Origin of the sequence: Paenibacillus sp. 276b, from assembly GCF_900107875.1 — a bacterium.
Lineage (GTDB): Bacteria > Bacillota > Bacilli > Paenibacillales > Paenibacillaceae > Paenibacillus > Paenibacillus marchantiae.
Map to the genome: position 1 here is coordinate 1,745,810 of NZ_FNRR01000001.1, position 57,671 is coordinate 1,803,480.

The 57,671-nt window shown below is 43.9% G+C and carries 43 protein-coding genes and 1 riboswitch (2 of these 44 running past the window's edge); of the genes, 5 read left to right on the forward strand and 38 right to left on the reverse strand.

Annotation, left to right across the window (positions count from 1 at the left end; genetic code table 11):
* The 10 genes from BLV50_RS07385 to BLV50_RS33735 form a co-directional block, all read right to left on the reverse strand.
* Nucleotides 1–473 carry the 5' end (the start) of a 6-phospho-beta-glucosidase gene (locus BLV50_RS07385; RefSeq protein ID WP_072733086.1) on the reverse strand. It extends 835 nt beyond the left edge of the window, so 473 of the gene's 1,308 nt are visible here — the first part of the coding sequence; the start codon lies at nucleotides 471–473; its stop codon lies beyond the left edge, outside the window.
* Nucleotides 458–1,450 (reverse strand): N-acetylglucosamine kinase, encoded by a 993-nt coding sequence (locus tag BLV50_RS07390; protein ID WP_090806739.1) that lies wholly within the window; start codon nucleotides 1,448–1,450, stop codon nucleotides 458–460. Before BLV50_RS07390 ends, BLV50_RS07385 begins: the two co-directional genes overlap by 16 nt.
* Before the next feature lie 113 nt (nucleotides 1,451–1,563).
* The gene (locus tag BLV50_RS07395) at nucleotides 1,564–3,207 is read right to left on the reverse strand and encodes an extracellular solute-binding protein (protein ID WP_072733088.1); all 1,644 of its coding nucleotides are present in this window, start codon (nucleotides 3,205–3,207) and stop codon (nucleotides 1,564–1,566) included.
* Nucleotides 3,208–3,279: 72 nt separating this feature from the next.
* The gene (locus tag BLV50_RS07400; RefSeq protein ID WP_072733089.1) at nucleotides 3,280–4,173 is read right to left on the reverse strand and encodes a carbohydrate ABC transporter permease; all 894 of its coding nucleotides are present in this window, start codon (nucleotides 4,171–4,173) and stop codon (nucleotides 3,280–3,282) included.
* A 22-nt stretch (nucleotides 4,174–4,195) separates the two neighbouring features.
* Entirely contained in the window at nucleotides 4,196–5,149 is a 954-nt protein-coding gene (locus BLV50_RS07405) for an ABC transporter permease (protein ID WP_072733090.1), read from the reverse strand.
* A 133-nt stretch (nucleotides 5,150–5,282) separates the two neighbouring features.
* Nucleotides 5,283–6,161: an AraC family transcriptional regulator gene (locus BLV50_RS07410; protein WP_064637708.1), complete on the reverse strand. Its 879-nt coding sequence runs from the start codon at nucleotides 6,159–6,161 to the stop codon at nucleotides 5,283–5,285.
* A 290-nt stretch (nucleotides 6,162–6,451) separates the two neighbouring features.
* Nucleotides 6,452–7,222 carry a beta-glucanase gene (locus BLV50_RS07415; RefSeq protein ID WP_090806741.1) on the reverse strand — a complete coding sequence of 257 codons (771 nt, stop codon included), beginning with the start codon at nucleotides 7,220–7,222 and terminating at the stop codon, nucleotides 6,452–6,454.
* Between the two features lie 528 nt (nucleotides 7,223–7,750).
* On the reverse strand, nucleotides 7,751–8,641 hold the full coding sequence (locus BLV50_RS07420) for a GNAT family N-acetyltransferase (RefSeq protein ID WP_177031135.1): 891 nt from the start codon (nucleotides 8,639–8,641) through the stop codon (nucleotides 7,751–7,753).
* Nucleotides 8,642–8,848: 207 nt separating this feature from the next.
* Nucleotides 8,849–9,184, reverse strand: a complete 336-nt coding sequence (locus BLV50_RS07425) for a hypothetical protein (protein ID WP_063563718.1) — start codon at nucleotides 9,182–9,184, stop codon at nucleotides 8,849–8,851.
* Nucleotides 9,185–9,333: 149 nt separating this feature from the next.
* Nucleotides 9,334–9,495 (reverse strand): TetR-like C-terminal domain-containing protein, encoded by a 162-nt coding sequence (locus BLV50_RS33735; RefSeq protein WP_371129235.1) that lies wholly within the window; start codon nucleotides 9,493–9,495, stop codon nucleotides 9,334–9,336.
* Between BLV50_RS33735 and BLV50_RS07430 the strand changes: the two genes are divergently transcribed.
* Nucleotides 9,444–9,737: a carboxylesterase family protein gene (locus BLV50_RS07430; RefSeq protein ID WP_090806745.1), complete on the forward strand. Its 294-nt coding sequence runs from the start codon at nucleotides 9,444–9,446 to the stop codon at nucleotides 9,735–9,737. The two genes, BLV50_RS33735 and BLV50_RS07430, sit on opposite strands and share 52 nt — an antisense overlap.
* A gap of 223 nt (nucleotides 9,738–9,960) precedes the next feature.
* Here the strand turns inward: BLV50_RS07430 and BLV50_RS07435 are convergent, their stop codons facing one another.
* Nucleotides 9,961–10,524 (reverse strand): class I SAM-dependent methyltransferase, encoded by a 564-nt coding sequence (locus BLV50_RS07435; protein ID WP_079693731.1) that lies wholly within the window; start codon nucleotides 10,522–10,524, stop codon nucleotides 9,961–9,963.
* Nucleotides 10,525–11,203: 679 nt separating this feature from the next.
* Here BLV50_RS07435 and BLV50_RS07440 point away from each other — a divergent pair.
* Nucleotides 11,204–11,689, forward strand: a complete 486-nt coding sequence (locus BLV50_RS07440; protein ID WP_090806747.1) for a hypothetical protein — start codon at nucleotides 11,204–11,206, stop codon at nucleotides 11,687–11,689.
* Between the two features lie 274 nt (nucleotides 11,690–11,963).
* Here BLV50_RS07440 and BLV50_RS07445 read toward each other — a convergent pair whose 3' ends face one another.
* The 9 genes from BLV50_RS07445 to BLV50_RS07485 form a co-directional block, all read right to left on the reverse strand.
* Nucleotides 11,964–12,836, reverse strand: coding sequence for an AraC family transcriptional regulator (locus tag BLV50_RS07445; protein ID WP_090806749.1), 873 nt, complete (start codon nucleotides 12,834–12,836; stop codon nucleotides 11,964–11,966).
* 421 nt (nucleotides 12,837–13,257) lie between these two features.
* Nucleotides 13,258–18,288, reverse strand: a complete 5,031-nt coding sequence (locus BLV50_RS07450) for a golvesin C-terminal-like domain-containing protein (protein WP_218135374.1) — start codon at nucleotides 18,286–18,288, stop codon at nucleotides 13,258–13,260.
* Between the two features lie 297 nt (nucleotides 18,289–18,585).
* On the reverse strand, nucleotides 18,586–19,794 hold the full coding sequence (locus BLV50_RS07455) for an SGNH/GDSL hydrolase family protein (RefSeq protein ID WP_090806753.1): 1,209 nt from the start codon (nucleotides 19,792–19,794) through the stop codon (nucleotides 18,586–18,588).
* Between the two features lie 17 nt (nucleotides 19,795–19,811).
* The gene (locus BLV50_RS07460) at nucleotides 19,812–22,043 is read right to left on the reverse strand and encodes an FAD-dependent oxidoreductase (protein WP_090806755.1); all 2,232 of its coding nucleotides are present in this window, start codon (nucleotides 22,041–22,043) and stop codon (nucleotides 19,812–19,814) included.
* Between the two features lie 84 nt (nucleotides 22,044–22,127).
* Nucleotides 22,128–23,750, reverse strand: coding sequence for a response regulator transcription factor (locus BLV50_RS07465; protein ID WP_090806757.1), 1,623 nt, complete (start codon nucleotides 23,748–23,750; stop codon nucleotides 22,128–22,130).
* Entirely contained in the window at nucleotides 23,750–25,417 is a 1,668-nt protein-coding gene (locus BLV50_RS07470) for a sensor histidine kinase (protein WP_256337885.1), read from the reverse strand. The genes BLV50_RS07465 and BLV50_RS07470 overlap by 1 nt, the downstream gene beginning before the upstream one ends.
* Before the next feature lie 166 nt (nucleotides 25,418–25,583).
* Complete coding sequence (locus tag BLV50_RS07475; protein WP_090806759.1) at nucleotides 25,584–27,170, reverse strand: extracellular solute-binding protein; 1,587 nt, start codon at nucleotides 27,168–27,170, stop codon at nucleotides 25,584–25,586.
* Nucleotides 27,171–27,234: 64 nt separating this feature from the next.
* The gene (locus BLV50_RS07480; RefSeq protein ID WP_063563707.1) at nucleotides 27,235–28,104 is read right to left on the reverse strand and encodes a carbohydrate ABC transporter permease; all 870 of its coding nucleotides are present in this window, start codon (nucleotides 28,102–28,104) and stop codon (nucleotides 27,235–27,237) included.
* Between the two features lie 13 nt (nucleotides 28,105–28,117).
* A complete protein-coding gene (locus tag BLV50_RS07485; protein ID WP_053781115.1) occupies nucleotides 28,118–29,065 on the reverse strand; it encodes an ABC transporter permease in 948 nt (315 codons plus the stop codon).
* A gap of 358 nt (nucleotides 29,066–29,423) precedes the next feature.
* Between BLV50_RS07485 and BLV50_RS07490 the strand changes: the two genes are divergently transcribed.
* Complete coding sequence (locus BLV50_RS07490) at nucleotides 29,424–29,900, forward strand: MarR family winged helix-turn-helix transcriptional regulator (RefSeq protein ID WP_063563706.1); 477 nt, start codon at nucleotides 29,424–29,426, stop codon at nucleotides 29,898–29,900.
* On the forward strand, nucleotides 29,890–31,272 hold the full coding sequence (locus tag BLV50_RS07495; protein WP_090806760.1) for an alpha/beta hydrolase: 1,383 nt from the start codon (nucleotides 29,890–29,892) through the stop codon (nucleotides 31,270–31,272). Before BLV50_RS07490 ends, BLV50_RS07495 begins: the two co-directional genes overlap by 11 nt.
* Before the next feature lie 159 nt (nucleotides 31,273–31,431).
* Here BLV50_RS07495 and BLV50_RS07500 read toward each other — a convergent pair whose 3' ends face one another.
* From BLV50_RS07500 to BLV50_RS07565, 14 genes are all read right to left on the reverse strand, one after another.
* A complete protein-coding gene (locus BLV50_RS07500) occupies nucleotides 31,432–32,187 on the reverse strand; it encodes a class I SAM-dependent methyltransferase (protein WP_090806762.1) in 756 nt (251 codons plus the stop codon).
* Between the two features lie 20 nt (nucleotides 32,188–32,207).
* Entirely contained in the window at nucleotides 32,208–34,493 is a 2,286-nt protein-coding gene (locus tag BLV50_RS07505) for a preprotein translocase subunit SecA (RefSeq protein WP_090806763.1), read from the reverse strand.
* Between the two features lie 183 nt (nucleotides 34,494–34,676).
* Entirely contained in the window at nucleotides 34,677–36,977 is a 2,301-nt protein-coding gene (locus BLV50_RS07510) for a stalk domain-containing protein (RefSeq protein WP_090806765.1), read from the reverse strand.
* A 395-nt stretch (nucleotides 36,978–37,372) separates the two neighbouring features.
* Nucleotides 37,373–37,546 carry a hypothetical protein gene (locus tag BLV50_RS32715; protein WP_161490550.1) on the reverse strand — a complete coding sequence of 58 codons (174 nt, stop codon included), beginning with the start codon at nucleotides 37,544–37,546 and terminating at the stop codon, nucleotides 37,373–37,375.
* A gap of 168 nt (nucleotides 37,547–37,714) precedes the next feature.
* Nucleotides 37,715–37,920, reverse strand: a riboswitch (cobalamin riboswitch).
* Nucleotides 37,921–38,032: 112 nt separating this feature from the next.
* Nucleotides 38,033–39,580, reverse strand: coding sequence for an ABC transporter substrate-binding protein (locus BLV50_RS07515; protein WP_090806767.1), 1,548 nt, complete (start codon nucleotides 39,578–39,580; stop codon nucleotides 38,033–38,035).
* A 7-nt stretch (nucleotides 39,581–39,587) separates the two neighbouring features.
* Nucleotides 39,588–40,349, reverse strand: coding sequence for a response regulator transcription factor (locus tag BLV50_RS07520; protein WP_079693745.1), 762 nt, complete (start codon nucleotides 40,347–40,349; stop codon nucleotides 39,588–39,590).
* A gap of 3 nt (nucleotides 40,350–40,352) precedes the next feature.
* On the reverse strand, nucleotides 40,353–42,080 hold the full coding sequence (locus BLV50_RS07525; protein ID WP_090806768.1) for a sensor histidine kinase: 1,728 nt from the start codon (nucleotides 42,078–42,080) through the stop codon (nucleotides 40,353–40,355).
* A gap of 174 nt (nucleotides 42,081–42,254) precedes the next feature.
* Complete coding sequence (locus BLV50_RS07530) at nucleotides 42,255–43,736, reverse strand: ABC transporter substrate-binding protein (RefSeq protein WP_090807535.1); 1,482 nt, start codon at nucleotides 43,734–43,736, stop codon at nucleotides 42,255–42,257.
* 107 nt (nucleotides 43,737–43,843) lie between these two features.
* Nucleotides 43,844–44,773: a carbohydrate ABC transporter permease gene (locus BLV50_RS07535; RefSeq protein ID WP_063563695.1), complete on the reverse strand. Its 930-nt coding sequence runs from the start codon at nucleotides 44,771–44,773 to the stop codon at nucleotides 43,844–43,846.
* Between the two features lie 15 nt (nucleotides 44,774–44,788).
* Nucleotides 44,789–45,733 (reverse strand): ABC transporter permease, encoded by a 945-nt coding sequence (locus tag BLV50_RS07540; RefSeq protein WP_090806770.1) that lies wholly within the window; start codon nucleotides 45,731–45,733, stop codon nucleotides 44,789–44,791.
* Nucleotides 45,734–46,024: 291 nt separating this feature from the next.
* Complete coding sequence (locus BLV50_RS07545) at nucleotides 46,025–46,318, reverse strand: aldo/keto reductase (RefSeq protein WP_256337886.1); 294 nt, start codon at nucleotides 46,316–46,318, stop codon at nucleotides 46,025–46,027.
* Between the two features lie 96 nt (nucleotides 46,319–46,414).
* Nucleotides 46,415–46,954 carry a cysteine hydrolase family protein gene (locus tag BLV50_RS07550; RefSeq protein ID WP_063563693.1) on the reverse strand — a complete coding sequence of 180 codons (540 nt, stop codon included), beginning with the start codon at nucleotides 46,952–46,954 and terminating at the stop codon, nucleotides 46,415–46,417.
* Between the two features lie 603 nt (nucleotides 46,955–47,557).
* The gene (locus BLV50_RS07560; RefSeq protein ID WP_063563691.1) at nucleotides 47,558–48,856 is read right to left on the reverse strand and encodes an NCS2 family permease; all 1,299 of its coding nucleotides are present in this window, start codon (nucleotides 48,854–48,856) and stop codon (nucleotides 47,558–47,560) included.
* A gap of 443 nt (nucleotides 48,857–49,299) precedes the next feature.
* Nucleotides 49,300–50,100 (reverse strand): GNAT family N-acetyltransferase, encoded by an 801-nt coding sequence (locus BLV50_RS07565; RefSeq protein WP_090806774.1) that lies wholly within the window; start codon nucleotides 50,098–50,100, stop codon nucleotides 49,300–49,302.
* A gap of 331 nt (nucleotides 50,101–50,431) precedes the next feature.
* Between BLV50_RS07565 and BLV50_RS07575 the strand changes: the two genes are divergently transcribed.
* Nucleotides 50,432–50,830: a VOC family protein gene (locus BLV50_RS07575; protein WP_090806776.1), complete on the forward strand. Its 399-nt coding sequence runs from the start codon at nucleotides 50,432–50,434 to the stop codon at nucleotides 50,828–50,830.
* A gap of 120 nt (nucleotides 50,831–50,950) precedes the next feature.
* Here the strand turns inward: BLV50_RS07575 and BLV50_RS07580 are convergent, their stop codons facing one another.
* From BLV50_RS07580 to BLV50_RS07595, 4 genes are all read right to left on the reverse strand, one after another.
* Entirely contained in the window at nucleotides 50,951–53,155 is a 2,205-nt protein-coding gene (locus BLV50_RS07580) for an ABC transporter ATP-binding protein (protein ID WP_090806778.1), read from the reverse strand.
* 40 nt (nucleotides 53,156–53,195) lie between these two features.
* Complete coding sequence (locus tag BLV50_RS07585; protein WP_072733115.1) at nucleotides 53,196–53,780, reverse strand: DUF1854 domain-containing protein; 585 nt, start codon at nucleotides 53,778–53,780, stop codon at nucleotides 53,196–53,198.
* The gene (locus BLV50_RS07590; RefSeq protein ID WP_090807537.1) at nucleotides 53,777–56,074 is read right to left on the reverse strand and encodes an ABC transporter ATP-binding protein; all 2,298 of its coding nucleotides are present in this window, start codon (nucleotides 56,072–56,074) and stop codon (nucleotides 53,777–53,779) included. The genes BLV50_RS07585 and BLV50_RS07590 overlap by 4 nt, the downstream gene beginning before the upstream one ends.
* Before the next feature lie 447 nt (nucleotides 56,075–56,521).
* A protein-coding gene (locus BLV50_RS07595) for an MFS transporter (protein WP_090806780.1) crosses the window boundary here: on the reverse strand, nucleotides 56,522–57,671 show its 3' portion. 86 nt of this gene lie beyond the right edge of the window; the window shows 1,150 of its 1,236 coding nt (coding positions 87–1,236); its start codon lies beyond the right edge, outside the window; it ends in the stop codon at nucleotides 56,522–56,524.

Here is a 57,671-nt window from a genome sequence, read left to right on the forward strand (position 1 = left end):
GCTTCCGTTACCATTCCGGACGGATTCGTGAAATTAAGTAGCCAGGCGTCAGGACATAATAACTCCATATCCTTGCATATATCCAAGAGTACAGGTATGGTACGAAGAGCCTTCATCATTCCGCCGGCTCCGGTCGTCTCCTGCCCGAGCATTCCATATTTCAACGGGATCGTTTCGTCCCATTTTCTAGCCTCCAGCAACCCTACCCGCATCTGTGTAGATACATAATGGGCATCCCTAAGTCCTTCCTTGCGGTCCAAAGTTAAAGTAATATTAATCGGCAGTCCGCTTCGTTCGACCATTCGCTTCGCCAGCCCGCCAACAATGGTGAGTTTATGAAGGCCTTCCGGAATATCCACTAGCACGATATGCTTAACCGGAAAGCTCTCATAATGACGGATGAAACCTTCAATCAGCTCAGGGGTATAGGAAGAGCCTCCCCCAATAACAGCAACCTTTAATCCAGGGCCCATTTCACATTCCTCTCCTTTACGGCAAGTCCTTGGTGCAATTGTTCATATACAGTGGAATCTGATTTCACTCCGTTCTCATCCATTGCGAGCAGGATGGCACCCGCTGCTGGCTCAAGGTCCAAGATACGCAACCGGCATTTCGGTGCTGCTGTAGTAACCTGAGACTCGATATGCCGAACCACATAATCTCCTTCTCCACGAGTTAGCACGCTGCCGGCCAATACAACATCAAAGGAATCATTGCCCATACCTAGTTTATGAATAACTGCACTGGCGACTTTCCCCAGCTCCAAACCTTGCCTTTCCAATATTTTTCTTGCGACTTCATCCCTAGGCGCAGCCTGAAACAGCAGTTTCGCCAGCGTATGTGGTGCCCTTCTTCCATCGTCCAAAAAACGGTGGTACATCTCTTCCACGGTCTCGAAGGTAAGCGCATTCAACGTAAGCGAAGTCAATGTAGTAGGCTTCTCCCTACCTTCCCATGAACGAATGACTGTCCGAAACACCTCGACGGCCAGATCACCGCCTCCGCCGAAATCGCCGAATTCATAACCGAATCCTCCGATCTGAACCTCCTCACCTGCAACGTTAACACCATATCCATTCGTCCCGCTTCCGCATATAAGGACAACCCCATCCGTCTGCCTTGTGCCGGCTCTCATGGCAATGACAGTATCGCATACGATACGATGTTTCTTTAAACCCATTGCACCTATTATTGGACGTAAGATGCGGAAATCCGCCTCACGATCGGCTCCCGCAAGCCCGAATGTAGCGTAAGTGATATTCTCTTTGTTAAGCCCCGCCTGTGCATAAGCCTCATCAACGGCCTGGGTTATACTACTTTCTGCAATGGCAGCACCAAGCTGATGATTGCCACAGCCGCTGATTCCCCTGCCTAATATTCGTCCCGTTTCGTCCGCCACGACGGCCAATGTCTTACTACCTCCACCATCTACTCCCAAGTAATAGTTCAAGTATGATCTCTCCTATGTTTCTCGGCTAATGAAGCAGCCAACCAAGACTCTCGGGCGAAAGCTATAGCTTCCCGCAAAAATCTTAACGAAAGGGCTGCTTCCAACCATGACTTTTATTTCGCAGCTGCCATTTTCGCCTTATTCTCCTGCCATCTCGCTGTTTTGTACTTCAACAACTTGTCATAACCGGATTTTTGCGCATCCGCCTCAGCCTTATCCAGAAGCGAAAGCACTTCCTGATCCGAGGTCGTGGAGCTTATCGCTTTAGCTCTAACTTGCTCATAGATCTCAAACACCCGCTGCGCAATAATGCCTTCTTCCGAATCGCTTGCAGGATCCAGATTGGCGAACTCCGTAGTGTTCATCTGCGTCTTCCACGTAATCTCCGATTGCCAATACGTTTCAAAGTTTCGCTTCTCTGGCGGAAGTTTAGACTCGAATTTCATCTTAGAATTGTCCACATAGACTGTGTTACCGTTCCACTGAAAGTTGACGGTTGCGTTCATCAACTCATCACGACCTTTAGCATCGCTTGTGAATTTGTCGGTGAACAACGGCATATCCTCCTCGTCCGTTCCATCCCAATATAATCCTTCTGGCCCCCACATAATCGTACGTTGGCCATCAGGACCTGTGAACCAATCCAAGAAGGCGAAGATGGCCTCTGGATCTTTGGCCGATTTCGTAATGACGCTGACATTCCAGCCTAGCTGTTTATAATCACCCGGGAAAATCTTGTTGCGATCCAACTCCGCTTTGTGTACAGGCCATACCATGATGTAACCAGCATCCGGGTCTTGCGCTTTAAGCAGATTGTTGCCCTTGGAGCCAAACTCGGTGGGACTGGACGCCACATAAATGGCTACTTTGCCGTTGATAACCTTCTGCTCGACCTGCTCCAGCTTCTGTGTGAAGGCATCCTGAGTGACAAGTTTTTCACGGTACAGACGGCTCATATACTGCAGCAGCTCACGATAGACAGGATCCGTGAACAGCGATACGAGTTGATCCCCTTGTGGAACGGCGATCATACTGTTGAATGTATGTGGGCGATTTTCTGCAAACGCAGATACCATGATGTCCACTCCGGCAGCAGTTTGACCAACCTCCAGCGGAACAACATCTGGATACTTTGACTTCACTTGCTTCAAATAGACGTACAGATCCTCTGGTGTTTCCAGGCTCGGCGAGCCGAGTTCCTCGTAAATCTTCTTATTGACGAGATATCCTGCGTTGCCGTTTGGCTGCGTGGTATACCAGTTAGGGAACTGATATAGCTTACCGTCAGGTGAGCGAAGCAACTCGAGCGTAGACTCCCCAGCCCACTTTTTCAGATTGGGGTATTTATTCAGATAATCATCGAACGGGACCAACATCCCCTCAGAACGTAGCTTTTCGACATCCGCTCCACGATCCATCCATATAACATCCGGCAGTTCACCGGCCACGATCATGGTACTGAGCTTGTTCTTGGCGACGCCACCGGAGCTGATCGGCACTACGTCGATCTTTTTATTCTCTTTGATCCACTTCGTCGAAGCATCTTTACCCCAATCCGGCATTGTGTACCAGTCATAATGGCCGTAGAATGAGAATTCCAGCGGTTTCTCTCCCAGTACAAAGGTATCCCCCGAGACTGGGTAATTCTTCTCTTGGCTTGCAGTATTACCTCCTGAACCCGAACATCCCATTAAAGCCATGACAATGATAAGTGTGACTGACAAGCCAGAGAGAAGGTTCTTTTCCCCTTTTTTCATTATGAGTGCTCCCTTCGCGATTCATCTATGGTCAAAGCGGACGCTTAAAGCCTTGTCCGGGATTTGCTTGAATTACTCCTTCAAAGAACCGATTAATACACCCTTCACAAAATATTTCTGTACGAATGGATAGACGCAGAGGATCGGAATGGTTGCCACCATCATCGTCGACATGGACAACGATTTGGTAGTTACGGTTTTCATCGCGCTCATCCGGCCCTGTGCAGCAGCATCCATGTTCTGCATCTGTTCCATCATGATATTGGCATTAAGTATCTGCTGAAGCTTAGTTTGAATGGGTAGAAGATCCGTGTTAGATATGTAGATACTTGGCGCAAACCAATCATTCCAGTGATACACTGCCGTAAACAGCGACAGCGTAGCAATGACCGGTCCCGATAAAGGAAGTACGATTCGGATGAATACCCCCCAGTTCGAGGAACCGTCGATACGGGCGGACTCCTCAAGCCCGGGCGGGATTCCCTTAAAGAACGTCCGGAATATGATCATATTCCACACGCTGATAATGCCTGGTATGACCATAACCCAAAAAGAGTTCATCAGACCCAGCTCCCGAATGAGCAAGTAGTTGGGTATAAGTCCGCCGCTGAAGTACATCGTTATGATGCAAGTTACCATATAAAAGTTGCGACCCATCAATTCGCGTTTAGAAATGCCATAAGCTAATATGGCTGTTGCCACAATGGAGAGCAGTGTACCCAGCAACGTTCGGAGCACCGAGATGATGAAACCGTCAATCAGTCGCTCATCCTTAAACACCACATGATAATTTTCAAGTGTGAATTCACGCGGCCAGAATGTAATGCCGCCCTGCATCGTATCTGTCCCGGAGTTAAATGAAATGGCAGCAGCGTTCCAGAACGGATATAGCGCAATAAATGTAAACAAAGCCAATAAGAAGTAAATTATGCCAACAAACCATCGATCCCCATTCGACAGCCTCATGTGTATCTCTCCCCCTTCTCTCCTACCAAAGGCTGTTCCCCGATCGACGAGCCCAATAGTTGGCTCCGGACAATAACACGACGCTGATGATGGCCTTAAACAGCCCTGCCGCCGTTGCGTAGGAGTATCGGCTGTTCTGAATGCCAATTCGATATACATAGGTGTCCAGCACGTCGCTAACATCTCGCAAAACCGGATTGCCTCCCAGCAGCAATATGTCCTCAAACCCTGCATTTAGGAAATTACCGATAGCCAGAATCGAGAACACAACGATAATTGGCATAATGGATGGAATAGTGATGGAAAAAATCTGCTTCAGACGGCTCGCACCATCAATGGAAGCGGCTTCATACAGTTGGGGATTGATGCCCGCAATTGCCGCCAAATACACAATGGAGGAGAAACCAATCTCCTTCCACACATTCGTTACCGTCAAAATACTCCAAAAGTACTTTGGCTCCGACAGAAAGTTAATCGGTTCATCGATAAGACTCAGCTTCTGCAGCAGTATGTTTAGGCTGCCGTTGTCCGTAGACAAGATGGAGATCACAAAGCCCGATACGATGACCCACGACAAAAAGTGAGGCAAATAGCTGATCGTTTGAACAATTCTTTTGAAAGAATGTTTCCCTACTTCATTGAGCATCACCGCGAGCAGGATGGGGGCCGGAAACCCGATGCACAGTTTAAGCATGCCAATGACGAGAGTATTCCGCATAATGGTCCAAAACTCCGGCGTCCCGAAAAACGCGTCAAAATGTTTGAAGCCTACCCAGGGACTGTTCAGAAACCCTTTGAATAAACTGTAGTCCTGAAACGCCATCAGCACTCCGTACATGGGAATGTAGCTGAAGACCAGGATAAACATCATGGCCGGAAGCACCATAAGTTGAATATCCCATTGCTTCAGAAAGCGGTGCAGGTGACTTTTCTTAACAAGCGGCTTCGTTTTGCTGCTCATCTCCACTTGCGGCATTGGCATCTCCCCTTTTTAATTTAGTGTTAGATTTATTAACATAATTATGAGATGCTTGCCACTTCATTGTATCTCCTGCACCAGTTCATTTCTCTGCTAAAACCAGTAAAATATAGCACTATATTACTGATTTCTAGGGATTTTGCTTTTGTGAAGTCTTTGGCGTCATGCCGATGTGCTTTTTAAACAGCCGATTAAAGTTGGTCAGCGTGCGGAAGCCACATTCCAGAGCAATATCCATTACCTTCATATGGCCTCCCTCCAGCATTGTGACAGCTTGCTCCAGTCGAATATGGATCAGGTACAGCATCGGAGGCATGCCGACCGCGCGTTTGAATATTTCGCTGAACCTTGAAGGACTGAGATAGACAAGAGAGGCCAGCTCCTCCAGCGTCCATGGATGGGCGAAGTTTTGTTCCATAACCATAATCACCTGACGTATCTTCTCATACTGTCTCTCACTGATGAGGTGTTGACTACCGCAAATCCCCTCTATTCGACACTCCCGATTTACTATAGTCAGAAACTGGAGTATAAGCGAATATACAACCGTAGCGTAGGAACGCTGCTCCCTCTCATGCTCCAATTGGAGTTCAAGAAGAAGTGACCGCAGTCTGTCCATGGCCGGATGATCACGGTGGATTAGATTCGTGTAATGTTTGTCTATGTCGCGGAACGGGCTGAATAGCTCCGGATCGAATCGGAGGTTATGAATAAACCAGGTCGAATCGAACGTAATGACAGTCATGACAAGATCCTTCGTTTCGTAAGCGCAGTGAAGATCATTCGAATTGATGAGCAGCACATCTCCCTGCTGGAAATCAAATTTTTGACCGTTGATGATGTAGTAGCCCGTGCCGGATTTGATATAATTAATCTCCAGAACATTATGCCAATGAAGCTTTTGATAATGGATAGTCACACCAATCGTGTCGCCGATATAAACTGGATAATTCTTATTCATTTTTACCTTTTCCTTCGGAACCACTTCTTCCCTCATGATAGATGGCATTCATAACTCCCCCCACAACTTTTCTTGTAAGCGCTACCAAATACATATCTTGTAAAAAACTTTATCACCTATATTCCATTGTTGTAAATAAAAAAGCTATCCCAAGAGCCACTACTGACCCGGGACAGCTTTTTAAAAGGTCACTACAGAGTAAACTCTGTAGTGCCTTTCATATACACCTTATCACTGCTAATTCTTCAGGACTTCAACTTCTGCCATATCGTTCAGAGTTATATTCAGATTATTTCACCTTATTTGTAAGTTTCGTTATAAATTCCATCTTTCGAACGTCAGTTGGCCGGTTTAAATTTGATCCAATCAAAATTGGCACGTACCGGCATACCTGGGTAATTGAATTTTCCTGTCCATATCTCAGCCGGTCCAGAGCCCGACCACAGATTTACCATAATATAGCCAGGACTGGTTGGAAGTGTTCCACGTGATCCATTCTCCGTGTGGACCAGTTTACCGTCTACATACCACTTAATGGATGATGGCGACCATTCGAACGCATAATTATGAAAATCGAGCGAGGCATCAAACCCCAGATTGATAATCGTGCTATGCTGGCCTACGCCATTCGTAAAATAATTAGTTTCCATCTTCGTCGTGTCTTTGCCCAAAATTTCAATGTCGATTTCGTCATTGGATGTACCTGTTCCTTGCCCGGAATACGTAAAGAGGCTTGTGACAAGACCGACTCCTGAAGCCGCTTTTAAACGTGCTTCAACCCGGCCATAGCCATACTTCACATGGGTCGAATATTCAGCGGAAGCATAATTTTTCCCCGAGCAACTGGCGGGACACCCAGTATTGTCAAGTCGCAGAGCCATAATTCCATTCACGAATTCCTGATTAACCGCCTTCCAGCCCACTCCGAAATCTGGACCATTAGCCCATCCATTTGAGGTATAGAACAAATTAGGATTCACGCCGTTTAAAGGTTCGTTAAAAGCAATGTCTGCCGCCGACGCTTGAATGGGTAATAGCATCGCGCATATCAGGCCACTTGCCATTAACACGGCCAACATTTTCTTTCTAAAATCCATTAACTTTTTCATGAACAACACCTCTTCCTTGGGATGTAATTAAGAAAACATAAGCACGACAAGTTAAGCATTTCTGGGATTCCGGAATGAATAATTCCATCCTGAATCAACTTCATACTACATGTAAAAATGTAGTAAATCTCAATCATTTCAATGATTAAACTGCAATATTTAACGGTTTTTCGCATCAGTCCATTAGTTAAAAGGCTACAAACAGCCTATAGTTCCTTCCTGTTACGGTCTTCTTCAGCCTTCTTATCTCTAATCTTAGGTAGCGACCTGCGATACTATTTTGCAAATATTCTCGGAAATCTGTGCATATTGGAGCACTATAGTGACGCTATTGCCAATGAACTGTCCTGTCGGTTAGTTAAACAAGAAGACAGCCGATCGTGATCGGCTGTCTTCTTGTTTTTTTGCTCTATCGTGTCCCGTTTGCTTAATGATGTGTGTTGCTTTATTTCTTGTATCATGTATTCAACGAATGCTAAAAAAATTTGTAAGTCAACATTACTATTATCTATCTGTTTCTCTTTTATCTTAGTTAAGATCCATATTTCGCATCATGAGCACTTGCTCAACATTCGTTGTGAAACCTAATTTTAACAATAGATCGTTCAGAGGTTGATTGGATTTACGCAGGTTAGATGTCCCTCGTCTGCAAACATAGTCTAACGGGGCGAACAGTTCACTGAGTGCAAGCTTATAAATCTCCTCTGCATCTTCCCGCCCTGGAAGGACCTCACATTGATAGAGCGAAATGGTTACCATTTTACCCTCATGATCAAATGTTCGCTTATACAACGCATAGCATACAGGCTCGCTATCTTGTCTAATGATTATAGATTCACCCTCCTTCATGCTAGGCCATTGTGTCTGCCAAGCGGATAAACCTCGATAGAAGTCTAGCGCATATACATCACGGGGCAATCCTTTGGTGATAGAGAAGGGATGCTCAACAGATCGCTTCAATAATTGGGGATCTATTGTACCCGTATGTTGTAAAATCATTAATCGATCCGTAATTTCATACCCCACATACTGATATAGCTTGATCGCACTCTCATTCTGGGTGAGCGCTTCAAGTAACGCAAGTTCCACGCCTTGTTCTCGGTACAACTCTAGATTTCTTAACATGAGCGCTCTGCCAATGCCCTGCCCTCTAAATGCAGGCGCAATACCTGTCCCACCGTTCCATGCCACTTTCTTTCCATCTACGTCACGAAATCCATTCATGACAAACCCTGCAGGTTCACCATCCACATAAATAGCGAGTGAATTCTCCAAGGAAAGTCCTTCGTTAACAATCCTGGTCATCAAAGCATCAATCGTCATGACCATCTGTATAAAATAGCCCTCAAATCCTAGATTCCAAATACGTACATTTTCCTCCATCGATAGCTCACTTAGTTTCCTAAACGTCATTGTCATAAGTACAAACCTCTCTTTTACTTCGTTTAATGTGATCATTTTCGTATTTTCGCCCAACCTATATGCATTCTACTTTAACCGCTCGATAATGAAAAGTAAGGGAGCCATGGTCGAGTCGAACAACTAGTTCAAATCTCCATCTCACGCCACCGGCTTCATCGCATTTTTATACCGTGTATTGGAACTATGTTCAATAAATATTAAAATCTATCCTAAATATTGAAGAATTAACTGGTACATTGCTATAGAAAGCCCTAAAATACTCGCTTTCATCTTAGAAGGATGATTTCTTTCGCTGCGAAACAAGTAAAAGAAAACCGCTATAAATCCTAAGGGAATCCATAACTGAAAGACACCTTCTGTTGTAGCACGAGAATAAATGGAAGTAATGAAAGTACTAATTAAAAAGTAAAAGAAAACCGTAAAACGTCTTGTTTCTAATTGCTTGCTCCACCTTATTAAAAAGAAAATAATAATTATTGCGATAATTGTAATGTGTAAAGGGGGTAGAAGAATAGCAGCGTCCCCAAACTTGAATTCCATTCTACATCGTCCTCCTCATCTTTAGTACATCGCCAAATTTGATCAATATGCAAATCTTGATCCTATTCAAACTGCATATACAGCTATCTTAAGATAGATTAAGAATTAATTACAGGTTAAAGAAGGCCCCACTACATTTATTCCGAACTTCAAATTAATCTGTTGTAGTTGGACAATAGTTGATGCATGACTATTTCGGCCATATCTTCGGGGGATTCGCGTTGGTTATTCTTAATCCACTGGACCAGCACACCAATCGATGAACCAACATAATGAAAAAATAAGTGAAGACAGCTTATATTTAAATGTATGGTTAGGTGCTACATCAGATCAGGAAAAGCTGCCTGTATTGGTGTACATCCATGGAGGGACATTTAAAAACGGATCAGGTTCCATGGACTTGTACAAGGGCGAAAACATGGCAAAAAAGGGAGTTGTATTCGTAACGATTAATTACCGACTCGCTATTTTCTGCTTTACGTATTGGGTAAATTTCGCCAAGAGTGGCGACCCTAACGATGATATACTACCATTTTGGGCGCCATTGAATTAAGATCTTCATTTAAAGAATAAAAGACATTTGTAAAAGTTTCCGATTATGAGAGAAGAATCTACAATTACACCCTGTATGATCAATTCGATAAGCTTTCAACTCCTCTGTTATTTCCGGATACAACCAAGTTTCTTGTCTTGTCTCAGAATAAGAACTTAATATTATGTAGCAAAAAGGACGGCTTCGCCGTCCCTTATGGGAACTATAATTGAAAGCAGATTCACTAGTAACCCTTCTTCTGTGCAATAATGATATAGACGGGTTGGTTAGCAACTTGTGTTGGTGGATGAATCGTATCAATAACTGTAAAACCTGCCTTAACGATTTCTTCCTCCATCTCCTTCGATGAAACCCTTGGAGCATTAGTCATCTCCGTCTTCTCTAATTCAATGCACAAAAAGATCCCTTTGTCTTTTAAAACTCTGTGGATTTCATCCAACACCAATGAAAGAGGTTGAACCTCGTGTAACGAGATTGAAGCAACAGCTTTTTCGAATCTATCGTTCTCTAATGGCATTTCTTTAAAGTTTGCAGCGGTGGTCTCAATATTAGTTATCCCTTTTTCCTTAGCTTTTAGCTCTAGATACTGTAAAATATCATTATCGTAATCAAACGCAACTACCTTTTTCACATATTTAGCAAAAGAAAAGCTTATATAACCTGTACCGGCACCAAGATCTAATAATTCATCCTCTTTATTAAGCTGTATAAACTTAAATAACTCCTCTGCTGGGAACCTCTCAATATTCTCCAAGTGCTCAATTTTTCTTTGTAGTTTTGGATTCATTTTTATACTCCCTGTATAATCGTATTTGTAAGAATATTTGGTTTTTTTCCAACTGACGTCTAGGTAGATCCCAGTCTTGCCTGTTGAACTAAGGGATCAACAAGTTCTGCTTAGGAGATTTTCTATAGGCTTTTTAGTTCATATATTATTCTAACCACCGAAATTACCTCTCTGAGCACATTAAAGATATTCATTATCCATAATAACTATAATGTATAAAATAAGATTTGTAAATAACAATGTTTAACACACCAACCCCCTAATTTCCTACACTTGACCTAACCCGATATTTCATAAAAATTGGCAGAATCCTCCATCTATCACCAACGATCCAAGCTGGCATGAAACATGGAGTAAGGTGCTTGCTATCGTTCTCCTCAGTCTTGTAAGTCTGTTGGGTACTCGACCATGAAGCCTAATAGCCCGTCGCTCCAATCTCGACGAAAACGTAAAAAGAAGTATCGTTTTTCGAGCATCTTTCATTATTTTATCCTCATATCGCCTTGTCGCCAGAAGCTCTGCTAAAGTTAATGAATCGCGATCTCCTCATTCAGAGAACAGGCCGTTTGCGTATGACAGTCTCTTGGCAGGCGAATTTTATTCAATTTTTATCCATAAAAGAAAAATATATGATATATTTGATAAGTCACTTAAACATATCAGGAAAAGAGGATGTTCTATGAAAAAAGTCTTTTTATCATGTATTGCCATGCTCTTGTTTTTGATTTCATTTTCCCCTGTGACTTCCGCCGCCAGTGGAGATCGTCTGATTTATGACACGATGTATAACGTCGCCGGTGGCGGGTTAGTGTCAAACAATATCAGGTTTTCGTTTCAATTTGATAATTATGGTGATGCGCAGATCTGGGACGTCAAGGCACGCAAGATGATATGGAGCAGCAAAACCAAGGACACAAGAATACATAAACTCCAGATTAATTATTTCAGCGGGAAGTTGGTTATATCAGATCCGCAAAACACACCTTATTGGACGTCAGATAACCTAGTATGGTCTAAGACATATTATGGAGCAGACAATGTGCCAGCCAATCTTAGAGGCAATGTGCTGATCATGCAAAATGACGGCAATCTGGTACTGTACAACAATGAAAATCCGGCCTTGGGCTGGTATCCTGTCTGGGCTTCCGATACAGGTGGACATTAAACACCATAACAGTACCTTGCAAATGGATTCACGCACTCATCTGTCATCATTATGTAATGTAATCTGATTCTCATTAAACAGTTGTTGTACACCAAAAGATCTCTTCAATAATGAAGAGATCTTTTGGTGTTTCACATATAACCGACATTTGCAACTCAAAAATTCAATAATTCTCGCTTGCTCACTACATAGGAATACAAATTGAGGATGGGACTCTTCTTTATCCGCGATTTAAATCTATTGCGCCACCCCACACTTATGAAGATAAACAGCTTTATCTCTTCTGTATTGGTATCCATATCTCGCTTCTGTATTGCAAAGAAGTAACATCCTTATGCTCATTCCACAGGATTTCCGGTCCTTCGCTCAGCTCATAATCTGAAGAAGGAAACCACTCGGAATAGATTCTTCCCCAGATATCCTGAAGCGTACCGGGAAAAGGACCAACGACAGTAAACACTGCCCATGTCGAGGAAGGCACTTCCAGTTGTGCCAAACCCTCAGGAGCCTTTTGGGTCGTAGCTGCACCGATATAATAATCTAGTTCCCCCTTTTCCTCCATCCGTTCCTCACTAAAATGAGCCGAAGCACTAATTAGCCCAAGCGGCTGAACATTGGATATCCTCTTAATCGTCTCAATTAATTCCGGCGTAAGACGTTGATACATCGCAGCAATGTCCGGGTTTACCCCGTTGAACACGATCGGCACCCTTTTACTGATACCCACAACCCGAAAGGCCTCTTTGTCTTCAATACGGTAGTTCATTTCGCTTCCTCCTTGAATGGTCAATTGGAATGTCATTCGAGGGAAGGCCTTGAGTGATGGACCATGATTTTTCGCTTCCGAGGGCGTAACCCCATGCATGCTCTGAAAAGCTCTAGCGAAGGAATCCGGAGAAGTATATCCATATTTGAGGGCAACATCAATGACTTTACTGTCATTCCGGCTTAGTTCCAGAGCTGCCAGCGTCAAGCGCCGACGTCGGATATACTCTGACAAAGTAATGCCGCTTAGAAAGGAAAACATACGTGTAAAATGGTATTCCGAGCAGCAGGCGATTCGTGCTACCTCTTTCATATCCACAGAATCCGTTAGATTCTCCTCAATATAGCTCAAGCCCTCATTCAATCGTGCTAGTGCATTCATGATCTTTCCCTCCCTCGTTGATCTAAGCATATCAGAGCCTTTCTTCTCGTATCCGACATTCCCTGCACCATTTTGCAGGCATTGCTACTTTCATGATTTCCTGACCAGCCCCATTAAACGCCTCTCCGCTCTTGTCCAACACTGCTCAACGTCAAGTTGATGGCCCATGGCAAACCTGTATTAATTTACGTCTACTTGTTATTAGATAATATATTAAATTACTAATCGTGTCTTTTTAAAGCATTTGCAAAAAGGAGCGCCTTCAATGGGAACATGTTCTTGTCCCCCGACCAAAAAAGCCGAATGGATTGTTCTCATCCACTCAGCTTTTAGGGTAATTTCACAATAATTTGTATAGCATCACCTCAATAACTCACAAGTACAACTAACTGCATCATGTAAGCCTGTCGCAACACCGCTATTATTCAGAAAGTATCGGTTCACCACCTGGCGCCTCATTTGCAAGCAGCTCTGAACCATCGGAATGCCGTTCGAACATAACTGCGTCAACTCTCGTATAGATCATATCCGCAGGAAGCGTTGGAGGGTCTACCGTTGTAGGAGTAACCCTGGTTAACCGGACATACTCGCTACCGTCACCCGTAAAGTCGAACGTTCCTAGATTAACCCAACCCGATGAGCCGACCGTTGCATCGATATAGGTGACCTCGGTACCCGTCTTATGCTTCACTTCCACTTTGACATTATTATCATTTCCCGTCGTATGGACGAGCTTGTAGATCGAGACCGTATATTTCCCCTCTGGAAACTGGCCTTTCCACGTTGCGGATGATCCTTGAACTGTTGAGTAACGGGATTTAACCCCAATTTTGTATCCGGCTAAATTGCTTTGGCTCCAAGAACCTTCTGTCGTATATAACCCAGTTGTATTTGTACTGTCGACGATAACCGTTAGGTCCTTGATCGTGATGTTCAAAGGAGGTGTGGTTAAGGTCACTCCGTCAATCGTGACAGTAGCCCATACCTCTATGTGATCCGTGTTCCCATCGAGATTAAGAAGGGTCAACATGCCACTGCTATCCACTTCGGCCAGATCCGTACGATCAACGAAATACTGCACATTGGCCTGTGTTAGATCACCGATCAAACCGTTATCCAAATAGCCGGTTACGCTCAGCTGTGCGGTTTGGGTCATCTGCAACTCGTTCCGATCAGACAGGATCACAGCAGACTCCAATTGCGGTATCTGGTTCGCGTCCACCCACATGATCGCATCGGCAACGACCCTAGACTTGTTGGCCTTATTGGTTAGTTCCACGTACCCGCTATCGCCTGCAGCAAAAGGAAAATCCCCTAGGTGCACCCAAGTACCATTTGCTGTTGTCTCATCAACAGTAACGGTCTCGGAGCCTCCGCTGTAATACACGGTAAATGAGGCATTCGTTGTCCAATTTTCACTTGCAGCGGTGATTTGCGGAATCTTGTAATATACACTGTAAGTGACACTTTCCGGCAGTTCAGGCCGCCATCTCATTTTGCTTGTCGCTGTGCCAGCCGTAGATTTGGCATACACATAGTTATCATAGTAATAGTTGTCAGCCGTCGTATCCCTTATCCAGACGCCTTCTGTCTCCGCCTCCGTATTATCCACTATGATAGATGAACTCTCCTGCCCATCGGGTTGGACTGGAGTTTCCGTAACCTGATCAGGCAGATAGAGTGTCCGCTTGCGGGTCTGTTTCCCCTCCGATTCCACATAATACGTGAAGGTTTCGGATAAATCATTCACCCGTATCGACCATTCCATTGGGTATATCGTATCTGGGACGGTCGTATACGTAGCCCCGCCATCCAAGGAATAATGGATTGTCGCTGGTTTTGTCGTTTTTGCCTGCACATACGCATCGTATACCGTTTCGTCAGGCTTAACCATCAGCATACCTTTAACCGCATCAATTGGACTGTGGGTATCAAAGAAATAGCTTGCATCCGATGTATCAGCCGTTCTAACCTGATGCAGTGGCACGTCAATGTTAAGTCCTTCTACAATGATAGCGGTGATGCCCTTGCCTGAAACCGTGGCTTGAATGATTCCGCCACTCATAACTGCTTGCTCTGGTGTACCATTGTCGCGAATGATCGTTACGGTATAATCCTGTGTCGGTTTGAATCCAATGATTTGTTCATTCAATTCGATCGGAGTCTGAACTTCTTCTGACGATGCATTGCTTAGCCCGATGTAGAATTTATCACCGCTCTCACCCGTTATCCAATTCAATTGAGGATGGTTGGTCTTAATAATCCCCTTGGGCATCCAAAGCCAAACGTCGGAATTACCATAAAATTGACCAGGTTTATTCCCATAGAGGTGATATTTGAACCATAAAAAATTCGTTTCAAATACGGAAGGAAATGTAATACTTCCATTCGATTTTAATGATTGTTCGCTGATCAAATAATCCATCGTTTGCCCAAGCTGCCCCGGAATATGGTGGTAATATATGGATGTAGCCCCACTGGGGCCTTCCAGAGGAAAATCCGGTTCAAGTTGACTAACGGCGAAACCCTTATAGTAATAACCTGGATAACTGGAATATCGGCCAATAACCGCATTATGAGCAATATCCTGCAGCAGTTTATCCCCTGTATAGAGCGACAATCTCAGCATGAATGGAGCTTCCTGAGCATTCATTCGATAATAGCCGGTTGTACTTCCTGCTTCAAACGTCAATCCGCTCGGAGAAACAAGCCAAGTATCCGCTTGAACACCTCCAGCTATATCTTCTGGAAGCTTGAGCCTAGGATATTGAAATTTACCACTTTCCGGCCAATGGAACGACTCCGCGTAATTATACGTCTCAGGCTGAGGAATCGTAACGTTACCTTCAGGAACTGGACGAGCAACGAACATCGTTGCATACCGTTTGGCTTCCTTATAAGCGGCATTCAAGTATTTGGGATCCTGAGTTTCCTCATAAAGCTCCAAGATCTCCATCCACAGCTTACTATAATAATAAATGAACTCATTTTTACTCACATCCACGGATGCAGGCGTATCGATATATTGCAAGATATAACTATCGGCTGCATCCTTGGCAGCCTGCAAATACTGCGCCTCTCCTGTCATACGATACATCATCAGGGGTTGAATGACAGGCCCCCGGTCTTTCTGGTCAGGATCACGCATGAGGTACTCTTCCTGTGCCAGCGCCCCAATTCCTGCCGAAGTACCCATCATCTGATTGACAGCGGCTACACTTGAAACATCGAACGGCAGAGTAGCCATTTTCCATAAGGAAGGCACACCGTATACTTTCTTCTGCGTCGGCGACCAACCGATACCATTTCGCGATACGCCATACTGGACGGACGGCAGTGCTCTCGTATCGTAAAGCTGGTCATCCCCAGTCAAATAGTAAGCCCCCAAAAGAACCGCATTCGAGCTTGTTCGGACGCTATCCTCGTTTTCGATATCAATAAATCCCTTGGCACGGCTCCACCACCCGCTGGGTGACGGGACATAATTAACAGAGTCGTCCCCTTGCGGCTCAATCTTAAGTAAATCGATCATATTGAACATCGCGTCAGTAAGCGACTGATCTGACACATTTTCGCGGTATGCTGAATAACCGTACTCATTGCGAAGAATATCCGCGTAGGATTCATACAGATTGCTTTTTTGAGCGATTAGCCCCATATGAAATTGATAAGTGCTCTCTGCGGTCATTTGCGAATAAGTTCCTAATTGAGGCGCATACAAGATTGGCTGCACGCTGCCTTCGTTGTTGACCAGACTCATGCCAAGCCGTTGTTTCGTAACGCCTCCCGTCGGTTCAAATTCAACCGGAAGCTCTGCCGAAGGTACAAATACACCATACGTTAATGGATTTCCCGAACCATCATTTTTCTCAACCAGGCTCATCGGAGCGCTCAGCTCTCTCAAACTTGTTGATTCCACTGTACCTACCATTTTGGCATGTGACCTGAATCCATTTAACACTTCATTGATGCCCGAGACTGCCTCTGTTGTGAAGGACTGATATCCAATCACATAATTGCCGTCGCGACGAGGCGTAAAGGCGAAAGAAACATCTGGTTTTTCCCCTGCCATGGACCAGTTCACTTCAAAATCGTAATCACTGCCATGCGTAGAATCGGTTAACACCGCCGTGTGGTTATCGGGAAAATGGACCCCATCGAATGTAATCCAGCGTTTGTTCATCGTATCGTAGTAATTGGTTCGGCTGCCCGCATTCCCATCCAATAAAACCCATTGCTCCTCAAGTCTTTCCGATACGTTATTGATTGGCGTCCAGTTTCCCGTGTCCGTGTTCTTATAGAACATGTCACGAACGATGGATTTCCCCCCATCCCATGCTGCCTCATAGAAGGTCGCCTTATAGTTAGCATTTTCGATGCTGCCTTTTTCCGTATAACTGAGATTCGCTAATGTGCGGCTCCGCAGCGGGGGCAAGGGTGGTGCTTGCTGCCGGATATTTCCTTCGAACTTGACTGCATCGGCTCGTGTAATAATCGTACCCGTCGTAGGTTGCGTTCGAGTCAGCCTGACAAATTCGCTATCATCACCACTAAACTCATACTCCCCCAGATCCACCCATCCAACCGATGGACCTGACGAAGGTCTTAGATCCATAAACTTGACATCCGTTATCCCGTTATGAACAATCTCAATCTTCACATTACTATCTGCTTTATCCGCCCAATCCAGCTTATAGAACGATATTTTCGCCGTCCCTGCTTCCAAGCGCGGATTCCATGTGATAGTTCTACCTACAGCATCCGTATATTTGGAACTGGAATTATTGTATCCCTTTACTCCTGCGCTTGTGGTCCAATAAGGAGCAGAGAACCCGTTATTGACATTGCCTGAATCAACAGTGACGACATTATCAATTGTGAGGCTTCCATCATCAATGATGATCGTCTTATGTGGTTCTTTCTGCCTTATATTCCCTTCGAACTTGACCGCATCCGCACGCGTAAGGATCGTGTTCGTGGTGCCGGTAGACCGGGTTAATTTAACGAATTCTTCACCAACTCCGGAAAAATAGTACTCTCCCAAATCAACCCAACCAGGTGGAGCGCCAGATGAGGGTCTTAAATCCATAAAGACTACATCCGTCGTTCCATTATGAACAATTTCGATTTTCACATTGCTATCAGCCTTATCCGCCCAATCCAGCTTATAGAAAGATATTTTCGCCGTTCCTGCTTCCAAGCGTGGGTTCCATGTTATCGTTCTGCCTGCTGTACTCGTATATTGGGTGCTGGAAAGATCATACCCCTTCACCCCTGTGCTTGTGGTCCAATTTGGAGCCGAATATCCATTGTTCTCGTTACCCGCATCAGGTGTCACAACATCATTAATCTTAATACTCCCGTCATCGATGATAATGGTCTGATAAGGTAAGGTCTCCGCATAAGCAGCCCTTATTCCGATCAGGCTGGAAGGAACTACTATCGTCAACATGAAAACGATGAAGAAAAACAGCTTCCTTTTGACCATACAACTCACAGCCTCTCCTATTAATGATAACGCTTCCAAAAAGTAATACCCCTTTAATCAAATGATCGTAAAAAAGCAATTAACCTTAACATTCTGGCTAATCCCGCTCTGTCGTTTCTATCTTAGCATGTCACATCACCGTGAAATTTCTTTCATTTTAAGAATTTCTTATACGATTTTAAGTAAAAAAAGAAACCTACATCCTAATTGAGCGCTCATTGCAGTCAGATAGAATATAGGTCTTCCAAGTAGACCAATCAATTATAATGGCGGCTGCACCAATAGCAACTTCCCAAGCTGAATGACCGTTTGATCATACCAAGCCGGATGTTGTCGAACATGTTCCATACCTCTTTCATTGCCACTTGCCTCAAACACGGCCGCTTTGTCTGTCTTCTTGTGATCGATTTCGAAGCGAACCGTATGTTTCCCATTCGGTAGCTCCGGTAAGTAAACATATTGATTTCGATTATGATCGTTATATGAAGTGAATCGATCGATAAGAAAAGGTTCACCCTCATCCACCGTCACCTTCAATCTGCCAGAATCCGGCCCCCCAATATCGAATAATCCGATGTGAGTTCCCTCAAACTCCACTGTGATCGTCTCTCCGGGATCGACTGCTCGCCATAGACCGGGGAACAACCAATCATACTCGCGCACTAAAGCAAAATCATCAGGGGTCATGTAAGACCACCCCGCGGAAAAATGAGTAAGACTATCCAGTGGTAGCATGGTTGCATACTCCCAAGGGTTGGCCGGGACCAAAGGCTCCTGCGGCAAGGGATGTTCGACTTTTCCTACGTGATCTCGAAGCTCTCTGATTTTCTCAAACGACCGGGTGATTGTATCCGTGTAAATCTGATGTCCTTCGGGAATCGTTGGATGGATCGAATCATGCGTAAAAATAACGGCTCCGGGAATAGATACGTCTGCTCTTAAGGTGAAAATGAGCTTTCCATCCAAAACCAATTGACTTACTGCTACGCCCAGATGAATCGAAGGAATGCCGTAATAGTCAGCGACTTCCTCTTGCATACGAGCGCCCTTCTGGTATTGGCCGGATTGAAATGAGGTCAAATCCCGTTCCTTAACCGTGTACACAAACAGGATATCGGTAAACCGGCTGTGCTTGCGAATCTGTCGGACAATACCTTCGATCCGAGCCTTGGATTCGGGAACTCCGCCATCATTACCAACAAATTCAACAAACACGAGATCAGGCTGATGACGCAGTACATCTATCTCCAAACGGGCGCAGCCGAGGTCCGATCCTGTCCCATCAATGCCTGCGTTCACAGAGCGGATATCTGCATTGGGATATTGCCCTCGCAGCCAATCCGCCGTCATGACCCTATATCCTTTAGAACGTGTATTACTGCCGCCAAAATAGACAATTGTTACTGTTTCCCCATTTTCCAACTTTTGAATGACATTAGGCAGCCCTCTTCGAGGGAAAAATTCCTTCATCGTGACTTCACCCGCCCTCACTTAGCGTTTTTAGGAGCAAAAAATTTGACAGCAAACACTTCATAATAAGGCGAACCATACGTTGCACAGAAATCAAGTCGGACTCGGGTTACACCTTTTGCATGCACCTGATGTTTATTCAACGAAAGATAATTCCCACGGATATTCATTTCACTCTCGGTTCCGTCTTCTAAGGTTAAGATCACATCATAATCTTGAATCAACGGCTCGATCGGATCGTCGAAATGCTCCAAATTCAGCTGCGAATTGAAAACAAGATGGATTTCATCCAGATTCTTGGGGCTTGCAAAAGCAAATTCCAACCACTCCTGTCCTTCCGAACGTTCAGAAATCCAGCTGTTCGGTAGACCATAAGGTCTGGAGAAGCCGTTGACGACATTCTCAGGGCTATACATATTTTGGGATGGCGATAGGTCTTTAAAGCAAATGCTCTTATTAAGCTTCTTCAGCCTGGACGGCTCTTCCGGTTTATAAAAGAAGCTCACCACTCCAGTCATTTTCTCTTCATTCGTGTGTATCGAAAGGCTCTCTGAACCTTCCAATACGATGTAGACCTTGTCATCAGCCGGTTTCTCGCAGCCCAGTTCCAGCGTGATCCATTCATCGTAACCCGCTGAAATAAGCAAGGGATATTTTTTCAACTCGCTGGCGGGAATATAGTTTTCCTTCCGCTCCCCGCCAAATAGCTTCACTTGCAACATTTCCGAATGCTCGGATCTATTTTTAATTTTGATCTGCACGCTTTCAGCTACGGATGTCTGAATTGGCAAGATCAAACATAACGCTTTCTCCAAGGAGATCTCTTCAGTTGGATGAAGATGTTCATAGCTTCGCTGAGACGAGGCACGAATCGTTAAGCCGTCAGCAAAATAAGGATCCAACTGCTCTTGAAGCCCTACAATCGTTTGCCCGTCTCGTAGCAGCTGCGTCTGAAGCTCATCCACATGCGCTTTGACGATGTCCGCGGGGTCTGTGTCATATTTTACGCATAACGCAGCAGCTGTTCCTACCGCCTGCCCCATACAACCACAGGTTGCCATCACCCTTGTAGACCCAAAAGCTACATGGGTAGCGCTTATATTGCGGCCAGCGAACATGAGATTAGGAATATTACGTGAAAATAAGCTGCGGAAAGGGATATTATACAATCCCGGCACGAAATTCCACGCTGTAGCCGGCCCCTCATCGTAGATGCCTTTATTCGCATGCAGATCCATATACCAGCCCCCGACGGATACAGCATCTTCGAAATGAGTCTTTGCTGTAAGATCGTTCTGAGACAGCATGTGTTCCCCGATAAACCGTCTTGACTCCCGCTTTCCCGGAATCGGGCATACATAATCCAAGATGAGATTGTCTACATCATCAAACTCACCGCTATTTTTGATATAATCCCATATCCCGTACACCAATTTCCGCAGTTCCAATGCGATGTCTTCATTATTCTTGATAATATCCATATGACCGCCGTATTCCAGCCACCACAATCCGCCAAGCCCGTTGATTTTCCTTGGAAAAGACCGATGGTTTAATCCTTTTCTGATACTATCGAAAAACTCCAGCTTCGTGATATCATACGCAAAGCCAGGCCTTTTGTAAGGAACGGCATAGTTTACGTCACGGGCTTGAAACAGAATCGTATCGCCCATCGTGTAATGATCCGCCACTTCTGGAGCGAGCTCCTCCTTGTATTCATGCTTCGCTTCTCTTCCCCATCGGAAGTGAGCGCCTGCTTGGTATCCAACTATTCCATCACCGGAGCAATCGATATAGGTTGGGCTTTCAAAACGGAATTTTCTTTCAGAAGCTAATTGAAGGCCCTCCACCCATTGAATTCTGCCGTTCTCCATGCCCGTTTCATGTACACATGTATTCAGAAATAGAGAAATGTTAGGCTCATCATAAACCATGTCGAGCAAGACCGTATCCGAAAGCGAAAGCATAAGCTTCTTGTTGTATAACGGATTATAATGAAAGATCTTCAGCTTGAGTTCTTCTACCAACCCGCCCTCACGGGCATAATAGGATGGACTATTTCCGAGATATGCCGACCCGTTGATATGAACTCTGACCTCGCTGCTCGCATTTCCCCCAAGCACCGGCCGATCATTAATAAGTGAAACCTGCAGACCTTGGCGTGCAGCCGCAATGGCAGCGCATATCCCTGCAATACCTCCACCTACGACGGTTACATCTGCTTTCATAAGCTCCATTTTGATAACCTCCATGATTAGATGCTCCTATCATGGTAATGGTTTTGGCCTCTTTTTTTTTACAGGATTTCACGAAAAAATCATACATTTTTTGCATCCTTATTTGGATTCGTACCGTGTCATTTTTATCCGATATTGCTTAGGTGTATCACCCGTATATTCTTTAAACAGTTTGCAAAAGTAACCTTCATTGACGATGCCTACTTCCTCGCACAATTCCAATAAAGAATAATCCCGGACGTTTAACAACTCGAGAGCAAGATGGATTTTTTTACGGTTGATGTAGCTGATCACGCCTTCGCTCATTGTTTTTTTGAATAAGCTGCTAAAATACGATGGCGCTAGATTCACTTCCTCCGCAATTGCCTCCAACGTTAAGCGTTGTTTCAGGTTTTTCTCGATAAAATGCATAGCACTCATGATTTCTGCACGATGTAATAGTTGGCCCGCGTGTACGTATTCGAATGTGAAGTCACCAATATAGGCAAGCTGCTCCTGAAAAGCCATAAATTCCATGGGGAAGTCTGGGACTTCCGTGGCCATCTTGTTCCCTGATTTAAACTTTACGGTAATGTCTCTGTACAAGTCTCTAATCATGGGCGCCATGATGGACTTGTGGATTTTATGGTCCGAAACAAATTGAGACAGATCGGCAAGTGCATTCTCCAGCTCTTCCTTGGAAATCTTCCTTTTCATCCGTATAAGAAAATCAGCCAGCTTCTGCTGAAAGTCTGCTTTTTTGTCATTATCGTATTGGAACCGATGCATCGGTGTTTTCACTACTTTTTCTGTATGATAATAGAAATCCTCACTCACATTTTTAGCTTCCGTGTATGCCTGTTTGATCGATTCCCAGCCTCGGTGTGGACCACCAAAAGCGACGGATACCCTTTGATTCAAATATTGATGCAAATGAGAGACGATCTGCCCTCCCAGTGATAGGCAAGCATATTCCGTTTCCATATCACTGCGGTTATTTTCCCAGGATAGAAAGCCAATAAAACGATTATCGGACAGATCCGCAGCTACCCCACTGCCACCATTCATTACCGTTTCTTCGATGATATTCGTAATCGCATATTTCAAGATGTTTTGATCTGCGGCAGCGTATTCGTTGCGGAAACTTTCATACGTATTCATCTCAACGATGAAGCAGCAATAGTTCGCTTGAAAGAAATGAAACTGCATGCGATTAGCAAAATCCGATGCCCGATGAGAAGGAATTTCGCCTCTGATCAGTTCGTTAAAAAATTGCTTGCGCACTCTATATTTATTTTCAAGCACGGATACGTTTAACGATTGAAATTCCGCTTCTTTTTTCTTAAACTCATTTAAAATTCCAGCTGCCTTATCCAAAGCTCGATTCAAATCCGCTTCCCTCAGCGGAACCTTTACAATGTACTCCAATACGTTGGCTTGAATCGCTCGCTGGGCGTATTCAAAGGATGAATAGGCGGTCAAAAGTATGTATTGCGTATGGGGGAGCTCCGCCTTGAGCTGCTCAATCATGGAGATTCCGTCCATTCGCGGCATAACGATATCGGATATGACGATGTCCGGCTTAATTTTTATGATCTCCTCGATCCCATTCAGCCCATTATTCGCTTTGCCCACTAGAACAAATCGCTTATCCCTATGAGAGAGTTCATTAAAAAACAATTCCAATCTTTGAATGATCAGGTCTTCATCATCAACAATGAAGCAGGTATAATCTCTCACCATTATGCATCTCCTTTTTGCAATTCTGCCGGGAATACAGCGCGTATACGGGTTATTTCCTTAGGTATGCTAATGATTTGCAGTCCAAATTGATCGCCATAGTGAAGTCTTATTCGGCTATGAATATTATTTAGCCCGATTCTTTTCCTTTTTAGTTCCATTTCACTCGGTTCTGAGGTTAAAATATGCTTTATTTTATCAGCTGGAATTCCCTCGCCTTGATCAACAACTTCTATGATGACGATACTCTCCTCCCTGTACGCATGAATCGTAATAGGCCCCTCAATTCCCCCTCCGTTATAACCATGGAAGATGCTATTCTCCACAAGAGGCTGCAGCAGCATTCGAAAAACAGGAAAATCCATTAACCCTGCTTCGATATTTTCAATCAAGTGGAAGTTTCGGTTATACCGAATGTTCTGGATCTCAATATAGTCCGCTACATTACGTAGTTCCTGACTTAAGGAAACCTTCTCTGAAGCATCGTCTATCCCGTATTCCAATAATGAAATAAGCGATCCGATGACTACATCTACTTTCTCTATTTGTCCGAGACGTATAACGTTGCTGATCGAACCAAGTGTGTTATACAGAAAATGAGGGTTAATTTGAGACTGTAGCACCTGGATTTCCAACTTCCGCTCAAGTTCATTATGAAGTTCCGCTCGCCGAATCAGTTCCACAATTTGCTGCAGCATACGATCGAATGCTCGTGAAAGATCTCCAAACTCATCGTTTCGATTAACCGTAATTGTCGTTGTGAGTAAGCCTTGCTCCACTTGCTTCATTTTTGTTTTGAGTGTATACAGTGGTTTCCTTATATATTTGGCAACCAAAAAAGAAATGATCAAACTTAAGAGAAGACCTGCAGCTAGAAGCTCAATATAATAGGTTTCCAATCTGGACAAAGCTGCTTTCAAGCGTGATTCATCATTAATTGAGATGATGGTCCAGTTGAATTTCTCCGTCGGTTTTTTTAGAAGGGAGACCGGAATGCCATCCATGGTATGCAGTTGGAGACTTGTTTCTGTCGTATCCAGAATTTGTTCCGCTGACGTTTCCCCGATCGAAAACGTATGATCTTGAATATTCAGTAGTCCTTTATTTTCAGAAAATCCGGCAATGATTTTACCTGACGCTGTGATCAGAGCCAGATTCATTTGTTCTTGTTTATTAATCTTGAACAAGGTTTCTTCAATGGCATTTAGATCCAAGTCAACCGCAATGGCCATTGGAAACGGAGCACCGTTCAGATATCGAACCATCGTAACGGTCCAGCCGGAATACTTCGATTTGTAAGGTTCACTAACAAAGGTAGTCCTTCTGTTCTTGTCAGCCGCATCAAACAAAGGTTCTCTTTCAGATAAAGGTTCATCGAATATTCGGGTAGCTGTACTTCCGCCTAGAATGGATAAATCGCTTTTGATCAAATATATATTACTGACGTAACTACTATTGAGTTCATACAGTTCTCTTAATTGCTTTTTAATCACTTCCGCATTGTCAATATTGGCTTTCACTGATGTTTCGACTGAGAAGAGAATCGTCTGGAAGGAAGAAAAATTAACAGTGAAGTACTGGTCTACCTTGTCAAGGATTTGGTTGGTGTAAAAAATGTCATTGGTTCTTATTTCCTTTTGGACATAGCGATAAGACAATTGGCTTATCAAGATGATGCAACCTAATACAAACGCAAACACGAGAAAAAATAATTTTAAAGGCAAGCTGATTCTTCTTCGCATCCATCATCTTCCTTTTAATTCTATAGTAAACTAAGAATAGCATATGCTAATAAAGAGAGGGGCTACGAATAGCCACTCTCTTTGTTTATTTATTTTACTTGATAAGGCCGGCCTCTTTAAATTGTTTGATTGCTGTTTCCTTATATTTCTGCATGTCAAACTTAGTATCCAACGTTTGGAGGAAATTGTCCCAGTTCGAAAGAGGTTCTTTGCCCGTCATAAATTTAACTAAGCTTTCATTAATGAAACGAGTTCGGTCAGCATCCAAAGTATCGTTGGGGTCTGGAGTCAATAAATTTCCGGGCAACGTTGGCCCCACATATTGCTGATTGTCCTTGAAAGCCTCCGCCGTCTTAGGATTCTGGAAGCTGAAGTACTCCGCATCATCACCACGGCGCGGCATTCTATAATGATCGACCCACAGGTACTTCTCTTTCATTTCCTTCGATAACTCGGAGGTTTTATTTTTGATCTTGCCGTCCACCACATCCCAATGAATACCTTTAATTCCGTATGCAAAGTTAGGATAAGCTTCTTCGTCTGTAAAGAGATAATTCAGCATGGACAAGATCCGAATGATTTTGTCCTTATCCGCTTTCGCGGAAATGGCCCATGAATTACCTTGGAATGATTTTCTTTCTACAATTTGATCCCCGTAAGGACCTTTCATCGGAGGAATGACGATCCATTCCGGCACCTCGCCACTAATCTCTTTCATTTTCTGCTGATAATCCGGCTCCAGCCTACGGGCATCTCTGATCATGAAGCCAACTTTACCCTTAAACATCTTTTGGTCCAACAGATCAGGTGAATTCATCGTCACCCAGTCTGGGTCTACCACGTTGGCGGCCATCATTTTGTTAATGTAAGCAAGCGCCTCTTTCATTTTGGGATCGATAAACAGAAATACCGGTTCATTATCTTTTATCTCAACGGCCGAAGGAGGATTGACACCAAACATCCACATCAAGCTATCGAAGCCATAGGTTTGCAGATTACCTTCTTTATTCATACCGCCGATAAATCCGTACGTATCGTTTTTACCATTCCCGTCCGGATCTTTCTCTGTAAAGGCTTTCATAACTTCGAACAACTCATCCGGTGTCGTTGGTACCTCCATATTCAGCTTTTTCAGCCAATCATTGCGGATGAAGAAGCTTCGACTGATACCGTTAACATTATCATAGCCTGGAACTCCAATCGTTTTTCCTTGATAGGACATTGCATCCCATGAGTCGTTGCCAAACCGTTTCTTTAATTCAGGGAATTGATCCAGATACGGTGTCAAATCCGCAAGAACGCCTTGGTCGTAATATTGCGCGAGATCAGCCCGACTCTTCAAGAAGATCAAATCTGGAATATCTCCGCCTGCAATGAGTGTATTCAGTTTGGTTGTTGCTTGCCCAGCTTGAGGAATCATCATATCCAAGTCGATGTTCATCTCTTTTTCCAACATTTTACGTTGAACATCTTCATCACGTGGAGGTACCGGAGCAGCAGCGTTGAAAGTGCCTTGGTTAAACATTGAGATTTTCATTTTGGTTGCAAACTGGCCAGACTGCCCTTGCGAATTACCCGAAGCTGTCGATGTAACTTCTTCATTTCCCCCACATCCTGACAGTAGCGTTCCCAATCCTAAGATTGCCGACAGAATAGCAAATGAAATCTTCTTACGCTGCATATTGACCTCTCCTTTGCTTGTATATTATCACGGTTTCCCCGTAATAAGTTAGGTTGGAACACTTTTAACCTTTAACGGATCCCAAGAGCACACCTTTGGTAAAATGCTTTTGTAAAAATGGGTAAACGATTAAAATCGGAATCGTAGTCACAACAACTGTAGCCATCTGCACAGCGAACGTACTTACAGCTCCGGAATTGGCGAGCGACTCAGCGCTTTGTGTTGCGACGTTAAGCAGGATGTTGCGCAAGACTACTTGAAGCGGCATGAGGTTGGAATCATTGATATAAACAATAGCATCAAAATAACTGTTCCAATGCCCCACTGCGTAAAATAAAGAAATGGTGGAAATGACGGGCAAAGACAGTGGTAAAATGATCCGCCATAACGATTGAAGTTCACTTGCACCATCAACCCTCGCTGATTCCTCAATTTCACCAGGCAATTGCTCGAAAAAGCCTTTAATGATCACCAGATTAAATGCACTAATGAGATTTGGAATAATCAATACCCACGGACTGTTTAGCAACCCCAGAGAGCGAATTAGTAGATAAGTCGGAATTAACCCCCCACTGAACATCATGGTAAACACAATGAATAGTAAAAACGGACTGCGTCCCGGCAAATATTTTTTGGATAACGGATAAGCTGCTAAGACCGTAAATAACACATTAAGCACCGTGCCTACAATCGTTCGAAACAACGTAATTTTATACGCCTGCCAGATCCCATGAGAAATGAACACTTCTTTATATGCCAGAAAGGTAAAAGATTCTGGTATAATCACAATCCCTCTTCTTAACACTTCCGATTCTGGCGTCACGGAGACAGCAATCACATACAGAAAGGGTAGTAAGCAAAGTAGTGATAAGAAAATAAGAATCACATAAACGACGGATTGCCAGACTTTTTCCCCGATTGTCAAATTGATCATTTTAAAAACCACCTCACCAAATTTGCCCATCGAATTTTTTGGCGAGCTTATTGGCTGCCAAAACTAAACCAAATCCAATGACAGCTTTAAACAATCCTACAGCAGTAGCCAAGCCAATCTTAAGACGCTCCAACCCTTCACGGTATACCCATGTGTCGATAATGTCGATCTTCTCCTGGTTAAAGGTGTTGGCAAACATGAATATTTGGTCAAAGCCAGCATCCAGAATATGGCTTAATTTAAGAATCAGCATCAGAATAATGACTCCTCGAATGCCGGGTAAAGTGATATGCCAGAGCTGTCTCCATTTGGAAGCGCCATCCATTCGAGCCGCTTCATATAAGCTTGGATCAATACCTGCTAATGCGGCGAGGTACAAAATCGCTCCCCATCCAATGTCCTTCCAAATTTCAGATGCGATGACCAGCAGTCTCCCCCAAGCAGGCTCCGTTAGAAATGAAATGGGCTGAAAACCACTTTCCTTCAAAATCATATTAAAAAGGCCATCACCTGGGGCTAATAAGGCTACCATCAATCCATATACAATGACCCAAGACAGAAAGTGGGGTAAATAAGTAATGGTCTGTACGATTTTCTTAAACCATTGGGTATGAACTTCATTGAGCAGTAAAGCAAGTAAGATGGGAGCGGAAAAACCGAACAATAGCTTATAGAGCGAAATAACAATCGTATTTTTCATGATGTCCCAGAAATAAACGCCGTTCATAAAATCCGTAAAATTTTTGAATCCCACCCACGGGCTATCCCAAACGCCCAAAGCCAGGTTGTAGTTTTTAAAAGCAATCAATATTCCCGCCATAGGAATGTATTTGAATACGGCAAAATAAATTAAGGCCGGTAATAAGAGAGCATACATCACTTTATATTTTTGGATCGTCCTTATCCATGACTTCCGCTTTTTGGAGAGGGGAATGGCGTCCGCTGCCAATTTCACTTGCATATCATCACCTCGTCTTTGTTTGTATTTGTATATTAGCACCCCCCTATCGGATAAATTTCTGAAATTTCAAGAATTTCTTATAAGATATTAAGGATGTGTGTCTTGGATCGTTCCAACAGCTCATACCGGAAAGTGGGACAAGAACTTGTATGGCTAAATAAAAAAAGCCGCTAAAATAGCGACTTTCAAATGGGACTATGTTCTTGTCTCTCGACAAGTGTTTAGAACGGCGAATCTTAACCAACAATAACATTTGCCTTTTTTTCAATTGTTGACTTACAAAAAACATGCTGTTAATATTAGTTTCACAATCTAACCGTTAGACAATGAAACTAATCTCGTAAAGGAGCAATTAACTATGGATATGGATAGAAAGCAATTAGAACAACATATTGATCTGTATACTCAGAGAGCAATATCAATTTCAATAAGTATGCAATCTATTCAAAAGAATATTTCAAAAGATAGCAGTGTTACTCCAGACCAGTTTAATTTATTGAATGTCATTAATACGACTGATCATTGCACAGCCAGTTTTTTAGCTAAAGCACTTAATGTCAAGAAAAGTTCTATTACTGCTATCGTGAATCGATTAACGGATAAAGAATTAATTAAACGTGAGTACAATGAAAAAGATAAACGAGTGGTCTGGCTTGAATTAACAGAAAAAGGACAGCACATTGTGTTGGAAGAGAGACAGAAAATACTGGCTGTATTGATGCCTTTAGGAAATAAGCTCACTGTTAAAGAGCTGGAGGAATTAAACCAATATTTATCTGTGATTGATACACAATTAAATAATATAAAGAAGGATATGGTTAAAAATGAAATTTAGTATGAGGTTATACGGAGTTATTGTAGGGTTAATTACGATCTTATTGTCTTGGTCACAGTCATTTTTTATCAATTATCTTATCCCATTAGGAATCGTAGCCATGGTTGTGTCTGTAGTTAATATTCTAGTCGTTAAGAAGCACTTAAATGAAAAGATCTATCGTGCCTGGTTAGGTATCTCGGCTTTGTTTATAGCTACTGAAATCCTCTGGATGATATTTGATAAAATCGGATTATTTGTAGTTGCACAAGTTTCATTTGCAGTAACCGGGTTTGCATTAATTATTTTTGCATTAGGCATGCATAAGAAAATGAATCGAAGTTTCAAATCATTAACGTTGAGAATTAGCAAATGGGTTCTCGTCCTTGTTTTAATGTTGGGGACATCCATATTAATATTATTTACAGCTACGCCAAAGCCAGTTGCTTTATATTTGCAAAGCAGTTCTGGAGCAGAAAATACTTACACAACAGAACCATCTACTACCACAACTATTGATGGTAAATATCAGTTAACAACGAATATTCAATATGGAGATAAGTATCCAAGAAGTTTTTTAAATATCATTACACCCGATGGTCAATTGGATGAAGAACGTCCAACATACTTTTATGTGCACGGCGGTGGCTTTATAGCGGGAGATTCAATTGGAGGTGATCCTAACGCAGGAGCGGCTTCAAATACAATGTTATATCATTATGAATTAATGGTTGATCATGGTTATAATGTGGTGACCATAAATTATGCTTTAGCTCCAGAATATATACACCCTACACCCATAAAACAATTATCAGAAGCGGTGCAATATATGCAGCAAAATGGCAAACAGTACGGAATTAATATGAACAATGTAATCTTTGGCGGGGGAAGCGCAGGTGGATTTATCGCTGCAGACTTTGTGACAATTCAAGCTAACGCTGAGTATGCGAAAGAAATCGACATTAATCCTGTCATAGAGCTTACGGATATCAAAGCTTTAGTATTAGAAGTACCCATTCTTGACTTTAGTCGGGGCCATAGAACCGTAACCGAAGACATCGTGACTGACTATATTTTCGCTCAATCAGGAAGTGCATACATTGGTCAGCCGGTGGTTAGCGCTGATAAAGATATCTTGCAATCCTTAAATGTAATACCAAGAGCGACGAGTAATTTCCCTCCAACTTTTATAACGGATGGAAACACGGGGACATTCACAGATCAGGCTGAAGATTATTATAACCGCTTAAAAGAATTAGGGGTCAAGACAGATTTATATATTCCTGATATCCATGAGAGCAAAGAAGTTCATGGATATATGAACACGATTGATACTAAAGCAACTCGAACTTATATTCAGAGAAAATTAGCCTTCTTGGATAGTTTAGATTAATGGTGTTAGACATTTATAAACAAAAAGTCGCTGCCTACTTATCACTTAGGCAACGAATCAACATCTAGGCGTACAATCGTTAAAAGGCTCTATGGACGTAAACTCCACAAACATACCCAGCTATAGCTTGATGATATAGCTGGGTATCATTTTGTTGATCTATACTTCTCCCCAAAAAATCTCAGTTTCATAATCGAATTCAACAATACCATCTTGATTATTTTTATCAAATAAATTCCGCAGTTCTGTCATCATAGGATCGTAATTTGCATGCCCGGGTACAGGGCTGTAGGAAGATGATAGCAAACGGCCTTTCAAACCCTCGAAATCGAACTCCTGACTCATTCTGAATCGCATTTCATGCATTGAACCTTCCTTGAAAAAAGAGAGCAGAATCGTCTTAGAAATATTTTTATGATTGACTTTTTCGTAGTCGGTTCCGTATGTATGAAGCAGTTGATTGTACTCTTCACGAAATGGAGTACCGTTTGTAAGACGTGAATTCCAGATGAGTATTACTCTCCCACCTAGCCGTAAAATTCTGCGAAACTCCATTTGGGCTGCGGAGCGATCGAACCAGTGAAATGCCTGGGCGCAGACAATAAAATCAACCGACTGATCAGGTAACCCAGTAGATTCTGCAGAACCTGATGTACTCTGAAATTTCGGATTACTTTCTAACATTTGCTCGGCGGCTTCCCGCATTGCCTGATTTGGCTCGACCGCGATAACATAGCTTCCGCGTTCCAGAAGTAGCTTTGAGATGATCCCAGTACCTGAACCGATGTCTGCTATGTTGCTGTTCGCACGTAAACCGACGACGTCGTACAAATGGTCAATAGCCTCTTTGGGATAGCTCGGGCGGTATTTCAAATACGAATCGACCCGACTCGAAAACCGTTCTCTGTTGTTCATCGATCGTCACGCTCCCATCACTATTTTGACATCCTATATACTGGCCTCAGTAACAGCTTCAAAATCTTACTGCCCCAAAAAGCAAATACCGTCGTTCCGGTCCATGAGCTGCGCTTATCTTGGCTATATTGATCGTTAATCATATAAGTCCGAGTCGAAATAGGACTCTTCAGACCGAACTGTTCCCATTTCGCCGGATCATTCGAACCTCCGAGTTTTCTAAGCATATTCACCGACTCATGATCTATTTTAGCCGGAATTTGCTCGAATGCTTGGGTAATTTGCGTATGAAACTCGTCGATCGGGTTACGACTGGTAATGCTCTCGAGATGGATGCTTTCGCGAATGTAAGAAACGTATGCCAGATGGTCAGCCCAGAACTCGTCGATATAAAAAAGCCGTACCCGCTGCTCTGAAGGACTCATCTTCCTCTCGCCTTTCAATATTTCGAGCCGCTCCTCGTAAAGGATTCGCCGCTGATCCTCCACCATATCCGAATAACCGTTCAATTCCCGCTGAATATCGAAGTTTTGGCCAATAATCACGCGCTGAATATGCTCGATTTTGCTGCGGAGCGCCGGATCATTCAGAACCTCGTCCTGCCTGGGGGCACGAAACAATTTATGAATGCCGAAGCGAAGCATCAACTCGTCTTCCAGGCTTATATAGAATACGGAAGCACCCGGATCACCTTGGCGGCCGGAACGCCCGCGCAACTGGTTGTCAATCCGCATGCTCTCGTTCACATATGTACCTATCACGTATAATCCGCCCAGCTTGGCAACCACTTCTGCCTGCGCTGGGTTGCCTCCACCGAGACGAATGTCGACGCCGCGTCCTGCCATATTCGTAGATACCGTTATGGCCCCGATTTCTCCCGCTTTGTCGATGATCTCGGCTTCTTTCGCATCGTTTTTCGCATTCAGAACCTGGCAAGATACGCCGGCAATCGCAAGCGCCTCCGCCAGCATGTCAGACTCCTCGACGCTTGACGTACCAATAAGAATAGGGCGTCCCACCCTATGGACGGAAGAGATTTCTTGTACAAGCGCCTTATATTTGGCTTCTTTATGGGTGTAAATTCGGTGCTGGTGGTCTATCCGTATGTTTGGCTGGTTCGGCGGAATTTGCACGACCTGCAGCGCATAGATATCTTCGAATTCCATTGCTGAAGCGAGCGCCGTAGCCGTCATTCCGCAAATTCCCGAATACAGGCTAATGAAATGTTGAATGGTGATCGTACCGAGAATTCTACCACCGGCCTTCCACTGCAACCCTTCTTTCGCCACCAGTGCAGCTTGCAGCCCGTCCGGCAAATACCTGTTCTCAGCCACACGGCCGGTATGTTCTTCGATTAACTCAATTTCACCATCCCGGACGATGTAATCGACGTCTTTTTTTAATAACGCTTCCACATGCAGCGCACAATTCAATGACGTTAACAAATGACTATTATGGCTATCGTACAAATTGCCGCATCCCAGCAGCAACTCCGCTTTCGCAGCACCCGCATCATTCAAGTAAACGTTCCGCTGGAACTCGTCAAAATCGTAATGCTCTGCTGGCTGAAGCTGCCGGGCCACTTCTGCGAAAAGAATACCGTCATTCTTGGAAGCGCTCGAATCGCCACTAATGACTAGCGGCACCCGCGCTTCATCAAGAAGCAATGAATCCGCTTCGTCGACGATGACGTAGTGGAAAGGACGGTGTACGGTATCAGCTTCATTTAATGCTATTGTGTCACGCAAATAATCGAACCCTGCTTCTTTAGCCGTAACATAGGTTATATCCTTGGCGTACGCTTCCCGTTTCTCCAACAGGCTCATGCCCGCTTGAACCGAGCTTACCGTTAATCCGAGGAAGCGGTAGATCGGGCCCATCCACTCCGCATCTCGATTTGCCAAGTAGTCGTTAAAAGTGAGTACATGAACGCCTTCGCCTGTCAACGCGTTGAGATAAGCAGGCATAACAGCAGAGAGTGTTTTTCCTTCACCGGTATGCTGCTCGATCAAAAATCTCTCGTGCAAAGCGATAGCAGCCATAATCTGGACATCGTAAGGCTGTAATCCGAGTGTTCTCTTCGCAGCCTCGCAGACTAACGCATAAGCATCAACAAGCAGCTCATCCAAATGCGTGCCTGATCGTGCTTCTTCTTGCAGCCGAAGGGATTCCACTTGTAGACGCTGATCTTCCCACGCTTCCAAATTCCGTTTCCTGATAAGCTCCACTTTGTCTCGATAATCTTTCAACAAACGCCGGGTATCGCGCTCCTTGAATTCACGTATCAACTTGACGACTACATTCATCGGAATTTGATTCCTCCTCAGTAGAAATAAGCGGTTCTATAGTGGCTTTTTAAGCAGCATCCATTCCGTATATCCTCATATCCCCAGTGAAAAGAAAAGACTCCTTATGGAGTCCTTCACTTCGATAGTTAATACGCCAACCCAATCATTCATTCCCGCTCTAGCTTATGAGAGACAACTTCATCACTTCTCCGATGGGAGCGGTGTAAAGAGTAGATTAACCGGCAGGTTGCTTCCTGGCGCGGCAGAGAAAAGAATCGTTACGCTCTCTCCATATGCCCCTGTGCGGTAAAGAACGCTTTGTTCACTTGAATTGCTAACAGCAACGTTACCATCGGCAATGGATACAACCTGATTGTTCACTAGAGCCACTCCTGAGTATTTCCCTCCACGAGGGTTAAATGAGATTAACGTACGCGGAGCCACATTATTCAGCGTGATTTTGTACAATACGCCAAAATTACCCGCGTTGGATGCGTCTGTGTAAGCCATTGGATCTGTTCCAACCAGATTGGGATCGCTTGCGTTATCACCCAGTGGCAGACGAGCAGGTTTGACTCCCACTAGCTGATCATACGTAATGATACGAGTCGCATTCGGGTACGTTCCACGGTTGTGCACACCGTCACGATCAAGCACAGGTAGCATTGGTAAAGTCTCGAACGGATCTTTATTTTCTTCGACGAGGATAACGTTATAGTCCAGGGAATAATCACTATAAGCATCCGAATAGAGTGAGATCACTTGTCCTTCTTTCATCGGAGTTTTATTTAGCTCGGTCAAAATCAGTTTGCTTTCTCCAGGTTGAATAACCTCTTTCTTTTGATCGGCTCCGGTCTGAATCGATTTGAACCATTTATCAATCGATAGTTTCCCAGCTACGGTAGCATACGGTGTAGGCCCAGCAAAGCCCATATTTTGTTGTTCGAATACGGCCGGATTGGGGTTGTTATTGGTTGCAATAACATACATTTTTACTCTTTTGCCTGTATTGTTAACATGATGAATCATGAAACGGGTCTGCCCTGAAGATGATTCTTTATATACGATGCCTTCCGTATTAACCGTTTCCGGACTGTTGCTGCGGATCAGCAGACTTGGCTCATCCCTGTACGTATAAGGTACTTTTTCCATAGAAGTCACTTCGCCACCGTTGAAGGTGAATTTCTGTCCTACCGGCGTGAAGAGTAAATTGAAATCGGAAAATGAATATAATGTCTCATTGGTTATGGTTATAACTTTGGAGTACGTGTTCGTCGCGCCGTGATTGTCAGTAACGGTGAGTGTTACCGTTTTTGGACCGGGTTCAAAGAAGGCCAGCGAATTGTTTTCCCATACCGTTTTTTCAATACTGTTTTCATCATCTGTACTTTGGTCGATGTATGTTATTTTTTCGCCCATTTTATATTGTTCCTTGTCTGTAGTGAACATGGCTACAGGAGGAAGATTAGGACTCAGTACTTGAATCGTCATCGAATAGGGATCGCTCCATTGACCATTGGAATCCTGTACTTGATATGAAATCGTATATGTACCCGCTTGATCAAATGATTCCTGACGACCTGTCCAGCGTTCGTCTAGGATATCCAGACCATTTGGAGAACTGGAAGAAGTCACATAGTCCACTTTATCGCCCGCAAAAATTTCCTTTTGGGAAATCACAAAGCTTGCAACGGGTTTAGTATTGAGATTCAGCACAACCGTTTTAGCCGACTGATTCACTTTATAGGTGATGTTCAGAGCTTGAGTAATGGAAGTTAACGGCACCATGAACGTATTTTTTTGCTGATAAGCAGGGCCTTTCATCGTTCTGGACTCTCCATTTACGGTATAGACCGTGCTGTTGGTTTTGAATCGGAGCTCATTATCACCACTGATGATGATCGTTTCTTTGGTTTTATTATCGTATTTGACCCCGTATCCCACACGGTCCACCAGTGCACGGATCGCAACATAGGATACGCCGTTTTTTACAGTCATGGGCTGGCCAGCAAGATACGTTTTGCCATCCTGCTCCATTTTGTTGCTATTCATGTACAACGTCAGATTGCCGCCTGCTGCTACGGCAGAATTTCCATCAATAGATGGTTGCTCTATTTGAGCTGGCGTAGCTGGCGTTTCAACATCCTCGGGGGTTCCCTCTTGGTTTACAGGTTTCGTACTCGTTTCGTTTGTAGTCGACCCTTCGCCATCAATGGCGGATTTCTCGATATCTGTTTTGGGTGTTGCCTCAGTGCCTGTCAAAGTTCCGGTTTCTTTTCCTTTAGTGGACGGCGTATTGGTGGATGCATTATTGCTCCCTGTCTTTACTTCACTCTCAGCGATCGGCTGCTCCTGCTTCAATACCTCAACCGATTCTACTTTGGCCGTATTTACTGATGCTGTGTCATCTTGCGGTGCTGATTGCGCACTCACTGAACCGACTGCAAATGCTTGAAAAACGGCTAAAGCGGTAAAAATGGACAATTTCTTCTTCATATTCATGCTTTGTCTTTGGCTCCTTCTGCTCCCAAGTAATTGTTATCCTCTCAAAAAGTCATACTATTAGACGCTAGATTTAGGAAAAAGTTTCTAGTAAACTTGTAAATTATGGATCGTGTTCAGCTATTTTCAATGGAAATGCTATTTATTCAACAAATGAATTATAAAAGAATCATTTAAGAGTCTTCAAAAGATTACCTTTTAAGCAGCGGATAGCGCAAACGTATAAGCCTTCACTAACATTACTGGCTAACCGTAGTAATACAAAAAGCCGCTATAAAATAGCGACTTTGAATTGGAACAATCGTTTTCTCCCTCGACAATTGATTTTTCTTACGTTCTTTATGCATCGATTTTACCAGCCAGAATGTACTATAATGTCCTACTTGCTAGCAAATCTAACTTAGTACTTTTCGTAGTATCTTCTGCCAGCGCTCTTGTGTGTCTGGAGATGTATATTCCAGATGATGAAGCAGGTCGCCATATGCATCGGCATTTAAATTTCGAATGACTCTGATCATCGTTTGTTCATTTTCTACGTGAGACAAAAAATGGACTAATTCATACCGCATTGATGGACTCCCTCCTCATAACCCACAACCTTGTGGACATCTGTACTCATGACATCTGTAGACAACCAAAAAAGACGTCTTTCCCCTGAAAAAGCATAGGGAAAGACGCCTCCATAATTATGCAAATTATGACGGTTCATCTAACACCTTCCTATCTCCCGTAGGTACAGCAGTGCTGTCGAAACAGGTAGGTCTCCTGGCTCCGGAATCGTCACATGGCAGCGGCCTTCCCGATTGATCTCAATCAGTGGCTAAGTAGGCTACCTGCTCCTCCGTCACAGTGGCGGGACCGCGTCGGCATCGCACCGACTTCCCTTTTAAGTTTGGCCGACAAGCAATGTTTGCGACCAGACACCTGTTCCCGATATTTAATTTGGGTATTTTAAAATCTCTTACATCTTACTCGACACCGAAAGACAAATACAAGCGTTCAATTACAAAGGAGTAAATACCACATCCTGAACACCCTTTCAAATGACAAATAAGTTAGTGAGCTTTGTGACGAACACTGTGAATGCCATGCATCTGATCAGCACGCCAGACGTCAAGTTGCCTCTGCACTTCTGTCCGCACCTCGTCCAGACCTGCCTGCTTCAGCTCCTCGTTAAATTTGGGCAGTACCCTGTCCACATCCACACTGCCGGTCATCAGGCTTGGATAGTACTTTTCCCAAACCATTTTTATGAGGTTAACCTGAATGGACATTCTGGTTAAATTCGGCGTAAAACCGAGCAACTTCGATGTAACGTATTCCGCGTTTGCTGCTCGGTACTGATCCCACTTATCCAACGGATCGGGATATTTTCCACCGATCGTTTTGAGAATGAACCAGTTTCCTTGTGTATATTGCACACCTTCATAGCCGACTTCTGATACCGGATCATTGCCGCTGTCTCCCGAAGATTTCAGCAGCACCTGCCCGTTCTTGTCCAACGTATAATGCACACCTTCAATACCGTAATTAAACAGATTGCGGATCTCCGGGTCCGTGTTGAGCAAATTCAAAAACTTTACGCTTTCAACGGGGTGCGCTGACTTTGCGTTTATTGCCATAATCCCGCCGCGAACGGATTCCGTCGTGATTAGTGGCGGGGTCACAGGATAAGCAACAACCTTATAGCCGCGATCCTTGCTCCAGCTGTTTTCCGAAAGTGGTCCCCCTCCCGCAGATTTCCAGAAAACCCGTTCTTCGCGTTTGAGATTTTGGCTCTCCCGCAGGGCCGCGTCTTCATTGATGTAACCCTTGACGTAATAGCTTCGGAGTGTATCCAGCACCTGCCTTGCTTCCTTGGCCTCAAATATATTGATCACATGCGCGTCGGGATCCAGAGAACGCACCATGAGCGGTAGCGGTTTGTCCAGCACATATTCGTAACCGTACATGGCGAAGAAGTTCTGGGAATCCTTGTCCATCTCCATCAACTGATAGGAGGGTTCCTTTTCCTTGATCATTTGGAACAGCGGATCCAGAGATTCCAGGCTATTGTACTTCGTAATATCAATGTCATACTTTTGGACAAGCGTCTCCGGATACATCCATTGCATGCGGACCGCAAGCTCCTTATTCGTGGGCACGCCGTAGATGCCTCCGTCTTCCATGCGAACGCCCTGCCATAGAACGGGGTCGATCGCGTCGTACATATCCTTGCCGAAGTTGGATAAGTAGCTGTCCAGTCTCAGCCATGCTCCCCGTTGAACATAGCTTGAGTAATCCGTGGTAAAAGCGATATCAAAAGGAGTTCCCGTCGAAATTAGTGTATTGATCCGGTCATTGTACTCCTGCCAACCAATCTTGATATATGTAATAGTGATTCCGATTTTTTGAGCCAACAATTCATTGATTTTATCGTTTACCATCTTCAGATCCGGATCAGAATTGCCAAGCGTATAATAAATCAGATTCACTGTGTTGATATTTTTGTCGAATTCCTCGTTCTTGCCCGATATGGAAATACACCCGGACAGAAGCAGCGTCAACATCACTGTAATCAGGATAGCCTTGATAAATGTGTTCCAGATACATGAATGTATCATTTCTGAACTACTCCTTTCTCCGCAGATCGGAAGGCGATTTGCGGAAGTAGGCTTGGAAATGCGTGTAAAAGTAGTTTAGATTGGCGTAACCGACGGAAAGCGCAATCGTCGATATCTTCTCGTTTGTAGCCTGAATACGATCTCGCGCACATAACATCCGGTAAGCCATAAGGTACTCCGAAAATTTCATCTTGGTTTCCTTCAGAAACAACTGTCCAAGATAGGTTCCGTTCATGCGAAAACGGCTCGCCAACTCTTTGAGATTAAGATTTTGATTGTATTCAGCCTTAACCATTAGCAAAATGCGGTTGGTTAGCTTGGATAAGCTGTCGTAGCGCACTTCCAATATGGGGTCTATATCACGGTGGCTCAGATTTCTTCCCTCCAGCGTACCGTTCAAATTTTCGACGATGACTCGTTCAATCAGAGCTTGAAGCTTTGCTCGCTCAACGGGTTTGAGTAGATAATCCTTAACCCCACAATGAATAGCCTCCAGGGCGTATTCGAACTCACCATAACCGCTCATCATAATATAGGTAGTCGGGAGCCCGAGCTCATTAAGCTTGTGAATGGCGTTATAGCCGCGATCCTTGCCAATGCAAACGTCAAAGATTGCTAGGTCCGGCCAAAACTCCACGGCCTTTGTTAGCGCATCCCCATAGGTTTCGCTGGTCTCGATCTGTCTGAAGCCAAGCATTTCCCAATCTAGCGTTCGCTTGATTCCTTCCAGAATTAGCGGCTCGTCATCAACGATTAGAAGTTTGTACATACATTACGCCTCCTTCGCTATGGTTAAGGTAACTTTGACACCAGCTTCCACATTATTTTCAATTTGCATGGTAAAGCCTTTCCCATAGAAAAAATGAAGCCGTGTATACACGTTGCGCAGGCCAATGCTCTCCGATACCGAGTCCCCGACAAAAGACAGATTGCGGCGGATATCAGCCAATCGATCTTCCGAGATCGAGTTCCCGTTGTCTACAATCTCCAATACGTATGAGTGGTTATTTTCAATGCCATTCACAACAAGCAGATTAAATTCATGGTCCGAATGGAAGCCGTGAACAAAAAAATTCTCGGCGAGCGGCTGCATCCAGAATTTAACGGTAGGCAGAGACAGTAGTCCCTGGTCCACATTGATTTGATAATAGAATCTGTCCGGATATTTAAATTCCATGATCTTTAAGTATTTTTCAAGCAAAGCCAGCTCACTGCCCAACAGAATAATATCTTCGTTCTTCACGATTGCACGATATAACGAGCCCAGTGTAGCTACCGCTTCAGCCGTATCAACTGCGCGGCCGGCCAGCGCAAACGATCGGATAATTTCAAGTGTATTGTACAAAAAATGAGGGTTAATTTGATTTTGAAGCGCTTTCATTTCTGTTTCCTTCTGTTTCAGTTTTAGCAAGTACTCGGTTCGAATATGTTGGTTGAGCTGATGCGTCATATCGTCGAGTTCCCTCGCGATCATTCCGTACTCATTCTTTCGATAGCGGGTCGGACTGATTGGCGTAAAATTGGCGGATTTTACACGTTGGATGGAATAGATAATTCGTTGCAGAAAACCTGCGTCTTCACGAAGATTGTATCCGATTAAAAGGAGAAAACTGACCATAGCTGCCAAGAAGATCAAGAACACGATAAGCAGCATACCGGTTTTTTGTCGGATAAGCACTGCCATGTCTACAATACTAATCAATTGGTAATCGTAAGCATTGGACGAATGGGTCACATAAAATGCGCGATTCAGCTTGCCTAACTGCATAAACCCCTTGGTACGTTCTTTTGAAGCAGCCTTTATGAATAATTCCTGGGTGGCTCTGCCTCCAACGTCCATGAGATAGACATCTCCAGCCGCGCTGACGACTCCGTTTTCGATCCATTGATTGTTCTGCACGCCTTTGAATAATACATCGCTGCTGACCAAAAAACGAAACTCACCGAGCTGGCGTGAGATTTGATTTTCGTCCAGCAGCTGCTTACGGATGACGAAACCTCTTTGGATTGTCTCTCGAAATATATCATCCGTGTTAGGCAGATTAAACAAAAAGCTCGTCGCACCGTTACTGGCGAAACGTACTACGTTGCCTCGTTCCTCGGTATGCAGACTCACCTGGATAATATCTTCCTGCCCACTGCCGAGAAAAGCTTTCACATCCTCTGGAAACGATGCGAGAGGCTGATCATAGCGGCTGTTCTGGAGTCTTCCCGTCAGATAACCTTCCGCGCTGTTGGCGAGAAAATAACGAACGTCTGCCACCAGACCGTTATTGGAGTAAACTCGCTGTAAATAGGATTCGATCCGCTCAGCATCGTTTTGAAGAATGCTTTCAACCCGGGAGAATGCATCTGCCGCTTGATTCTGAGCATTCTCTAACCACTGCTGCAGCAAAACAAGTGTGGTCAATACGCTTAAAATCAGACCCATGAATAACGTAAAAATCGCGTAAGCAATAAATTTGCGGCGGTAGATTTTGATTTGAAAGAAGGAAAACATGCAGCTCTCCTTAGCAGTTGGATTATATTGAGACTTATAGTTTTACCATATAGCTATTTGTCGGACAAATCAATCCGTTATAAACTCAAATTAAATGCAAATGTCACCAGTAAGATTGGAAAACCCGAACGGCCACAACGGCTCCATTCGGGTTATTGTCGCAAGTCTCAAGGATTATGATTTGAAATATGCGTTGATCTGTTCTTGTGCGGCTTCCATAATCTTATCCAATCCAGCTTTCTTCAACTCTTCTATAATTTGCGGTATCTTTTTTTCCGGATCGGATGCGCCAGTGATCAGCTCATAATTGTATTTGTTCCATACAGCCTTCACATTGGCTACTTCAGTGCCGAGTTCACTAATATCCAGTGCAAAGCCAAGGATCGAAGATGAGGTGGCTGCTTCATTCAGCTTGCGGACCTGATCCCACTGATCTTCAGGTGCGCCTTTTGTGACAGCCATGTTGAAGAACGTTCCTTGTGTATAGGCCGCCAGCGGCCACGAATCCGTTTTCCGTTCAACTGTATTGTCGTTTACATAATCGAAATCGACACCCTCTTCGCCATAAGCAAGCATATTACGCAGCTTGGGGTCGGTGTTTACCAGTTCCAGATATTTAAGCGCTTCTTCCTTGTACTTGGAGTTGGCAGAGATTGCGTTCATGGATCCCTGGATTGTGCTGGTTGTATAGATCGGACCCAGAATTTGAACCATGTCGTATTTATCAATACCCGCCGAGATCTGCCAATTCACTTCTGCACCAGGGAACGCCTGCGCACTGAAGAACGGGCGATAAGGGTCGGCCTCGATCTTGGTTGGCGCATCCGGATTGATAATGCCGTCCTTGTACCATTGATGCATGAGCTTCAGTTTTCCCTGTATATCCGGTTGTTCCAGAACAGAAACGACTGTACGGGATTCATCTTCGGCCTTTACGCCGATCGGCTGAAAGCCGAGAGTCATATCGTCATAGTCATTAAAGAAACCGTTAATGCCCTCTCCTTGAGTCAAGGAAAGTGGATAGAACCCTTTGCCTTCACCAGCCTTGATGTCACGGAATGGCTTGTCCAGATCCTGTAGTGTCTTGATGCTGCCGAGGTCGATATTGTACTTTTGAACGAGCGCATCGTCAAACACCCAGTACTGGGTTAATGAAGAATCCTTGTACGTTGGAACAGCGTAAATCTTGCCACCGACTTTCGTTCCATCCCACACCAATTCTGGGATATAACTGTGCAAGTCCGGTACCGTACTTGGCACAAGGTCGGTAATATCCGTGAATGCGCCCATGTTGACCTGTTGACTGTATTTTCCGTTATTCGTAAACATAATGTCGAAAGCTTCACCGGAGTTTACAATCGTATTGATCTTCGTGTCCCAATCGCCCCAACTGGCAACGCGGAGATCGATTTTTACACCAATCTTCTCTGCCGTATATTCGTTTATCTTCTCAATTGCCTTATCAAAATTGGCAGGCACTTGTCCACCGATCGTCCACCACACCAGCGTAGGTACCTCGCCGGAACCTTCGCCTGCATTCGATCCTGAGTTTTCCGCTGGCGTGTTGTTTGCTGTGTTATTGTTGTCTGAACCGGAACAGCCTGTTAAACCAAAGATAGCCAGCGTTACCACTCCAATCAAAAACGGAGCTTTCATCCATGCTTTAAACCTTGTCCTCATTCCTCTATTCCCTCCCTTAAGTTAACACACACCGATCCTGCACAAAATTATGATAAACCTGAAATTTCCAGATTTATTTCGATTTATCCCTTCACTGCACCCACCGTCAAACCGGAGATAAAGTATTTCTGGAAGAAGGGGTAGGCCAGAGCAACGGGCAGTACAATAATGATTGCAACAGCCATACGTGCAGATTCTTTGGGCATGGTGGCGACAAGCTCAGCGTAGCTTATACCCATCGTCGAGGCGTTTTTAGCCAGCGCATCAACGTTGCTCATCAAGCTGTTCAGTAGTGCCTGCAGCGAATACAAGCTTTGGTCGTCAATATACAACATCGATTGAAACCAGTCATTCCAGTACGAGAAGCAGAGAAACAGACCAATCGTCGCTAGAACTGGCAGTGAGATCGGGAGCACGATTGTGAAGAAGATGCGGAATTGACCTGCTCCGTCAATTTCAGCCGATTCGATCAGTCCGTCCGGAATGGTCGTCTTGAAAAAAGTTTTGCAGATGATGACATTAAAGGAAGAAACGGCTAATGGTAAAATCAGCGCCCAGATTGTATTGCTTAATCCCAACATCGTCGAATTGATGTAATAGCTGGAGACAAGACCGCCGTTAAAAACCATCGGGATGAACACAATCCATGTCAAAAGTCCTTTTAGCTTAAATTGGGGACGGGACAATGCATAACCCATCGTAGTGGTGAGCAGTACGCCGATCAGTGTGCCTATTACCGTAACGAATACGGAGACTCCGAGCGCACGTACAATCATCGAGCCCTGCTTAACGATATAGTTGTAGGACTCAGCCGAGAATGCCGACGGCAGGAGTTGGTAACCGGTCTCTCGAATGGATGCTTCGCTAGACAGTGAAATAGATAGCACCACGACGATAGGGACTACGCATAACAAAGCTAAAATGATAAAGATGAGGTGAAAAAAAATGTTCGTTCCTTTGCCGACTCGGTTAAACTTTTCAAGACCGGAATCGTAGCTTGATTGTGTTGACATCTTCCTGCCTCCTCTCTAAATCAGTGCGCTTTCTGGATCAACTTTGCGAACGACCCAGTTCGCGAATAGGATCATTCCGCAGCCCAGTACAGATTGCATGAAGGCAGAGGCGGACGCCATCCCGACTGTCGCGGTTTTGAGTTGTTTGTACACAAGCACATCGACCGTCGTGGTCACGTTGTAGAGAGAATTGGAGTCCCGCGGCACTTGGAAGAACAAACCAAAATCCGTGGAAAAGATGCCTCCGACTGACAGGATAAACATCAGCACGATAACAAATTTCATTAAAGGCAGCGTAATATACCGTGTCTGCTGCCACTTACTGGCACCATCAATGACGGCGGCTTCGTAATACGTTGAATCCATGCTTGTGATTGTCGCCAAGTAGACAACCATCCCATAGCCGAGACCCTTCCACATGTTCATAAACACAAGGAGATAAGGCCAATACGATGGTTCCATGTACCAATTTTTTGGATCCTGGTTGAAATGGGTCAGAACTTGATTGGCAATCCCCTTGTCATAGCTCAAGAATGCCCAAAGCACCGCGGAAACGACAACCCAAGATAGGAAATACGGGAGAAACATCATCGTCTGATAGATCTTGGCTGCCTTGCGGCTGTGCAGCTGTCCAACCATCAATGCAAGTGACACAGGCACGATGATACCCAGAATAATAAAAATCATGTTGTAACCGATTGTATTGCGAATTACGATCCAGACGTCGTTCGAACTGAACAGGAATTCAAAGTTTTTGAACCCAATCCAGTCGCTGTTTATAACATTACTGAGAAAATTCCCGTGAATCTTGAAATTCTTAAAAGCGATAATGACACCGAACATCGGCAAGAAGCTGAACAAAATGTACCAGATTGTGGTCGGAAGCACGAGCAGCGTGAGCTCGGTATCATGCTTGCGCCAGCGTGTTCGTACTCTTTTGCGGGTGACTTTTGCTCCCATATCATTCTTCCCTTCTTGTAGAACCTATCCTCGATTAGTTGTAATTCTATGTAAATCACCAGATGATTCCTAGATCAAAAACGTTAGATAATAGTCAAAAAACAATAGGTTTTAATATATTCCACATCGATACTTGGTGAGAGAATATAAGAAAGACCTTGAGAGTTTACCACCCTCAAGGTCTGCAACTATCTATTAACTTACGGACGAACCACAACACCATTTTTAAAATTCATCTACGGAAACTCCCACCTGCTATTTCATTCTCTGGAATTGCGGCTTCAATTCTTTTCAGGTCACTTTTAATAAATTGGACATCCAGAGACCGGATTGATAAAGATCGATATATTCTACGTTTAACCGTTTTAGCGTGTAGGCCAGATAATTTTTTATATGTTGAGGCCTAACTTCCAGGCCGTACATGAATCCGTCTAGCGCCACTAATGCTCCAAACTTTACAGCTAAAAAAGCCTTCTCTCTTTGGCTGCCTTTAAGTGCCTCACCAATAAGCATTTCATTATGTCCGCTGCTATAAAAATCAGCCGTATTTAAATGAGAAATTCCAGCATCCAACGCGGCAACCACTGCTCAAAATAATGAATAAGGGACTCGATTTCTCCACGAAACTGCTCTAAGCCCTTAAGTTTTAGATCCGTCTCAGCAAGGTGTTCACGAAGGGTCTCATCGTGAAATCGACATTATGATATCCTGGGTATCGCTTAAAGAAACAAACCAGTTTTGTAGAAGGATATTATGATGTGTAATGATTTGATCTGCAATTAAAAAGGAAGAGTCCGCAGTACTGTGACCATCTTTGGCTAAAATAACATCATATCCTAAGCTAAATGCTCTACGACATGTAGCATCAACACATATCTCAGTCTGAATTCCTGCGACAATCAGTTGATTAACGTCTAGCTGATTTAAATGTGATTCAAGGGTGGTATCTTGAAATGAATCTGGAAAGTCCTTTTCAATTTTCACATCTTGAGCGATCAAGGGTAAGGCGGGATGAAGACTCCACCCTGAGGATTTTTTTGAGGTTAGCGTCCCTAATTTCCCATTATGCTGCGTAAGTATGACTGGAATCTTACTTATGTGGGCCCACGTAATAAGTTGTTTGATATTATCTAATAATTTTTCACTGTTATGTATAAAGAGAGGATTCATAAATGATCCGATTTGTACATCTATGATCAATAATGCTGGCTTGTAGATCATAACTTTCCCCTCCTCATCCTGGATACTTCTTCATTCATTCTTGAGGTTAGAATTGCCCGTAAGCATAATTATATTCATTATTTTTTACACCTAATCAGTTATGAGACAAAGTTCTTGCCCTCTGTTTGGTACAAGAACTTTGTTTTGAATAAACTCTGAAATACTCATACTTCTTATGAATTCCATGCATGTTGAGGAGGCTCAAAAAAAGCTGCTTCAAAAGTATGTCTCTATAGATATTATTGATCAGGTGTTTCCAGAGGATATCTCTAAGCAAACGTACTTGGATGGACAACTTTACAATTTGTTATTGCTTGTCCATCGAGCTATCGTAAAGGATCTTAAACCAGACCATCCTTTCCTACAACAGCAGTTGCATGGCATATTTGCAGATACTCCATTACGTAAACGAAGAACTGTATAAAAACGTAAAACCCTATGAGTCGTTGGTGCCTAAGCATACTATGGATTTTTTAATAGAAGCATTTGAGGTATTAAATACGAAGAAGAATTCTTCTCTAAAGGATTAAACCGAGGGTTACATATAAAAAAGGAGAGCCGCCTTTATATAAGCAGTTCTCCTTATTTGGATTAAACCGTTTCTTAGTGGTCCAGGAATACAAGCTGGATGAAGAACAATACCGCAAAAATGTAGAATATCGGATGAACATCCTTACCCTTTCCGCGAAGCAGCTTGAGTACCGGATAGAAAATGAAGCCTACGCCGATGCCTGTCGCAATACTGTGCGTCAACGGAGTAAGTATGATAATCAGGAAGGCAGGAAATGTTTCTTCGAGATCCTTCCAATTGATTTTGCTGATTACGCTAATCATAAAGTAACCCACAATAATCAGTGCCGGAGAAGTGATCGCCGGGATACCTGATATCACACTAACGATAGGTGTAAAGAACAAAGTAAGAGCAAGCAGTACACTTACCGTAACCGCCGTCAGTCCTGTTCTTCCTCCTGCAGCCACCCCTGTGCTGGACTCGATATAAGCCGATGTTGGGCTTGTTCCGAGCAAAGCGCCAGTCGTAGTCCCTACAGCATCTGCCAATAGGGCGCCGCGTGAGCGCGGAAACTTACCTTCCTTCAGCAGTCCTGCTTGTTCAGCAACGCCGAGCATTGTCCCCGTCGTATCAAACAGCGTGATCAACAGGAACGTGAATATGATGGTATACAAACCATTAGAGAATACGCCTGCCAAATCCAGTTGGAAAGCCGTTGACGTGAGGCCTTGCGGCAAGGATACAATCGACTCCGGCATTTGAAATAGTCCCATGATCCAGGCAAGAACCGCTGTTACCACCATTCCGATGAACAGATAACCTTTTACATTGTAAGCCATAAGCACAACCGTGATAATCAAACCGATAATGGTCAGGTAAGTCATAGGCTCTGCCAAGTTCCCGATCGTAATCAAATTTGATTCTGAATCGGCAATAATCCCGGAATTTTGCAGGCCGACCGTTGTAATAAACAATCCAATCCCTGCTGTTATCGCGTGCTTAAGACTCGCAGGAATGGCATCAAGCAGCATGTAACGAAATGAAGTAAGCGATAAAATAATAAACAAAAGCCCTGCTATAAATACAGCTCCTAGTGCAACCTGCCAAGACACCCCATATCCAGCAACTACACTATAGGCAAAGAATGCATTCAGACCCATGCCAGGCGCTATGACAATCGGATAATTGGACCCGATTCCCATAATCAGCGTCGCCACAATACTCGCCAACACCGTAGCAATGAATACTCCGTTAAAGTCCATTCCTGTGCTGCTGAGTATTCCCGGGTTTACGATAACTATGTATACCATTGTGAAGAAAGTCGTGATCCCTGCGATGATCTCTGTTGAAACAGTCGTACCTCTTTCTTTTAGTTTGAACCAATTGTCCATGATTAAAGCCAGCCTCCAACTTTCAAATTATTCTCCAGAGCAAAAACAAAAAAATCCTAATCATCGTAATAGGATTGTAATATTACCGCTCCTATATTCGTCATTAGGATTAAAAAGCTAAGATTCTAAACCAATGATAAGGATACTCATATCTGCTTTACCCTGATGCCCTTTCGAATTTTAATAAATATAACACTCATTGTCAATGAATTAACGTATTGTTCACAGTTATTTACGAACTATATAGAGATGACATTAAGTATTCATTCGTTTTTCTGGAATAAGTTATACTGAATTTAATTCCCAATTCGCATGTATTTGCTTAAATGTTTTTAATTACGGCGATCAAAGAAAACGCCGATATACGGCAAAAGAGGCCCATTCCTTTAAATACTTATACCGATAAAACAAAAAAGCCGCTGAAATAGCGACTATAATTAAGACTATATTTTTGTCGTGGATAAAGTAAAATTCACAATAGAAAGTTCCGTTGTTGTTTGATACCCCAAGCCTTCATATAAGCGAACAGCAGGCAAGTTATTTGCCAATACACCCAGATAGACATCTGGTGACAGTTTTTTACCGAGGTGTGTCAATTCACTTGTTAGGCGTTTAGCTAATCCTCTTCCTCTGTAATCTAACCTGGTAACAATGTTCCCAAGCTCTACTAGCTGAGAGTCATAAAAATGGTATCCGCCCACAGCTATGAAATCTTCACTTTCCTTAATTCCAAGAAAAGGATAATCCACTAACTCACTCCTTGTGAAAAACCTCATTTCCCCACTATGTAAAAAATCAATTACCTTAGAATAATCATTTTCATTTATCCTTTTTGCAATGTTAGATTCAAGGAGTTTCGATTCATCCTGATGTTTCATAGTTAAAAAACGTTGAGGAATTCCTTTGATGAGACCGAAGGATTGAAAAAGTTCAAGGTCCTGTTGACAGAGTATCGTGCCACATACAGCACTTTCGTCAAGTTGGATCGTTTCTCTTGTAAAAGCAATGAGTTCTGGAAAAAAGATATCACGATCTTCAACTCGGAAGAAAGAAAATGCAGGAAAGGATAGTTCGCTAAAATAAGCTAATACGGCTGTAAGTTGACTATTCGTAAATTGACCAACATATTGAGCCTTATCCTTACGTTGCGTTAAATAACTATAAAAAAGCAAATTCTGTTCTGTATTAATGTGGGGCAATAATTCAAGAATTGTATCGTGAGTAAGCAATTGATGCGAAACCATTTTAACACCTCTCAAACTATAATTTCTATTCTGTTTTTTTATATTTTTTTCTTTCAACAAATACCCAGATATAGTACGTCAACCAAAATACAATAGGAACTAAGAATACATAAGCTCTCTGATTTACTGGAAGAAAATACATTATAAACAGTCCAATTATTAACATCGGTGGCATCAGGATAAAGTACTTTTTCTTATCTATGTTCATCCCTCCATTTGTTCAATATTCATAATAATAACATTCATTTATTTCTTTGATAAGATTCGCATCTGCTGCCAAAAGTAGAGTATAGTAGGCGTAGTTAAAATTATATTCTAGGAGGCTACAACCATGTCACAGGAGATCTGGATTAACCTGCCTGTCAAAGATGTTGAGAAGTCAACTGCCTTTTTCAATGAAATTGGATTCCATGCGGTGAGCGTTGGGAACGAGAGAGCCCAGCTTTCCATAGGTCAAACAACGATTTTGCTGTTCCCGGAGTCGACGTTTGAGAAATTCACAGGTTCAAAAACAGCAGATACTTCCAATAGCGCTGAAGTAATATTTTCCATTGGCGCTGAAAGCAGAGAAAAAGTAGATACCTTTATTCAAAAAGTAGAGTCTGCCGGAGGAAGCATCTTTGGCAAACCGAGTGAAATCGACGGCTGGATGTACGGCGCAGGATTTGCCGACCTGGACGGTCACCGCTGGAACCTGCTTTACATGGATGAGAGCAAAATGCCGAAATAATAAGTGAAAACGCCGGTTACCTGTTTAAGGTCATCGGCGTTCCTCCTATTTCTAAGTACAACGCAGCTGCCGGAGCATACATGTGACGAACAAACTACAAAATGGATTGAGATGGATGAGTTACCCCGTCTGCTCTTTCTTCGACATCTCCCTCTGGGCTGTAATCAGTGTGTAGTAAATGCCTTTTTTCTCTATTAGCTCGGCATGGGAGCCAATTTCTGCAATCTTGCCTTTCTCCAGTACCATCAGCCGGTCGGCATTGCGGAGTGTTGACAGCCTGTGGGCAATCGCAATCGTTGTCCTTCCTCTCATTACCTGCTGGAGCGCCGTCTGAATGACACTTTCCGTCTCAATATCGAGTGCAGAAGTCGCTTCATCCAGAATAAGAATTGGCGGATCATTCAGAATCGCTCTTGCAATTGCCAGACGCTGGCGCTCACCACCGGATATATTGTTCCCGTTCTCCTGAAGCAGCGTGTCGTACCCATCCGGCAGATTGATAATAAATGAATGCGCATTAGCAATTCTGGCCGCCCGGATGACTTCTTCCTCCGTCGCTTGCGGCTTAGAGTAACGGATATTATCAAGTATCGTGCCTGTGAATAGGAAGGTCTCCTGAAGCACGACACCAATCTGGGAGTGAATGTCATCCTTCTGGATGTCCCGAATGTCTACACCATCAATTTTAATTTGACCTTCATTCACATCATAGAAGCGGGAGACCAGATTAATCAGGGTAGACTTGCCCGATCCCGAATGACCCACCAACCCAATCATTTCCCCATTACGAATATCAAAAGACACATCCTTCAGCACCGGCTCATAGGAGTTATAGCCAAAGTACACACTGCGGAACGAAACCTCGCCATGAATCGTATGTCTCACTGTTTTATCAGTCTCCACTACATCCGGCTGCTCGTCAATGACCGAAAAAACGCGGTCAATGGAAATCATCGCATTGGAGACCCATCTTGGCATGAACATCATCCAGGCGATCGGTCCAAACACCATGGACGCATACATGCTGAACTTGATCAGTTCACCTACATTCATCTGATTGTTCAAAATCATGTTAGAGCCAAGCAGCAACACAACATATTGGCCAAGCTGAATTAAATAATTCGTTATCGGGGCCAGCATGTTGAACAGACTCTCGGTTCTTATCGTAGCGGCAGCAAAATCACTGTTATGGGACCGGAATTTTTTGATCTCCGTGGCTTCCTTGCCGAATGCCTTGACAACCCGGATTCCGCTCAGCACATCATGCAGAAAAGAACTCCCCCGGTCGTAGATTGCCCACTGTTTTTGATACAGTTTCCAGAGCACATGTTTCCAGATGTACATATTCATGTAGGCGACAATAGGGGCAGGCAACAGCACAACACATGCCAGGCGCCAGTCAGCGCTGAAGAGTAGGCTACTAGCCGCAACCAGCAAAATCATTTGATAGATTGCTGTTGTGCATAGCTCTTGAATCAATTGCCGAATCCGGTCTGTATCCGCCGTTACCCGGTTCATTATATCTCCCGCCCGTTGAGAGGTCATGAAGCCAAGCGGCAGGCTCAGTACTCGTTCATACACCATTTTGCGCAGATCGGCGGCAATATTGGAGCTGACATTCGCCATGACCCGTGCCCGAATAATCGCCAGCAGTTCTCCGGCCACAAGTCCTCCGATCATGGCGGCAAGTGCGAAATAGAACAGCTTCATGCTCGGACTATGTCCGTCAGACGGCTGCAAGACACCGTTAATCAGAATTTCCTGAAAATAAGGTCCTGCCAGTGCAATAGCGGAAGCCGCTATCATGACAATAAGACCCATCGCCAGCGGCTTCCAATGCTGCTTCGAGACACCGAACAGCTTTTTGAACGCCGCGGACTTGCTCATGCATCTGGGGCATACACGGGTTCCTTGCACTAGTCGATCACCGCACTTAACACAGACGTTTTCCTCATCATTATTGAAAATCCGAACTTTGCGGGCTGCTGATTTATCATTCAGCACTTGTGCAATATAACCGAAGCGTGGAGCATGCTCCATGGAGGAGCGGACGAGGATACGCTTTCCCTGCTCATCTTCGGTCTCCAGCACAATATTTCCGATAAGCGGAATGACTTTGTACTCCCATGAGTCAGCAATAATACCGGTTTCCTTCGCTTGACCATGCTCGATGTAAGCCCATTTATTCTGCCCGATAACCAGAAATCCGGCCGTACGGTAGCCAAGTAGCGACAGATTAGCGGGCACACAATATTCAATGTCAGTTCCGACAGCCTGCACAGCAGCTTTCACATCCGGCTCTGCAAGCGAAAAATTCAAATCCATAGGCATTCACCATCCTTCATGTCCGCTCTAGTCAACTTGATTAACCATACATACATAGCTCTACCATCCGGTATTCCTTGTCTGTCAGCTTATTTATATTTGGGATGACAAACCGATTACCGTCCACGTCAGTGACGAGCAGTCGGTCTGGGGTTACCAGCTTGGCGTTGCCACCACCACCTCTGACTGTGAATCGGCATAGTCCGCCTGTCGTCTCTGCTTCCCAGTAGGAGTAGCCAAACTCCTCCTTCACGTTAATCAACCTGCTAATTTCTGGAGTGAAATAACGGATTTGCAGCTGCTCCTCTAACAGCTGCGCTGTCTCTTCCGTAAAATCCTCCAGACTGTGGATCATACCAATTTCCTTGTTTTCAACCGTCCGGATGGACAAATACATGCGTCTATTCGTATGAGGGAAAGAGCAATGTACATACACGACTGGATGCGTCTTTTCCCCCACCGTTACGGATAACATCCGACCTTCCGTTTTATGAAATGTTGCATTATCCTCTGTGAGATAGTGAATGTCGGCGGCATCGGACAGCGAACCGGCCACGCCCTTTTCCTTCTGTAGCTCTGTATCCTGGGCTGGAGTTGTCTTCTTCTGTGATGCAGACGAACTCATGCTGAAATCACCTCGCTTATTTTTAATGCTTCATCATGCTTTTTCACCAATTGATAATAAGCGCCCTCGGTACTCATTAGCGATTCATGTGTTCCTTCTTCCACAACCTTGCCCTGATCCATCACGACCAGATAGTCGGCATTGCGAAGCGTGGAGAGCCGATGCGCAATGGCAATCGTTGTACGTCCCTTGATAAGTTTATCCAGCGCCTCTTGGATTTGCAGCTCGGTCTCCGTATCCAGAGAAGCTGTCGCTTCATCTAGAATCAGTATTATTGGGTTATGCAGAATTGCCCTCGCAATGGAGAGGCGTTGCTTTTCACCACCTGACAGATTGTATCCGCCCGTACCCACGATCGTATCGTAGCCGTCCGGCAGCTTCTCAATAAAATCATGGGCGTTGGCTATTTTCGCCGCATGAACGATATCCATGACACTGCAATCCGGCTTGGCATAGGCAATATTTTCAGCAATACTGCCTGATAGCACGTACACATCCTGCGATACGATTCCGATATTGGAGCGCAACGATTCAGCAGCCAAATCCTTCACATTTACTCCGTCGATCGTAATTGCACCTTCATTCACATCGTATAGCCGGGAAATGAGGTTGACGAGAGTTGATTTTCCTGCTCCAGATTGTCCGACGACGCCAATCATTTGTCCTGCCTTCACCTGCAGCGTAACATTCTTCAGATTCGATTTATTCGGCTCATAGCCAAATACAACATTTGATACTTGAATATCTCCCTTCATGACTGGAATCCGAATCGCATTCTCCTTCTCCTTCACATCAGGGCTTGCGTCCACAATTTCAAATAATCGCTGCGAAGCCGTCATGCAACGCGACCACCAGCCTACAATATTGTTCATAAACTCAATGGGCCCATATAACATATACATATAATTGACAAAGGTCAGCATAAGCCCGAACGAAATTTCACCCTTGAGTATCATCCACCCTCCAAATCCCCAGATGAGCATACCTCCCATTTGAGTCAGCCCATTAAGTACTGGAAAGATCGTACCGCTCAAACGGTTATAATTTTGCTCCGAGCCGGAGAAGTTCGCATTTGCCTGCTGGAAGCGCTGCATTTCTTTGTGCTCCATGCCAAATGCCTTGACGACACGGACACCTTTGATCGAGTCACTAATAATGGAGTTCAATGATGATACCTGGCGGTTCATCCGCCATGATAGCCTCGACAGCTTGGGGAATACTTGGCGTGCCAGAAAAATAACAATCGGCATCGGCAAAAAACATAGCAGTGTGAGCTTCCAGTCCAATACCAGCAAAATGACGGTAATGCCGATGATATTCATTACATTCACAACAAAATAGGACAGTACATCAATGAAAAATATTTGCAGTTCAGCGGCGTCGTAATTAACTCTGGTCATCAGCTGTCCGGTCTGCTTCCGCTTGAAAAAGTTTAGTGATAAGCGCTGCATTGCAGTAAAAATGACAGATTTTATATCAAAAACAATGTTTGCGGCCAGCCTCGCATTGATGATTCCGAAGAAGACACCAAATAATAGAGATAAAGTGCGAAAAATAATGACTAGCAAGATGACTAGCCCTACCTGTCCGCCAAAATATCCTTCGCCTTTTAGCGCCTGATCAAATAAGGCCGTACCCGTCAAATATGGAATGACAAGCCCAGTCACGGAATTTAAAAGCATCAACACAATAATGAGCAGCAAAGAGGCTCTATAGGGCTTGGCAAACGATAGCAGCCGGAGGATCAATGCGCTTTTCTTCATGCATTTCGGGCAAATCTCTCGACCTTCTTCCGGGTAAATCCTCCCGCATTTGGGACAAGAGGCATTTGCCTCATCATCCTTCAGTAACTCGCTGTCCACCTCCTCCTGCTTTTTCAGCTTCGTAAAGATTGCTGCCAGCCTGGATGCCTTGCTCATCAGTCCATTCGTGAACGCCGCTATGATTCGCTCGTCTGGAGCCTTCATTACAAGCATCCCGGATGCAACAAGGTTCACAATGAAAACGGATTCAATTCCACTGATTTTCAACGTTTGAACCGACCATTTCCCCTCCTCCTGCGGATCCTGACGTGGATAACTTTTGACAGGGATCGAATAGCCCTTAAAGGTCTTTTCGTGATCCGGTTCCTTGAGACTTGTTGCAATAAGCATTTCATGCTGGGACAAGGCTATGTATGTATCGAGAAAATGCCCCTCTGGCGTACGATCACATGTCATTTCGAACAGGATATCCTTCTCCGCCCATTTCTGCTGCTGCAGCAATATTAATTTTTCTGTAGAATGAATAGTCATCAACTCCATATAAAATATCGAAACAAAATCCTTTTTTTACTAATTTTATTTTTAGAATGCTTCTATCTTATTTTCGGACCTTTACTTTGTCAACATTTTTGTTTAAAAAGTGTTGGATTCTGTATGCTCCATTCACATCGTAAATAAATTATCTTAAAAGTGCGTATTGACACTGAAATAATTGTGTATTAAAGTTACGTCATACATTTTACACTTTTATATTAAAAAAGTAACAAAGTGAATATTGATAGGTTTTTGCTGAAAGAAATGAATCTGAAGTAGACGCTCAATAATCGAGATAGAGGGGGATTTTGAAGGCTTTGTTGTTCAAAAATCAAGGGACTATGTTATATAAAGAAAGACTATCCATAAGTTCTGGATAGCCTCGTCATAGGATTCAACATTTTTAGCTGACAAAATAGAATATAAATCTCACTTCATGAATACTTAACTCACCGTTTCTTCCGTATCGATGTATCTATTTACTTTTAGTCCATTCATCCGATACGTAAGAGCACCGATAAAGGAAAGAGAAAATCCAATTGATGCGTAGATGTAGAGCGTTTGAATACCTACAGTATCCGCTAACCAACCAGATAATAATAATGATACACCATATAGAATTGAGGTAAGTGATGATTGGGCCGCAAATAACGGTGGAAGCTCTGAAGCGGGAACGCTTGTTTGGTAAGAAGTACGTTCCGCTAAATCCTTTATGGCTTGAGAAGCCCCGATTGCGAACATGATAAAGAGTGTCACTAACGGGCTAGTAGAAAAACTGAATGCGAGTGTTAGCGCAGCAACGCATCCACTGCCCACCGCTAGCATGCCCCCTAGATTCCAGTTTCCGTTCGATAAACGGCTCATAAGAATGCTAATGAGAACGAATCCACCTAAATTGGCGCCATTCATCCATCCCCACCATACTTCACCCACATGTAGTCGTTCTCCTACGAACACGAGCAATAGCGCCCCTGCGAATGCACCTCTAAATAAGCCTTCCCATACATCCATCCATAACAAAACACGTAACTGCGGTAACCTAAAATAATTCTGCCATCCATCTTGAAGCGATCGTCTCCAAGAACCCACTGGTGTTTGGTGTGTGCTGTTTCTGGTTTCGTATATCATGGAGGATGATAACCAAGCACCGCCTAATAACATTGTAGAAAGGAGCAGCACTTGACTTGCACCAAGCCAACTGACTGTCATGGATCCGAACGCCCATCCGGCCAGAGAACATGACTGTACAATACCCACTAGCACGCTGTTCGCTTTAAGCAACGATGCTTCAGGCACGGTTAGAGCAACAAGAGAAGATCTTACTGGGCCCGCTACCCCCTCCAGAATTGATATCCCAAAAACCATTCCGATCAATATAGCAATATTAGGATTGTCTTTGCCCATTAGAAACATATATATGGTGAGCAATGCCAAGCCAATAGTTTGCCCTCCAAGACTAGATGCAAGTAAGCGGTTCAAGCGCAACTTACGCATGATAAGAGGAGCCGCGATGCTGCCGATTGTCATACCAGCAACTCTAAGTAGGGGATACAAAGCCGTTACGGTAGCAGAACCAGATAGATGGTAAAGCGTG

Excerpts from the sequence above, each read along its gene's own strand:
- BLV50_RS07400 (WP_072733089.1), bottom strand. The coding sequence starts at position 4,173 with ATGAGGCTGTCGAATGGGGATCGATGGTTTGTTGGCATAATTTACTTC.
- BLV50_RS07560 (WP_063563691.1), bottom strand. The coding sequence starts at position 48,856 with ATGGACAATTGGTTCAAACTAAAAGAAAGAGGTACGACTGTTTCAACA.
- BLV50_RS32715 (WP_161490550.1), bottom strand. The coding sequence starts at position 37,546 with ATGCGGTATGAATTAGTCCATTTTTTGTCTCACGTAGAAAATGAACAA.
- BLV50_RS07530 (WP_090807535.1), bottom strand. The coding sequence starts at position 43,736 with ATGAAAGCTCCGTTTTTGATTGGAGTGGTAACGCTGGCTATCTTTGGT.
- BLV50_RS07580 (WP_090806778.1), bottom strand. The coding sequence starts at position 53,155 with ATGGATTTGAATTTTTCGCTTGCAGAGCCGGATGTGAAAGCTGCTGTG.
- BLV50_RS07405 (WP_072733090.1), bottom strand. The coding sequence starts at position 5,149 with ATGCCGCAAGTGGAGATGAGCAGCAAAACGAAGCCGCTTGTTAAGAAA.
- BLV50_RS07410 (WP_064637708.1), bottom strand. The coding sequence starts at position 6,161 with ATGCCATCTATCATGAGGGAAGAAGTGGTTCCGAAGGAAAAGGTAAAA.
- BLV50_RS07590 (WP_090807537.1), bottom strand. The coding sequence starts at position 56,074 with ATGACTATTCATTCTACAGAAAAATTAATATTGCTGCAGCAGCAGAAA.
- BLV50_RS07540 (WP_090806770.1), bottom strand. The coding sequence starts at position 45,733 with ATGGGAGCAAAAGTCACCCGCAAAAGAGTACGAACACGCTGGCGCAAG.
- BLV50_RS07500 (WP_090806762.1), bottom strand. The coding sequence starts at position 32,187 with ATGAACAACAGAGAACGGTTTTCGAGTCGGGTCGATTCGTATTTGAAA.
- BLV50_RS07585 (WP_072733115.1), bottom strand. The coding sequence starts at position 53,780 with ATGAGTTCGTCTGCATCACAGAAGAAGACAACTCCAGCCCAGGATACA.
- BLV50_RS07415 (WP_090806741.1), bottom strand. The coding sequence starts at position 7,222 with ATGAAAAAGTTAATGGATTTTAGAAAGAAAATGTTGGCCGTGTTAATG.
- BLV50_RS07565 (WP_090806774.1), bottom strand. The coding sequence starts at position 50,100 with ATGGTTTCGCATCAATTGCTTACTCACGATACAATTCTTGAATTATTG.
- BLV50_RS07435 (WP_079693731.1), bottom strand. The coding sequence starts at position 10,524 with ATGAATCCAAAACTACAAAGAAAAATTGAGCACTTGGAGAATATTGAG.
- BLV50_RS07430 (WP_090806745.1), top strand. The coding sequence starts at position 9,444 with ATGAACCAACATAATGAAAAAATAAGTGAAGACAGCTTATATTTAAAT.
- BLV50_RS07525 (WP_090806768.1), bottom strand. The coding sequence starts at position 42,080 with ATGTTTTCCTTCTTTCAAATCAAAATCTACCGCCGCAAATTTATTGCT.
- BLV50_RS07520 (WP_079693745.1), bottom strand. The coding sequence starts at position 40,349 with ATGTACAAACTTCTAATCGTTGATGACGAGCCGCTAATTCTGGAAGGA.
- BLV50_RS07460 (WP_090806755.1), bottom strand. The coding sequence starts at position 22,043 with ATGGAGGTTATCAAAATGGAGCTTATGAAAGCAGATGTAACCGTCGTA.
- BLV50_RS07475 (WP_090806759.1), bottom strand. The coding sequence starts at position 27,170 with ATGCAGCGTAAGAAGATTTCATTTGCTATTCTGTCGGCAATCTTAGGA.
- BLV50_RS07505 (WP_090806763.1), bottom strand. The coding sequence starts at position 34,493 with ATGAATGTAGTCGTCAAGTTGATACGTGAATTCAAGGAGCGCGATACC.
- BLV50_RS07420 (WP_177031135.1), bottom strand. The coding sequence starts at position 8,641 with ATGACAATGACGTTTAGGAAACTAAGTGAGCTATCGATGGAGGAAAAT.
- BLV50_RS07485 (WP_053781115.1), bottom strand. The coding sequence starts at position 29,065 with ATGCAAGTGAAATTGGCAGCGGACGCCATTCCCCTCTCCAAAAAGCGG.
- BLV50_RS07445 (WP_090806749.1), bottom strand. The coding sequence starts at position 12,836 with ATGAATGCACTAGCACGATTGAATGAGGGCTTGAGCTATATTGAGGAG.
- BLV50_RS07515 (WP_090806767.1), bottom strand. The coding sequence starts at position 39,580 with ATGATACATTCATGTATCTGGAACACATTTATCAAGGCTATCCTGATT.
- BLV50_RS07395 (WP_072733088.1), bottom strand. The coding sequence starts at position 3,207 with ATGAAAAAAGGGGAAAAGAACCTTCTCTCTGGCTTGTCAGTCACACTT.
- BLV50_RS07510 (WP_090806765.1), bottom strand. The coding sequence starts at position 36,977 with ATGAATATGAAGAAGAAATTGTCCATTTTTACCGCTTTAGCCGTTTTT.
- BLV50_RS07425 (WP_063563718.1), bottom strand. The coding sequence starts at position 9,184 with ATGGAATTCAAGTTTGGGGACGCTGCTATTCTTCTACCCCCTTTACAC.
- BLV50_RS07490 (WP_063563706.1), top strand. The coding sequence starts at position 29,424 with ATGGATATGGATAGAAAGCAATTAGAACAACATATTGATCTGTATACT.
- BLV50_RS07575 (WP_090806776.1), top strand. The coding sequence starts at position 50,432 with ATGTCACAGGAGATCTGGATTAACCTGCCTGTCAAAGATGTTGAGAAG.
- BLV50_RS07440 (WP_090806747.1), top strand. The coding sequence starts at position 11,204 with ATGAAAAAAGTCTTTTTATCATGTATTGCCATGCTCTTGTTTTTGATT.
- BLV50_RS07465 (WP_090806757.1), bottom strand. The coding sequence starts at position 23,750 with ATGGTGAGAGATTATACCTGCTTCATTGTTGATGATGAAGACCTGATC.
- BLV50_RS07535 (WP_063563695.1), bottom strand. The coding sequence starts at position 44,773 with ATGTCAACACAATCAAGCTACGATTCCGGTCTTGAAAAGTTTAACCGA.
- BLV50_RS07450 (WP_218135374.1), bottom strand. The coding sequence starts at position 18,288 with ATGTTGACGATAGTAGTTCCTTCCAGCCTGATCGGAATAAGGGCTGCT.
- BLV50_RS07495 (WP_090806760.1), top strand. The coding sequence starts at position 29,890 with ATGAAATTTAGTATGAGGTTATACGGAGTTATTGTAGGGTTAATTACG.
- BLV50_RS07480 (WP_063563707.1), bottom strand. The coding sequence starts at position 28,104 with ATGATCAATTTGACAATCGGGGAAAAAGTCTGGCAATCCGTCGTTTAT.
- BLV50_RS07455 (WP_090806753.1), bottom strand. The coding sequence starts at position 19,794 with ATGAAGGAATTTTTCCCTCGAAGAGGGCTGCCTAATGTCATTCAAAAG.
- BLV50_RS07550 (WP_063563693.1), bottom strand. The coding sequence starts at position 46,954 with ATGATCTACAAGCCAGCATTATTGATCATAGATGTACAAATCGGATCA.